This is a genomic window from Streptomyces sp. NPDC001843 (assembly GCF_042891955.1).
Classification (GTDB): domain Bacteria; phylum Actinomycetota; class Actinomycetes; order Streptomycetales; family Streptomycetaceae; genus Streptomyces.
Genome location: NZ_JBIATQ010000017.1, coordinates 55,593 through 110,776, shown reverse-complemented (window position 1 = coordinate 110,776; position 55,184 = coordinate 55,593). Strand labels below are relative to the sequence as shown.

Annotated in this window: 61 protein-coding genes, 1 tRNA gene and 3 pseudogenes (1 of these 65 only partly in view); 30 read left to right on the top strand and 35 right to left on the bottom strand. The window is 66.9% G+C overall.

Annotation, left to right across the window (positions count from 1 at the left end; genetic code table 11):
* Nucleotides 1-66: 66 nt before the first annotated feature.
* On the top strand, nt 67-1,560 hold the full coding sequence (locus ACFYZQ_RS34080) for a hypothetical protein (RefSeq protein ID WP_389156356.1): 1,494 nt from the start codon (nt 67-69) through the stop codon (nt 1,558-1,560).
* Nucleotides 1,561-1,573: 13 nt separating this feature from the next.
* Here ACFYZQ_RS34080 and ACFYZQ_RS34075 read toward each other — a convergent pair whose 3' ends face one another.
* Nucleotides 1,574-3,013 carry a PP2C family protein-serine/threonine phosphatase gene (locus ACFYZQ_RS34075; protein WP_389156353.1) on the bottom strand — a complete coding sequence of 480 codons (1,440 nt, stop codon included), beginning with the start codon at nt 3,011-3,013 and terminating at the stop codon, nt 1,574-1,576.
* A 506-nt stretch (nt 3,014-3,519) separates the two neighbouring features.
* Between ACFYZQ_RS34075 and ACFYZQ_RS34070 the strand changes: the two genes are divergently transcribed.
* Complete coding sequence (locus ACFYZQ_RS34070; RefSeq protein WP_389156350.1) at nt 3,520-3,933, top strand: SsgA family sporulation/cell division regulator; 414 nt, start codon at nt 3,520-3,522, stop codon at nt 3,931-3,933.
* Nucleotides 3,934-4,020: 87 nt separating this feature from the next.
* Here the strand turns inward: ACFYZQ_RS34070 and ACFYZQ_RS34065 are convergent, their stop codons facing one another.
* Both ACFYZQ_RS34065 and ACFYZQ_RS34060 read right to left on the bottom strand, forming a co-directional pair.
* Nucleotides 4,021-5,046: a Gfo/Idh/MocA family protein gene (locus ACFYZQ_RS34065; protein WP_389156347.1), complete on the bottom strand. Its 1,026-nt coding sequence runs from the start codon at nt 5,044-5,046 to the stop codon at nt 4,021-4,023.
* A 75-nt stretch (nt 5,047-5,121) separates the two neighbouring features.
* Nucleotides 5,122-6,216 (bottom strand): chemotaxis protein, encoded by a 1,095-nt coding sequence (locus ACFYZQ_RS34060; protein ID WP_389156345.1) that lies wholly within the window; start codon nt 6,214-6,216, stop codon nt 5,122-5,124.
* 186 nt (nt 6,217-6,402) lie between these two features.
* On the opposite strand from ACFYZQ_RS34060, the gene ACFYZQ_RS34055 reads away from it, so the two are divergent.
* Nucleotides 6,403-7,188, top strand: coding sequence for an alpha/beta hydrolase (locus ACFYZQ_RS34055; RefSeq protein WP_389156342.1), 786 nt, complete (start codon nt 6,403-6,405; stop codon nt 7,186-7,188).
* Between the two features lie 19 nt (nt 7,189-7,207).
* Here the strand turns inward: ACFYZQ_RS34055 and ACFYZQ_RS34050 are convergent, their stop codons facing one another.
* Nucleotides 7,208-8,791: an alpha/beta hydrolase gene (locus tag ACFYZQ_RS34050; protein WP_389156339.1), complete on the bottom strand. Its 1,584-nt coding sequence runs from the start codon at nt 8,789-8,791 to the stop codon at nt 7,208-7,210.
* A gap of 294 nt (nt 8,792-9,085) precedes the next feature.
* Between ACFYZQ_RS34050 and ACFYZQ_RS34045 the strand changes: the two genes are divergently transcribed.
* The 3 genes from ACFYZQ_RS34045 (at nt 9,086) to ACFYZQ_RS34035 (ending at nt 11,824) form a co-directional block, all read left to right on the top strand.
* Nucleotides 9,086-9,775 carry a chaplin gene (locus ACFYZQ_RS34045; RefSeq protein WP_389156336.1) on the top strand — a complete coding sequence of 230 codons (690 nt, stop codon included), beginning with the start codon at nt 9,086-9,088 and terminating at the stop codon, nt 9,773-9,775.
* 254 nt (nt 9,776-10,029) lie between these two features.
* Complete coding sequence (locus ACFYZQ_RS34040; RefSeq protein ID WP_389156333.1) at nt 10,030-10,884, top strand: GNAT family N-acetyltransferase; 855 nt, start codon at nt 10,030-10,032, stop codon at nt 10,882-10,884.
* 64 nt (nt 10,885-10,948) lie between these two features.
* Complete coding sequence (locus ACFYZQ_RS34035) at nt 10,949-11,824, top strand: GNAT family N-acetyltransferase (protein WP_389156330.1); 876 nt, start codon at nt 10,949-10,951, stop codon at nt 11,822-11,824.
* Here the strand turns inward: ACFYZQ_RS34035 and ACFYZQ_RS34030 are convergent.
* Nucleotides 11,760-12,023 (bottom strand): GlsB/YeaQ/YmgE family stress response membrane protein, encoded by a 264-nt coding sequence (locus tag ACFYZQ_RS34030; protein WP_389156327.1) that lies wholly within the window; start codon nt 12,021-12,023, stop codon nt 11,760-11,762. The two genes, ACFYZQ_RS34035 and ACFYZQ_RS34030, sit on opposite strands and share 65 nt — an antisense overlap.
* Before the next feature lie 223 nt (nt 12,024-12,246).
* Here ACFYZQ_RS34030 and ACFYZQ_RS34025 point away from each other — a divergent pair.
* A pseudogene (locus tag ACFYZQ_RS34025) lies at nt 12,247-12,666 on the top strand (hydrolase); the annotation flags it as partial.
* On the opposite strand, the gene ACFYZQ_RS34020 reads toward ACFYZQ_RS34025, so the two are convergent.
* The 9 genes from ACFYZQ_RS34020 to ACFYZQ_RS33980 form a co-directional block, all read right to left on the bottom strand.
* On the bottom strand, nt 12,647-14,584 hold the full coding sequence (locus tag ACFYZQ_RS34020; RefSeq protein ID WP_389156324.1) for a recombinase family protein: 1,938 nt from the start codon (nt 14,582-14,584) through the stop codon (nt 12,647-12,649). The pseudogene ACFYZQ_RS34025 and the gene ACFYZQ_RS34020 sit on opposite strands and share 20 nt — an antisense overlap.
* Before the next feature lie 79 nt (nt 14,585-14,663).
* The gene (locus tag ACFYZQ_RS34015) at nt 14,664-14,828 is read right to left on the bottom strand and encodes a hypothetical protein (protein WP_389156321.1); all 165 of its coding nucleotides are present in this window, start codon (nt 14,826-14,828) and stop codon (nt 14,664-14,666) included.
* Nucleotides 14,829-14,868: 40 nt separating this feature from the next.
* The gene (locus tag ACFYZQ_RS34010; protein WP_389156318.1) at nt 14,869-15,309 is read right to left on the bottom strand and encodes a hypothetical protein; all 441 of its coding nucleotides are present in this window, start codon (nt 15,307-15,309) and stop codon (nt 14,869-14,871) included.
* Complete coding sequence (locus tag ACFYZQ_RS34005) at nt 15,263-15,559, bottom strand: hypothetical protein (protein ID WP_389156315.1); 297 nt, start codon at nt 15,557-15,559, stop codon at nt 15,263-15,265. Before ACFYZQ_RS34005 ends, ACFYZQ_RS34010 begins: the two co-directional genes overlap by 47 nt.
* A 439-nt stretch (nt 15,560-15,998) precedes the next feature.
* Nucleotides 15,999-16,232: a hypothetical protein gene (locus ACFYZQ_RS34000; RefSeq protein WP_389156312.1), complete on the bottom strand. Its 234-nt coding sequence runs from the start codon at nt 16,230-16,232 to the stop codon at nt 15,999-16,001.
* Nucleotides 16,229-17,170 carry a hypothetical protein gene (locus ACFYZQ_RS33995; protein WP_389156309.1) on the bottom strand — a complete coding sequence of 314 codons (942 nt, stop codon included), beginning with the start codon at nt 17,168-17,170 and terminating at the stop codon, nt 16,229-16,231. Before ACFYZQ_RS33995 ends, ACFYZQ_RS34000 begins: the two co-directional genes overlap by 4 nt.
* On the bottom strand, nt 17,145-17,501 hold the full coding sequence (locus ACFYZQ_RS33990; protein WP_389156306.1) for a hypothetical protein: 357 nt from the start codon (nt 17,499-17,501) through the stop codon (nt 17,145-17,147). The genes ACFYZQ_RS33995 and ACFYZQ_RS33990 overlap by 26 nt, the downstream gene beginning before the upstream one ends.
* Before the next feature lie 44 nt (nt 17,502-17,545).
* A tRNA-Leu gene (locus ACFYZQ_RS33985) sits at nt 17,546-17,620 on the bottom strand.
* Between the two features lie 220 nt (nt 17,621-17,840).
* Entirely contained in the window at nt 17,841-18,593 is a 753-nt protein-coding gene (locus tag ACFYZQ_RS33980) for an XRE family transcriptional regulator (protein ID WP_389156304.1), read from the bottom strand.
* A gap of 350 nt (nt 18,594-18,943) precedes the next feature.
* On the opposite strand from ACFYZQ_RS33980, the gene ACFYZQ_RS33975 reads away from it, so the two are divergent.
* Nucleotides 18,944-19,231, top strand: a complete 288-nt coding sequence (locus ACFYZQ_RS33975; RefSeq protein WP_389156301.1) for a hypothetical protein — start codon at nt 18,944-18,946, stop codon at nt 19,229-19,231.
* Between the two features lie 164 nt (nt 19,232-19,395).
* Here ACFYZQ_RS33975 and ACFYZQ_RS33970 read toward each other — a convergent pair whose 3' ends face one another.
* The 10 genes from ACFYZQ_RS33970 to ACFYZQ_RS33925 all read right to left on the bottom strand — a co-directional run bounded on the left by ACFYZQ_RS33970 (nt 19,396) and on the right by ACFYZQ_RS33925 (nt 25,640).
* Complete coding sequence (locus ACFYZQ_RS33970; RefSeq protein ID WP_389156298.1) at nt 19,396-19,590, bottom strand: hypothetical protein; 195 nt, start codon at nt 19,588-19,590, stop codon at nt 19,396-19,398.
* Between the two features lie 136 nt (nt 19,591-19,726).
* Nucleotides 19,727-21,313 (bottom strand): AAA family ATPase, encoded by a 1,587-nt coding sequence (locus ACFYZQ_RS33965; protein ID WP_389156295.1) that lies wholly within the window; start codon nt 21,311-21,313, stop codon nt 19,727-19,729.
* Between the two features lie 304 nt (nt 21,314-21,617).
* Nucleotides 21,618-21,800 carry a hypothetical protein gene (locus tag ACFYZQ_RS33960; protein WP_389156293.1) on the bottom strand — a complete coding sequence of 61 codons (183 nt, stop codon included), beginning with the start codon at nt 21,798-21,800 and terminating at the stop codon, nt 21,618-21,620.
* Between the two features lies 1 nt (nt 21,801).
* Nucleotides 21,802-22,041, bottom strand: coding sequence for a hypothetical protein (locus tag ACFYZQ_RS33955; protein WP_389156291.1), 240 nt, complete (start codon nt 22,039-22,041; stop codon nt 21,802-21,804).
* 3 nt (nt 22,042-22,044) lie between these two features.
* The gene (locus tag ACFYZQ_RS33950; RefSeq protein ID WP_389156288.1) at nt 22,045-22,578 is read right to left on the bottom strand and encodes a hypothetical protein; all 534 of its coding nucleotides are present in this window, start codon (nt 22,576-22,578) and stop codon (nt 22,045-22,047) included.
* A 135-nt stretch (nt 22,579-22,713) separates the two neighbouring features.
* On the bottom strand, nt 22,714-23,118 hold the full coding sequence (locus tag ACFYZQ_RS33945) for a hypothetical protein (protein ID WP_389156286.1): 405 nt from the start codon (nt 23,116-23,118) through the stop codon (nt 22,714-22,716).
* Between the two features lie 2 nt (nt 23,119-23,120).
* Nucleotides 23,121-23,372, bottom strand: a complete 252-nt coding sequence (locus tag ACFYZQ_RS33940) for a hypothetical protein (protein WP_389156283.1) — start codon at nt 23,370-23,372, stop codon at nt 23,121-23,123.
* Nucleotides 23,373-23,474: 102 nt separating this feature from the next.
* Entirely contained in the window at nt 23,475-23,900 is a 426-nt protein-coding gene (locus ACFYZQ_RS33935; RefSeq protein ID WP_389156280.1) for a hypothetical protein, read from the bottom strand.
* Between the two features lie 774 nt (nt 23,901-24,674).
* Entirely contained in the window at nt 24,675-25,157 is a 483-nt protein-coding gene (locus ACFYZQ_RS33930) for a hypothetical protein (protein ID WP_389156277.1), read from the bottom strand.
* Nucleotides 25,158-25,298: 141 nt separating this feature from the next.
* A complete protein-coding gene (locus tag ACFYZQ_RS33925) occupies nt 25,299-25,640 on the bottom strand; it encodes a hypothetical protein (protein ID WP_389156275.1) in 342 nt (113 codons plus the stop codon).
* Between the two features lie 1,811 nt (nt 25,641-27,451).
* Here ACFYZQ_RS33925 and ACFYZQ_RS33920 point away from each other — a divergent pair.
* The 22 genes and pseudogenes from ACFYZQ_RS33920 (at nt 27,452) to ACFYZQ_RS33815 (ending at nt 50,015) form a co-directional block, all read left to right on the top strand.
* Nucleotides 27,452-29,386, top strand: coding sequence for a hypothetical protein (locus tag ACFYZQ_RS33920; protein ID WP_389156272.1), 1,935 nt, complete (start codon nt 27,452-27,454; stop codon nt 29,384-29,386).
* Nucleotides 29,387-29,396: 10 nt separating this feature from the next.
* Nucleotides 29,397-30,065: pseudogene (locus tag ACFYZQ_RS33915) on the top strand (N-acetylmuramoyl-L-alanine amidase); the annotation flags it as partial.
* 97 nt (nt 30,066-30,162) lie between these two features.
* The gene (locus ACFYZQ_RS33910; RefSeq protein ID WP_389156269.1) at nt 30,163-31,989 is read left to right on the top strand and encodes a hypothetical protein; all 1,827 of its coding nucleotides are present in this window, start codon (nt 30,163-30,165) and stop codon (nt 31,987-31,989) included.
* A 211-nt stretch (nt 31,990-32,200) separates the two neighbouring features.
* On the top strand, nt 32,201-32,431 hold the full coding sequence (locus tag ACFYZQ_RS33905; protein WP_389156266.1) for a hypothetical protein: 231 nt from the start codon (nt 32,201-32,203) through the stop codon (nt 32,429-32,431).
* 108 nt (nt 32,432-32,539) lie between these two features.
* A complete protein-coding gene (locus tag ACFYZQ_RS33900) occupies nt 32,540-32,890 on the top strand; it encodes a hypothetical protein (protein ID WP_389156263.1) in 351 nt (116 codons plus the stop codon).
* A complete protein-coding gene (locus tag ACFYZQ_RS33895) occupies nt 32,890-33,081 on the top strand; it encodes a hypothetical protein (RefSeq protein WP_389156260.1) in 192 nt (63 codons plus the stop codon). Before ACFYZQ_RS33900 ends, ACFYZQ_RS33895 begins: the two co-directional genes overlap by 1 nt.
* Entirely contained in the window at nt 33,081-37,919 is a 4,839-nt protein-coding gene (locus ACFYZQ_RS33890; RefSeq protein ID WP_389156258.1) for a hypothetical protein, read from the top strand. The genes ACFYZQ_RS33895 and ACFYZQ_RS33890 overlap by 1 nt, the downstream gene beginning before the upstream one ends.
* The gene (locus tag ACFYZQ_RS33885) at nt 37,919-38,800 is read left to right on the top strand and encodes a hypothetical protein (protein WP_389156255.1); all 882 of its coding nucleotides are present in this window, start codon (nt 37,919-37,921) and stop codon (nt 38,798-38,800) included. Before ACFYZQ_RS33890 ends, ACFYZQ_RS33885 begins: the two co-directional genes overlap by 1 nt.
* A gap of 3 nt (nt 38,801-38,803) precedes the next feature.
* The gene (locus tag ACFYZQ_RS33880; protein WP_389156252.1) at nt 38,804-40,090 is read left to right on the top strand and encodes a C40 family peptidase; all 1,287 of its coding nucleotides are present in this window, start codon (nt 38,804-38,806) and stop codon (nt 40,088-40,090) included.
* Nucleotides 40,090-41,370 (top strand): hypothetical protein, encoded by a 1,281-nt coding sequence (locus ACFYZQ_RS33875; protein ID WP_389156250.1) that lies wholly within the window; start codon nt 40,090-40,092, stop codon nt 41,368-41,370. Before ACFYZQ_RS33880 ends, ACFYZQ_RS33875 begins: the two co-directional genes overlap by 1 nt.
* A gap of 1 nt (nt 41,371) precedes the next feature.
* Nucleotides 41,372-42,571, top strand: a complete 1,200-nt coding sequence (locus ACFYZQ_RS33870) for a hypothetical protein (RefSeq protein WP_389156247.1) — start codon at nt 41,372-41,374, stop codon at nt 42,569-42,571.
* Between the two features lie 310 nt (nt 42,572-42,881).
* Complete coding sequence (locus tag ACFYZQ_RS33865; RefSeq protein ID WP_389156244.1) at nt 42,882-43,349, top strand: hypothetical protein; 468 nt, start codon at nt 42,882-42,884, stop codon at nt 43,347-43,349.
* Nucleotides 43,350-43,394: 45 nt separating this feature from the next.
* Nucleotides 43,395-44,369 carry a N4-gp56 family major capsid protein gene (locus ACFYZQ_RS33860; protein WP_389156242.1) on the top strand — a complete coding sequence of 325 codons (975 nt, stop codon included), beginning with the start codon at nt 43,395-43,397 and terminating at the stop codon, nt 44,367-44,369.
* Complete coding sequence (locus ACFYZQ_RS33855; protein ID WP_389156239.1) at nt 44,369-44,650, top strand: hypothetical protein; 282 nt, start codon at nt 44,369-44,371, stop codon at nt 44,648-44,650. The genes ACFYZQ_RS33860 and ACFYZQ_RS33855 overlap by 1 nt, the downstream gene beginning before the upstream one ends.
* A gap of 9 nt (nt 44,651-44,659) precedes the next feature.
* Nucleotides 44,660-44,839: a hypothetical protein gene (locus ACFYZQ_RS33850; RefSeq protein ID WP_389156237.1), complete on the top strand. Its 180-nt coding sequence runs from the start codon at nt 44,660-44,662 to the stop codon at nt 44,837-44,839.
* Complete coding sequence (locus ACFYZQ_RS33845) at nt 44,839-45,138, top strand: hypothetical protein (protein WP_389156234.1); 300 nt, start codon at nt 44,839-44,841, stop codon at nt 45,136-45,138. The genes ACFYZQ_RS33850 and ACFYZQ_RS33845 overlap by 1 nt, the downstream gene beginning before the upstream one ends.
* Nucleotides 45,138-45,515, top strand: coding sequence for a hypothetical protein (locus ACFYZQ_RS33840; protein WP_389156232.1), 378 nt, complete (start codon nt 45,138-45,140; stop codon nt 45,513-45,515). The genes ACFYZQ_RS33845 and ACFYZQ_RS33840 overlap by 1 nt, the downstream gene beginning before the upstream one ends.
* Before the next feature lies 1 nt (nt 45,516).
* Nucleotides 45,517-46,425 (top strand): hypothetical protein, encoded by a 909-nt coding sequence (locus ACFYZQ_RS33835; protein ID WP_389156229.1) that lies wholly within the window; start codon nt 45,517-45,519, stop codon nt 46,423-46,425.
* 1 nt (nt 46,426) lies between these two features.
* Entirely contained in the window at nt 46,427-47,575 is a 1,149-nt protein-coding gene (locus ACFYZQ_RS33830) for a hypothetical protein (protein WP_389156227.1), read from the top strand.
* On the top strand, nt 47,576-49,507 hold the full coding sequence (locus tag ACFYZQ_RS33825; protein WP_389156225.1) for a hypothetical protein: 1,932 nt from the start codon (nt 47,576-47,578) through the stop codon (nt 49,505-49,507). It begins immediately after the preceding gene.
* Nucleotides 49,507-49,743 carry a peptidoglycan-binding domain-containing protein gene (locus ACFYZQ_RS33820; protein ID WP_389156408.1) on the top strand — a complete coding sequence of 79 codons (237 nt, stop codon included), beginning with the start codon at nt 49,507-49,509 and terminating at the stop codon, nt 49,741-49,743. The genes ACFYZQ_RS33825 and ACFYZQ_RS33820 overlap by 1 nt, the downstream gene beginning before the upstream one ends.
* Nucleotides 49,740-50,015: a hypothetical protein gene (locus tag ACFYZQ_RS33815; RefSeq protein ID WP_389156222.1), complete on the top strand. Its 276-nt coding sequence runs from the start codon at nt 49,740-49,742 to the stop codon at nt 50,013-50,015. The genes ACFYZQ_RS33820 and ACFYZQ_RS33815 overlap by 4 nt, the downstream gene beginning before the upstream one ends.
* Nucleotides 50,016-50,241: 226 nt before the next feature.
* Here the strand turns inward: ACFYZQ_RS33815 and ACFYZQ_RS33810 are convergent, their stop codons facing one another.
* The 11 genes and pseudogenes from ACFYZQ_RS33810 to ACFYZQ_RS33760 all read right to left on the bottom strand — a co-directional run.
* Nucleotides 50,242-50,466, bottom strand: coding sequence for a hypothetical protein (locus tag ACFYZQ_RS33810; protein WP_389156220.1), 225 nt, complete (start codon nt 50,464-50,466; stop codon nt 50,242-50,244).
* A gap of 87 nt (nt 50,467-50,553) precedes the next feature.
* A complete protein-coding gene (locus ACFYZQ_RS33805; RefSeq protein WP_389156217.1) occupies nt 50,554-50,892 on the bottom strand; it encodes a hypothetical protein in 339 nt (112 codons plus the stop codon).
* Nucleotides 50,893-51,182: 290 nt separating this feature from the next.
* Nucleotides 51,183-51,821, bottom strand: a complete 639-nt coding sequence (locus ACFYZQ_RS33800) for a toprim domain-containing protein (RefSeq protein ID WP_389156215.1) — start codon at nt 51,819-51,821, stop codon at nt 51,183-51,185.
* A 34-nt stretch (nt 51,822-51,855) separates the two neighbouring features.
* Nucleotides 51,856-52,065: pseudogene (locus ACFYZQ_RS33795) on the bottom strand (CHC2 zinc finger domain-containing protein); the annotation flags it as partial.
* Entirely contained in the window at nt 51,987-52,388 is a 402-nt protein-coding gene (locus ACFYZQ_RS33790) for a hypothetical protein (RefSeq protein WP_389156212.1), read from the bottom strand. The gene ACFYZQ_RS33790 and the pseudogene ACFYZQ_RS33795, both read right to left, overlap by 79 nt.
* A gap of 220 nt (nt 52,389-52,608) precedes the next feature.
* Complete coding sequence (locus ACFYZQ_RS33785) at nt 52,609-52,962, bottom strand: SLOG family protein (protein WP_389156209.1); 354 nt, start codon at nt 52,960-52,962, stop codon at nt 52,609-52,611.
* On the bottom strand, nt 52,959-53,135 hold the full coding sequence (locus tag ACFYZQ_RS33780) for a hypothetical protein (protein ID WP_389156206.1): 177 nt from the start codon (nt 53,133-53,135) through the stop codon (nt 52,959-52,961). Before ACFYZQ_RS33780 ends, ACFYZQ_RS33785 begins: the two co-directional genes overlap by 4 nt.
* Nucleotides 53,132-53,941 carry a hypothetical protein gene (locus tag ACFYZQ_RS33775; RefSeq protein WP_389156204.1) on the bottom strand — a complete coding sequence of 270 codons (810 nt, stop codon included), beginning with the start codon at nt 53,939-53,941 and terminating at the stop codon, nt 53,132-53,134. Before ACFYZQ_RS33775 ends, ACFYZQ_RS33780 begins: the two co-directional genes overlap by 4 nt.
* A 21-nt stretch (nt 53,942-53,962) precedes the next feature.
* Nucleotides 53,963-54,106 carry a hypothetical protein gene (locus ACFYZQ_RS33770; RefSeq protein WP_389156201.1) on the bottom strand — a complete coding sequence of 48 codons (144 nt, stop codon included), beginning with the start codon at nt 54,104-54,106 and terminating at the stop codon, nt 53,963-53,965.
* Between the two features lie 60 nt (nt 54,107-54,166).
* Entirely contained in the window at nt 54,167-54,763 is a 597-nt protein-coding gene (locus ACFYZQ_RS33765; RefSeq protein WP_389156198.1) for a hypothetical protein, read from the bottom strand.
* Nucleotides 54,760-55,184: the end of a DNA cytosine methyltransferase gene (locus tag ACFYZQ_RS33760; RefSeq protein WP_389156195.1), read on the bottom strand. 547 nt of this gene lie beyond the right edge of the window; the window shows 425 of its 972 coding nt (coding positions 548-972); its start codon lies off the right edge, out of view — the gene reads right to left on this strand; the stop codon is at nt 54,760-54,762. The genes ACFYZQ_RS33765 and ACFYZQ_RS33760 overlap by 4 nt, the downstream gene beginning before the upstream one ends.

The window sequence follows — 55,184 nt, the reverse complement described above, 5'->3', positions numbered from 1 at the left end:
GCGAATAGTCGCCCGGCAACCTCCACGGGGCTACTGTCAAGTCAGCCGAGAACCTGGGGGCTTGACGTGAGCGGAGTACCCAACACCCGCCTGGCGGACCTGTTCGGCCTGGCCGGCTGGTCCAAGGGTGAACTCGCGAGGCTGGTCAACAAGCAGGCGGCGGCCATGGGCCACCCGCAGCTGGCGACCGACACCTCCCGGGTGCGGCGGTGGATCGACACGGGAGAGATCCCGCGCGATCCGGTGCCGCGGGTGCTGGCGGCTCTGTTCACCGAGCGTCTCGGCCGTGTCGTGACCATCGAGGACCTCGGTCTGGTACGGCACGGGCGTGCGGGGAAACGGCAGGGCGGCGGGAGTGTGGAACATCCCGACGGTGTGCCGTGGGCGCCCGAACGGACCGCCGCGGTCCTCACCGAATTCACGGGAATGGACCTCATGCTCAACCGACGCGGCTTGGTGGGCGCGGGTGCCGCGCTCGCCGCCGGATCCGCACTCAGCAGCGCCATGCACGACTGGCTGCACACCGATCCGACCCTGAGGGCCGACGCCCCTGTCCTCGACGACCCTCTGCACGCCGACCCCGCCGGGTTCGACCGCTACGAGGCCGCCCCCATCGGGTCTCAGGAGATCGAGGAACTGGAGCGCTCGGTGGAAGTGTTCCGGGCCTGGGACGCGGCCCGCGGCGGCGGGCTGCAGCGGAAGGCGGTGGTCGGCCAGCTCAACGAGGTGGGCGGCATGCTCGCCTACCGCCACCCCGACCACCTCCAGCGGCGCCTGTGGGGCGTCGCCGCCAATCTCGCCGTACTCGCCGGTTGGATGTCGCACGACGTCGGCCTGGAACCCACGGCCCAGAAGTACTTCGTCATCGCCGCCCATGCCGCGAGAGAGGGCGGTGACCGGCCGCGCGCGGGAGAGGCGCTCTCCCGGGCGGCTCGTCAGATGGTGCACCTCGGCCGGCCCGACGACGCGCTCGACCTGATGAAGCTCGCTCGGTCCGGTTCCGGTGACGAGGTGCTGCCCCGTACCAAGGCGATGCTGTACACGATCGAGGCCTGGGCCCAGGCGTCGATGGGCAAGGGCCAGGCGATGCGCCGCACCCTCGGCCAGGCGGAGGACCTCTTCGTCTCCGACAAGGGCGACGTGCCGCCGCCGAGCTGGATGCAGATGTTCAAGGAGGAGGACCTGTACGGCATGCAGGCCCTGGCCTACCGAACCCTGGCCGAGCATGACCCGAACGCGGCCGGGCAGGCCCAGCACTACGCGGAGAAGGCTCTGGCCCTCAGGGTCGACGGACGCCAGCGGTCGAAGATCTTCGACTTTCTGTCCATGGCCTCCGCCTGCTTCATCGCCGACGATCCCGAGCAGGCGGACCGGTACGCGCGCCTGGCCCTGATGTCGATGGGGTCGAACTCCTCGCACCGCACCTGGGACCGGCTGCGCCAGATGTACCGGCTGACCGCCGAGTACGCGAGCTATCCGAAGATCAATGAGCTGCGGGAGGAGATCAGGCTGGTCCTGCCGAAGACCAAGGGCCAGAGCGCCCGCACCGCATCGGCGTAGATTTCAGGTTCTCCTACCCGCTCACTTTGGCGATGAGCACGCAGGCGTCGTCCTGCCGCTCGTTCTCGCCGAACTCCTCCACGACCGTGCGCAGGCAGTCCTCGGCGGTCCGTGCCGCGCCGAGGCGCGGGCCCAGGTCCAGGAGACGTTCCACGGCTGCCGTCGCTCCCCACTGCCCGGACACGAGTCCGTCCGTGTGCAGGAGGAGCAGGTCGCCGGGCTCCAGGGTCACTTCGGCCTGCCCGTAGTCGGCTCGGCCGGTCGCGCCGAGCAGAACGCCGTCGGGTGGGTTCAGTTCGCGTCCCGTCCCGTCGCGGAACAGCAGCGGGGCGGGGTGGCCTGCCTGCGCCCACACCAGGGTGCGGGTGGCGGGCCGGTAGCGGCAGCAGACCGCGCTGCCGAGTGCCGGTTGCACGGTGGCGTCCAATAACTGGTTGAGCAAGGCCATCAGTTGTCCGGGCTGGGCGCCCGCCATCGCCATGCCGCGCAGTGCGCCGAGCAGCATCGCCATGCCGGAGGCGACGCCGACGCCGTGCCCGGTGAGATCGCCGACGCTGAGCAACGTTTCGCCGTCCGCGAGTTCGAGGGCGTCGTACCAGTCGCCGCCGATCGGCGAGCCCGTCGCGGAGGGCAGGTAGCGCGCCGCGAGGTCGAGTGTCCGTGGTCCTCCGTGCGGGAGCCGCAGGGAGCCGCGCCACGGCGGCAGCACCGCCTCCTGCAGTTCGGTCGCGAGCCGGCGCTCGGTCTGTGCCTGTTCCTGGTGGCGGTGCAGGGAGTCGCGGGTCTCGCACACCTCCCGCTGGCTGCGGCGCAGTTCACTGACGTCCCGCAGCACGGCCCACATCGATGCGGTACCGCCGTCGGCGTCGAGCACGGGCTCACCCATCATGTGCACGGTCCGGACGGATCCGTCGGGACGTACGACGCGGAACTCCCCGTCGATGGGCTTGGCGTCGACGAGGCAGTCGGTCACCATCGACGTCAGCTTCGGGCGGTCCTCGTCGAGGACCAGCGACGGCAGTTCGTCCAGGGTGAGCGCGGGGGCGGCGGGATCGCGGCCGAGGATCTGGTAGAGCTCTCCGGACCAACTGGCCTCGTCGGTCAGCAGGTTCCACTCCGCGCTGCCGACCCGGCTCAGCAGCGAGCCGCCCTGGGTGCCGCCCGCGGTCGCGGGAGGGACAGTGGTCGGCGCCCCGCCGGGGGCGGGCGGAGCGGGCGCCGGGCCGTCCCGAAGCTGTGCCAAGTGGCCGTCGAGATCGCTCAGTTGGTGCAGCGCGAGGTCGCATAGGGCGCGGTGCCACCGCTCCTGCGGGTCCGAACCGTCTCCCGGCGCGTCCCGACGCACCGCGTCCACGTCGCCCTTGAGCCGCCGGGCCTGCGAGATGAGCGCGTCGACCGAGCCACGGCCGGGCGGCTGGGCGGCTGGGCGGTCCGCGGAGAGATGGGACGGCATGACGCACTCCGATGCGGGGACGGTACGGCCAGGGCCGGCGGAAGGGCCGTTACGACTGTTGCACAGCCCGCGACGCGCTGTAAGGGATTTGGCAACACACGATACGGTGGTGCTTCTGGCATATGCCAGAGTCTTTGAAACGCGGTTGACCGGCCCGGACGGCGTAGGTGGCGGGGCGGGCAAGGCGTAGACGAGGTACGTGACTTGACTGATCGACAGGGCTCTGGGCGTAGCGCCCAGGTGAATGTTCGACGTGCCTGTGTTCTATGGTGCCGCGTCGATGAGGGTCGTCCTCGGCCAGGGGCAACGGATGTGAATGGGGCGCGCGAGGGCGCAGGTGGCGCGCAAAGGTGGTGACAGCGGCTGGAGCCGCCGGTCACGGCAGGATCCGCGCCCCCTGGATGCATGGCGAAAATCCTCCCACTCCTCTTTCGAGAGTGATGCACGTCACACAGAATCGGTCCCGATTTCGCGTAATGCGACAGGTTCCTCGGAGTCCTAAGAGCATGGACTTCACCTTCACTCAGCCCGCCCACGCCCACCTGATCACCGCCGGGGACCGCACGGTTCCCGTGACCGCCACGCTCCGGTACACCACCGAGGATCCCCTCGCCGTGTTCATCGACTTCCCGCCCGGGGCGACCCTGGACGGGGAAGGCGCCACCTGGACCTTCGCACGCTCCCTGCTGGACGAGGGACTGGACGTGCCCGCCGGAAGCGGGGACGTGCGGATATGGCCGTGCGAACCGGGGCGCACGGTTCTGGAGTTGCACTCGCCGTACGGGGTCGCCCTGCTGCAGTTCGGTACGCCCGCGCTGCGCCGGTTCCTGCGGCGCAGCTACGCCGCGGTGGCGGCCGGGCGGGAGGACGTCGAGGCGGTCGTCGACCGCGGGCTGAGCGCCCTGTTCGGCGGCGTCTGACCGTACGCGGGTGGGATTGCGGGTGCGGCCGCTCGACGGGTGTTCACCTCCGCCGCACCGCGCCGGTGACGTCCACGACCGCCTCCGTCAGCGGCCGGCCTCCGGGTACAGCTCCGGGCGCGGGGCCGGCTCCACGGCCACCCGCCGGCCGCTGTGCAGGGCCTCGACCCCCGCCTCGGCGACCACGGAGGCCGCGTAGCCGTCCCATGCGCTCGGGCCGGTGACCCGGCCCCGCCGGGTGGCGTCCACCCAGGCCTGCACCTCGCGGTCGTAGGCGTCGGCGAACCGTACGAGGTAGTCCTGCGCCACGTCCTCACGGGCGCTGCCCCGCGTGGTGACGACCATGGAGTGCTCCTCGCCGATCCGCGCACTGCCCGACTCGCAGACCGCCTCGCAGCGCACCTCGTACCCGAAGCCGCAGTTGACGAAGACCTCCACGTCGACCAGGGCGCCGCCGTCGGTCTCGAAGAGCACGAACTGCGGATCGGCCAGCCCCTCGGGGGCACCCGAGGAGGATCCCGGCCGCAGCACGGTCACCGCGGTCGGCTCCTGGCCGAGAAGCCAGCGGGCCGCGTCGATCTCGTGCGACACGGAGCTGTCGATCAGCATGGCACTGGTGAAGCCCGGCGGGGACGAGACATTGCGGTGTGTGCAGTGCAGCATCAGCGGCCGGCCCAGGCGCCCGCTGTCCAGCAGGGCCTTCAGCCGCCGGTACTCGGCGTCGTAGCGCCGCATGAAGCCGATCTGCGCCAGCCGCCGCCCGAGCCGCGCCTCCGCCTCCACCACACGCAGCGCTCCCGCGGAGTCCGGCACCATGGGTTTCTCGCACAGCACGGGCAGGCCACGGGCGAACGCCGCGAGCAGCGCCTCCTCATGGGCGGGGCCGGGAGAGGCGATCAGTACGGCCTCCACTCCGGGTGCGTCGAGCGCGGCCGCCACGTCCGTGTGCGCGGAGGCCTCGTCCAGGCCGGTGACCGCCGCCTCGGCCCGTCCGCCGTCCGGGTCGGCCACGGCGGCGACCCTGGCCCCGCTGATCACACGATCGAGGCGTCGTATGTGGTCGGCGCCCATGTGCCCCGCACCCAGTACGGCCACGCCCAGCAGGTCACCCACGTGCGCTCTCCCTGTTCGCCGACGATCACGCCGTAGCGTAGACGCCGGTGCGGGTGGAGGGAGGGGCCCGGCGGGTCAGTAGCGCAGGACTCCCGCGATGCCGCTCGCGTCGCCCAGGGTGCCGTCCGGGACGAAGCGGACGTCGGCGCCGGTCTCCAGACACTGCTCGACGATCTCGTCCACGATGTCCTCGCGGGTCTCCGGCTCGCCGCTCACTGCCGGTACGAGGTGGTCGCCGGCCTCGTCGTGGACCGTCACCCGGTAGTTCTCCTCGACGGCCAGCAGACGCACACGGCCCTCCCGGGCGCTGTGCCAGACCTCGTCGACACCGGCCGCGAAGGTGCGGTGACCACGTGCCGAGTCCAGCTCCCGGGCCACGGCGGCGGTTTCCCGCCTCGCCTGTGCGTCGTGCGCCGGCTTCACCGCCTGCCACACCGCCTCGGCGCCGGCGTGCCCGAGGCCGCCGTGCCGCACGTGGACCGCGCCCCTGGCGCCGCCGACCTCGTCCAGCAGGGACAGCGCCGCCTGCTCGCCGGCGACGTACAGCGGGCGGGGCTGTTCGCGCAGGACCGCGGCCATCGCGGTGGCCGCCTCGCGCACGAAGTGGCGGGTGCCCTCGTCGCGGAAGGTGCTCGGCATGTCGCCGATCCGCTCCTGCCGCTCGGCGTCGAAGTTCTCGCGGCCACGGGTCAGCGGGAACCCGTCGGAGTGGTCCTCCACGACCCGGTCGCCGCCGCCGCTCCACAGCCTGACGCTGTCCGCGGCGACCGACAGTACCCAGAAGGGCCGCTCGGCGGCCCGGGCGGAGACGAGGTTGCGGGTCAGGAAGGTGTCCGAGAGCACCACCCGCTCGGGCACCTCACGGGCGAGCGACCACACCTGGTGCTCACCCGGCGCGGCGAAGATCACCAGGCCGTCCTCGGCGTGCGTCAGGTCGACCTCGGCGAGCGCGCGGTCGAGCTGCGTGACGACCTCGGTCCGCCGCTCACGGGTGACCTCCGGGTCCGTCTCCAGTTGCTTCTTGGCCTCGGCCATCACATTGCGCAGCCTGACCGGATCCTGGGCGTTGTAGGGCTCGCGCCGGTGCGTCGGCGTCAGCACGGAGACCGCCGGGTAGGGGCGTGGGCGGCGCAGTTCGGCGAGTGTCGCGGGACTGAGTGCGTGCTCCATGACGACACCATAGGACTGAATCGCATGTCGGGCATTCGGGATAATCGCCCCGATCAGGGCGTGAGGCGCGGTCGAGCGAGCGGCGGCACGCCCGGACCGGATCTCCTCGCCCGCAGCGGTGACGCCGGGCCCCGTGGCCCGTTACCGTACCGGTCGGTAACCCGACCGCACCCCAGGGAGACACCCATGCCGCAGCTCGAGGTCGACGGCGCAGCGCTGACGTACGACGACGAAGGCCCCCGCGACGGCGACGGCGTACCCCTGGTGTTCGTGCACGGCTGGACCGCCGACCGGCACCGCTGGGACCACCAGATCGCGCACTTCGCCGGGAAGCGGCGGGTCGTCCGGCTCGATCTGCGCGGGCACGGGCAGAGCACCGGAGCCGGGGTGCCCACGATCGAGGAACTGGCCGGTGACGTCCTCGCCCTCCTCGACCATCTGGAGATCGAGCGCTGCGTGCTGGTCGGGCACTCCATGGGCGGGATGATCTCCCAGACCATCGCCCTCTCCCACCCCGAACGGGTGGAGCGCCTGGTCCTGGTCGGTTCCATCAGCCGGATGGCCTTCAGCCGGGGCCGGGGCCTGCTGATGGCCGCCTCGACCCTCGTGCCGTTCAAGCTGTTCGTCGCCGCCAACATCCAGCGGGCCTTCGCCCCCGGGTATCCGCGCGAGCGGATCAAGGAGCACATCCGGGCCTCGGCGGCGACCCCGCGCGAAGTGGTCATGACGCTGTACGGCGCCATGCGGGCCTTCGACGTACTCGACCGGGTCGGCGAGATCCGCACACCCACCCTGCTGGTGCACGGCTACCACGACATCCAGCTCCCGGTGAAACAGATGCTGCGGATGGCGACCGCCTACCCGGACGCGGTGATCCGCATCATCGACGCGGGCCACGAACTGCCGGTGGAGAAGCCGGCCGAACTGACCGCCGCGCTGGACCGGTTCGTCGGTCCCGCTTCCGTGGCCTGAGGTCCCGACAGGCCGTCGCTCAGCCGACCCCCGGCTCGCGATCGGCTCCGCAGGAGCTGCCGCTGGCCGGCAGGTCGCCGTACAGCAGGAAGTCATCGACCTTGCGGTGCACGCACGTGGAGGAGGAGTAACCGGTGTGGCCCTCGCCCCTGTTGTCCAGCACGACGGCCGACGGGCCGAGCCGCGCGGCCGTCTCCACGGTCCAGCGGTACGGCGTCGCGGGATCGCCCCGGGTCCCGATCAGGAGCATCTTCGGCGTGTGGACGTCCTTGACCCGGTCGCGGACGAAGTCGGTGCCCCTGGGGCGTCCGTAACACATCACCAACTGGGTGAGCCGGTACCGGCCGAAGACCGGCGACGCCTGCTCGTACTCCTCGCGCAGCCGCCGCAGCTGCCCGGCGATCTGCCCGGCGGCGGGACGGTCGGGATCGTCCGCGCAGTTGACCGCCATCAGCGCGGCCGGGAGGTTGTCCGGGGGGACTTCGTCCTCGTCGACGAGCCCGCCGTCCCCGGTACGCACGGAGGAGGATGCCGTGCCGCCGGCGGCGAAGCTCTCGACCCCGCGCGTGTCTCCGTCCTCCACCAGCGAGGCGAGGGACCGCTCCAGCAGGGGCCACAGCTGTCTGCTGTACAGCGCCTGCCCGATCGCGCCTACGAGGTCCTGGCCGGAGAACCGGTCGCCGAATTCCGTGGGCACCGGGTCCTCGTCCAGCGAGCGCACCAGCTGGACGATCCGCTCCCCGGCCGCGCGACGGTCGTCTCCGAAGGGGCATGCGATGTCGGTCGCGCACCAGTCCAGGAAGTCGTCCAGCGCCGTCTGCTGTCCCGCGGCGCCCGCCAGGCCCTGCTCGGCCAGCGGTTCGGTGAGCGTGTCCACGCCGTCGAGCGCCAGCCGGCCCACCTTGCCGGGGAACTGCGCCGCGTACACCGCGCCCAGCCGGGTCCCGTAGGAGAATCCCAGGTAGTTGAGCTTCTCGTCGCCGAGTGCCTGCCGCATGACGTCGAGGTCCCGGGAGACGTTGACGGTGCCGATGTACGGCAGAACCGGGCCGGAGTGCGCGGTGCACTCGGCGGCGGCCTTGCGCACCTGCTCCAGGACGGCCTGCGGGTCGCCGAGGTCCGCGCCGTCCCCGGTGGCGGCGGCGACCCGGTCGGTTCCGTCGCCGCAGCTGACGGGGGAGGACCGGCCGACACCGCGCGGATCGAAGGTGACCACGTCGTAACCGTTGGTCAGGCCCATGAAGTCCTTGCCGTCGAGGGCGAGTTCGCGTATGCCCGCGCCGCCCGGCCCGCCGAAGTTGAGCAGCACGGAGCCACGCGAGCGACCGGTGGCCCGGTAGCGGGCCAGCGCCACGTCCAGGGTTCCCGCGCCGGGCCGGGCGTAGTCGAGCGGAACGGTGACCTTGCCGCACTGCAGGTCCTTGGGCATCCCCGGGCCCTTGCACGCCGACCACGTGATCTTCTGACGGTAGAAGCGGGACAGGTCGGGCTGGGGCCGGTCGGTTCCCGCGGCGGGCAGCCCCGCCCCCAGCAGGGCCAGCGCGACGGCTCCGACGCCGGTGCAGCGCCGGACGGCGGGCCGGGTGGACAGCTTCGCCAGCATCGATGCCTCCAGGGACCCCCGTTGCGGACCGGGACGGCGTCTCCCGCTCACCATAAGCGGGCCCCGGAAGGCACGCCTCCGGGCGGGCGTGACGGCCTGGAGTGCCGTATCCTGCCCACCTTGCGTGAGTATTTCGTCACTCTGTGTGTTGTCAGATAATGCGCCACTCGATGGAGTGAACGGCCGATAAGCCATAACTCGCACTGGTTCACCTGCGTTTAGCCCGGTGCGGGCGAGCGCCCGCGACCATGTCTGGAAGGCAGGCAACCTATGAGACGGGTTACCCGAAACGGTGTGATCGCCATCGCCGCCGTATCCGGCGCGATGGCCGTGACGATGCCGGTGTGCGCCGCCTTCGCGGCCGACGGCGCCTCCGCCGACGGTACGTCGGCCGACTCGCCGGGGCTGGTGTCCGGCAACACCGTCCAACTGCCGGTGCACGTGCCGGTCAACGTGTGCGGGAACACCGTGAACGTGGTGGGGCTGCTCAATCGCACCGTCGGCAACACCTGCGCCAACGCCGGTCACGCCGACGGATCCGGCGCCGCGGCGTCCGGCACGACGGCGTCCGGTGGCGCGGCGTCCGGCGGCGCTTCCGCGCGAGGCGGCGCGCACGACTCCGAGGGCGTACTGTCCGGCAACGAGGTCCAGATCCCCGTCGACCTCCCGGTGAACGTCAGCGGCAACAACGTGAGCGGGGTCGGCGTCGGCAACTCGTCGGAGGGCAACACGTCGGTGAACGACCCCGGCGACAGCTCCACGCAGTCGGCGGACCCCACCCCGCCGAGGAACGCGGCCCCGCCGGCCACGCAGGCCAAGGCCGACCCCGGCGCCACCGCGCCCCGCTCCGCGCCGTCGCAGGCACTGTCCAGCCTGGCCCACACGGGGACCGAGGAGATCGCGCCCGCCGCCGCGGCGAGCGCCGCGCTCGTGGTGGCCGGCGCGGTTCTCTACCGCCGCTTCCGCTCCGGGCCGGTGCGCTGAGACCGGTCACCTCTCCCACCGGGCGCCCCACCGGACTTCGACCGGTGGGGCACCGTCGTCCGCGGGCGGCAGGAGCTCCTCTGCCACCGCGGCGGCACGCCCGCGCGTGCGTCGAGTGCGGGCCGACGGCTCGATCCCGTCGTAGCGGATCCACGGGTGATCGGGAAGGATGCTGCGGGCATGATCGATCAGCGCGCCGCCCGGCACCACCCACGGCCCCGACCCTCCCGACGCCCATGGAATGGAGCGCACCGATGACTTCTCCGGCCTCCCAGGATCTCGTCATCACGCAGGCCACCCTCGAGGACTGGCCGGTGATCAGCGGATGGGCGGCGGACGAGGGCTGGAACCCCGGGCTGTCCGACGGCCCGGCGTTCTTCGCCCAGGACCCCGAGGGCTTCTTCCTCGGCCGGATCGACGGCGAGCCGGTGTCTGCCATCTCGGTCGTCAACCACGGCGCCGACTACGCTTTCCTGGGCTGCTACTTGGTCCGCCCGGACCTGCGTGGCCACGGCCACGGCATCACCACCTGGAAGACCGCGCTGGCGCACGCCGGGAACCGTACCGTCGGCCTGGACGGAGTGGTCGCCCAGCAGGACAACTACCGCAGGTCCGGCTTCGAACTCGCCCACCGCACCATACGGTTCGCCGGCCCCGCACCCGAGGGCGAAGTGCCCGCGGGCGTCCGTCCGGCCGGCCCCGCGGACCTGGCGGCCATCACCGCCTACGACAGCGCCTGCCACCCGGCCGACCGCCCGTGCTTCCTGGCCGAGTGGGTGACCGCCCCCCGGCACCGGACCCTCGTCCGCCGCGACGGCGACCGCATCACCGGCTACGGCGTGATCCGCCCGGCGCGTGACGGCCTGCGCATCGGCCCCCTGTTCGCGGACACCGCCGACGACGCCCGCGCCCTGTTCACCGCCCTCACCGTGGAAGCGGCCGGCGCCGGGGTCGCACTCGACGTGCCGGAGACGAACACGGCGGGCGTCGCCCTGGCCGAATCGGCGGGCCTGGCCCCGTCCTTCGAGACGGCTCGCATGTACACGGGCCCGGTACGGGAGTACGCCCGGGAGCGGGTGTTCGGGGTCACCACGCTCGAACTGGGATGACCCCTGGGGGCGCCACCTCGTAATCCTGTTGCGCCGGACCTGGACGGATGGTGCAGTGATGTGTATGGATCACGCCGGGGTGCTCGCCCTCTACGACCGGGACATGCGTGCGGGCGCGCGGCCGGACGCCCCTGGTGCACGCGTCGAGTGCACCGGTACCGTGACACGCCAGGTAGCCGACGACCCCGGCTGGAACGGCGTCCTCTGGTCCGATCTGGACGACACGAGCGCAGACGCGGCGATCGCCGACCAGATCGCGTTCTTCACCGGCCTGGGGCGCGGCTTCGAGTGGAAGCTCCACGGCCACGACGTCCCGGCGGACCTCGGCTCCCGGCTCACTGCGGCCGGGTTCGCGCGCGAGCCCGAGGAGACCCTGATGGTGGCCGAAACGGCGGCGCCGGCCCCCGACGCCGAACCACCGGCCGGCGTCCGCCTCGTGCCGGCCACCGACCGGGCGGGCGTCGACCTCGTGGTCACCGTGCACGAGAAGGTCTTCGGCACCGACGGCACCGGGCTGCGCCGGCGGCTTCTCGCAAGGCTCGACGCCGCTCCGGACACCGTCGTCGCGGTCGTCGCGCTGGTCGGCGACGAACCGGTCGGCGCGGCCCGCATGGAGCTGACCCCAGGCACGCCATTCGCCGGGTTGTGGGGCGGCGGCACGGTCGAGGCCTGGCGGGGACGGGGCGTCTACCGAGCCCTGGTCGCCCACCGCGCCCGCACCGCCGCCGCCCTCGGCTACCGCTACCTCCAGGTCGACGCCTCAGCCCTCAGCCGCCCCATCCTGAAGCGCCTGGGCTTCCATCCGCTGACCACGACGACCCCGTACGTCCACGGGGTCCGGAGTCGCTCTCTCCCGTCACGGCGGCGAGCCGCCGTCAGTGGCGCACCCTCGACCGGTCGAGCGCGGCGACGCCCAGTGCCGCCAGGCCGATCTGGATGAGCCACTCGATCCAGTCGACCCCCTTGGTGTCGGCCACACCGAACCCGGCGGCGATCGCCGAGCCCAGCAGGGCGGCCACGATGCCGACCAGGATCGTCCAGATGATGCCGATGTGCTGCCGTCCTGGGACGACCAGGCGGCCCAGCACTCCGATGATGATGCCGATGACGATGGCGCTGATGATGCCCGAGATCTCCATCTCCGCCCTCTTCCTCGAGGCCCCGCTGTGTCCAATCTGCCCGCTTTCTTTGGAAAGCAGTCCGCTCCGCTCGTTGCCTGTGAATCCAAGGACTTTCTGTTCACAGACCCGTCATGCCATGTACCTTTCAATCGATTGACGCGTGTAGAACGCTCGAGCCGGATCTACGCGCGCAGACTTGGCGCCGCACCGCCTCTACCCCACCCACACGGAGGTTCGCCGGATGCTTGGACCGAGGAGATCTCGCCGCAGAGTCACCACCGCACTGGCCGCGTTCGGGCTGCTCGTCACGGGGGCCGCCCTCCAGCTCAGCACCAGTGCCACCCCCGCCCACGCGGCCACCACGCACCGCATCCTGTTCGACAACGCCCACGCCGAGACGGCCGGCAACGCCGACTGGATCATCTCCACCAGCCAGCCCGACCCGCTCGGCCAGGACTCCTCCCCGTCCGCCGAGACGGACTGGACCGGCGCCCTCTCCTCCTGGGGCGTCGCCCTGCAGAAGACCGGCGGCTACAGCCTGAAGACGCTGCCCTCGGGATCCAGCCTCAGCTACGGCGGCTCGTCGACGACCGACCTGTCGAACTTCGACACCCTGGTCCTGCCGGAGCCGAACACCCTCTTCACCACCGCCGAGAAGACCCGTCAACCGGAAGCAGGTTCGTGAACAAGTCTTCCGTGATCTTGCCGTGCACCTTCAACGGCGGGATCACCGGCGGCTGGTAGACCTCCCTGCCCCCGCCCTGCGCCAGCAGGACAGGCATCAACAGCTCCCAGGCGCCGGAGTTGAACCAGGCGCCCTGTACCCGCTTCAGTGAGGCCCTGGAGACGCCGAAGACGCCATCCACCTCCTCCCAGGTGGCGCCGGTACGAAGCCGGTGGAGCATGGCTGAGAGGGCCTGGCGGACATCGAAGCGGCCCCGCAACAGCTGCGGGTCGACGTCCAGCAGAACGTCTTGCGCCTGTCGCCACGTCTCGTCATCCGGGTCATCGGGGACAAGCGTTTCCGACTCCAGATGCCAGGCCGTCACGGAGCACGGCCGGCCATTGCGCCGAGAGAACTTGTGCGTCTCCGGCGTCACCGTGATGTCGAACATGTCGAAGACTTCGGCCTGCTTGTCGAGATCCAAGGTGTGCATCTTGCCCTTGGCCTTCTCGATCAGCGCCACCATGTTCTGGGCTTTCGCCTGCGCCGAGTCGTAATCGGCAAGCCAGGCTTCCGTCTCGGTCAATGCCGACCGCAATGCGGCCAGTTCCCGGTTCAGTTCTTCCGTGGCCTGCTTGGTCGCCTTCTCGTCCAGCCCAAGGCTGGCGGAGGTGGCAATGGCACGAGCCAAGGCCCCCTGCTTGTCGTCTACTTGCTGCCGAAGGGATGCGGCCCGCTCGATGTAGGCCACTTGATTCCCGGGCAGGTTGGCCGCCCATTCCTCGGCCAGGAGACGGATGCGCTCAGGCTCCTCCAGGAAGGCGCTCAGCTTGCCCCAGACGGCCCTTTCCACGGTGTCCGCCTCAAGGTAGGAGTCCCCGCACGGTGTGGCCTCAGCGGCGCCCTGGCAGCGGTACATGCGCGTTCCGTCGGGGCGCCCGGCTCCCACGTAGACCTTTCCGCATGAACCGTCGATTCGTTTGCTCAGCGGGTACTTGTCGCTGACTCGCCTGTCCCGGCCGCGATCCTTGAGCGCGTCAGCCAGGGCCGTGGCCCTTGCCTCGTCGAGAATCCGCGGAACTTCGAGGGCGACGGTCGGCCCATACAGGGGCTGACCGTCCTCGTCCAGCTTCGTCTTTGTCCTGCCGTCGGTCTTGCGGAAGTACACCTTGCCTTCGAGTAGGTGACTGCTGCTCAGAAGACGGTCAATGCTGGCGCAGTCCCACGGCTTTCCGCTGCGGCGCCTGTCGCCGTACTCGTTGAGTTTCCGGCCAGTGTCCTCCTTGGAACAGCCCTCATCCAGGAAGTAGTGAACGGCCCGGTTGATGACATGGATTTCGTCCTCCATGAGGACAACCACGGCATTCTTCCCCTTGCCGTGCAGAGCAAGGCCGTACGGCGGCACACCGGAGGGCCACCCGCCCTCCGCCAACTTGCGATCTCGGCCGCCCATCGTGCGCTCCAGGATGAGATCGTGTTCCATTTCGGCCATAAAGGAGAGCAGAGACAGGAGCATGCCGAACATGCGGTCATCGCTGTCCAGGCGTCCGTCCGCGGTAAGCACACGGACTCCGAGATCCGTGGTGTCGTATACCCACCGGTGGATGTCCTTCATGGTCCGGCCGATTCGGTCCAGCTTGCCGAACACCACGACATCGAACATGCCCGCCTTGATCTGGCGATTCATCTCGTCCAGGTCCGGCCTACTGGCGAGCTTGCCGGACACGGCACCGTCCGTGAATACGGTGACGTCGTACCCGCCCTTACCGAAAAGCTGATCTAGCTTCGCCCGGCAGACCTCGTCCTGGACGTTCAGGCCGTAGCCCTCCACCTGCTGAGCGGTGGACACCCGCAGATAGATCGCGACCCTCAGACGTCCCTTACGCCTGGGCGTGGGCAGGGTACGGTTACGCATGTCAGTCCCTCCGTGACTGGCGAACGTGATCCCGGGAGCGTTTCTCAGGCCCTCCCGGGATCACTCATGTGGCGGCAGCTTATGCCGCCTTGTCCTCCCCAAAGAGGATTTCCAGCAGACGCGCCCGCTGAGCGGGCCTGGGGGAGGGGTCGACCTCCCACGTCAGGGTGATCTTCGGCTCCGGCTCCTTCTCCCGGAGCCACTTGCCGGCCTCCTCGGCCGGCAGTGCGGTCCCGTCCTGCATGGCGGGCCCTTCCTCCCGCCCCACAAGGGCGGGGTGCTCATCAAGCGCCGAACTCCTCGGCCCACAGGCCGGGTCGCCAGCGTGCAATGGATTTAGTGATGTGCTCCATGTCGGCCCGTCGCTCGGGCCGGTAGAAGTCCCAGGCGTCCCTGGGCCGGGCGAAGGCGGGGGCCAGCATGAAGCGCCCCCGCCCTGTGCCCGTCTTCGAGTCCCAAGCCAGATGCTGGCCAGCCTCCCTGGCGGCCGTGCATGGCCGCTTCACGGCGTCTGCGAAGCGCTCCTGATCCCGCAGCAGCAGCGGGGCACGAAAGGGCCCCAGGACCACTGTGCGGGCGTCGTCCCGGGGCTCGAAAGTAATCTGGCCGACCACGGCCAGGCGATGCGTGGTGGAGCGGATCGAGTCCAGCTCGTCTATGCAGAGCTGCGCGATCTCCTCAGCCGACCGGTTCTCGTTGTTCGGGTCTGAGAGGATCTTCGCCAAGCTGGCGATCTCCCGTTGACTCACTCTCCCTCTTCTCTTGCTGGCGGCGCTCGTACGCCTCCTTGCCCTGGCGGGCGTACTTGCTGGCCGACGTTTGCGAGATGCCCAGCTTCTCCGCGATCTCGTACGTGTCCAGGCCCTGGACAGTGGACAGATAGATGCGGATCTTCGACAGTTCGTCGGCGTCAAGGGCGTTCTGGAAGCTCAGAGCGACGTCGTCTAGCACGGCGTCTCTGACCTCGTCTGGCAACGTGATCTTCTTCCGTGGTGGCACGGCAGGGGTCCCCTCATTGGCTTGGCAGCGGCAACGGAGTCAGTGTGGGGGTCAGATCAAGATCGGGACCTCCACAGGACATCCCTTGCCCAAAACCTAGCCGAATGTGGGCACGAGCGACCGCACGCGTAATTGATGCTGGACACAGCCAATCACCGTGCCCACCACCCCCGTATCCATGGTTTAGGGCGGTGACGATGCTTGGCGTGAAAGCGTGGCGACAGACAGTCGATGGGCTTCGTGTGCACGTCGCCACGCTGACGGCCTCCGCTGTCCGCGGTGATCATCACGCGGACGGCGTACGGCGAACGATGCCGAATGATCTCGGCGCAGGTTGGTGAAGTGCAGCCCTTGCGCGGCCTTAAAGGAACGACCGCACCGCGGGCGAAGTGGGGGGTGGCTGCGGTGCTCACGACTACTCTGTCCCTCCCTTGCGCTTCTCCAGGACCGCCCGGCCCTTCTCGACCTTCGCGGGGATGCCGGAGGGCGACTTGTCACCGATGCCATAGGCCACGTCGGCGTAGCTCACGCCGTCCTGACGGGCCTGGTAGATGCCCATCAGAAGGTCTTCCTGTGCCTTGTCGGCCCCGTCCGCAAGACCTGCCAGCTTCTTCAGCCAGGCGTTGCGCTTCTGTCGCGAGGCGGTCATGCGGCGGCCCCTGTCTGGCCCCACACGAACCCGGCGACCTGCGGAAACAGTTCGTCAGCCCGCACGCGCAGACCGTAGGCGGTCAGCTCTGACCCGGTGGCGTAGGCGTTCCACGCCTTGACGATCTGGCCGTACTGCTGGTCACGCCTCGGCATCTTGCCGAGCGATACGAAGCCGCCGTTGAACCGCTCCCGCAGCAACAGCCGCGGGTCACCGTCGGGGAGGTTCGAGCCCCTGCGCAGGCCCTCCAACCAGTCGTGGATCTTCTCCTTGTGCTGCGTCCGGCCGGCCTGCGCCGCGACCGCCAACAGGGCACCAGCGGGAATCTTGGTCGCCTTCCAGACGGCGTATGCCTCAGCCGGGTACCACTCCAGCTCCGGCCAGACGCGGGCGGTCTTCACGATCTCGGGGACCTTGATGCGGTTGTACCGCGGCATGCCGTAGCGGCTGCCGTCGGCCAGAGCGGCCAGGTACCTGGCCCCCGTCCCCACGTCCTTGGCGTACGGCTTGCCCACCAGCATGTGGGCGGAGGTGCGACGGTAGCCCTGGTCCAGGTAGGGGGCGATGTCGCGCGACTGGTTCGGGAAGATCCAGAACTTCAGGTACGGGCGCCCGTAGTGCTTGATCAGGGCGGCCGGGTCGGCATTGGCCAGCGCCTTTGCGCGATGCTGAAAGCTGATGCCGTAGCCCTCGGTGTCGAAGATCATCCCCTCCGGCGTTCCCTCGCAGAACTCCCCGGTCTCCATCAGCTCCTGATAGCCGGCCGCCACGTTCTTGGACAGCGGGCGCAGCTTGGGGTGATTGCCCCGGTAGGACACCCAGGAGGATGCCATTTCCTGGGTCACTTCGAGGATCTGCGGCTCGCTCGGGAGCGGGTAGGGGTCGTCGGCCGGTACCAGGGCCTTGACCGGCTCAACCGGCCTGCTCTTCGTCGTCATGCTGCCTCTCCTTCTCGCCCTCGGCGTCCTTACCGAGGTGCTGCCTCAGCAGCTCGCCCACCTCTTCCTTGGGGACGAGCTTGATCGTGTAGCCCTCCATGGCCTTGGTCAGCGGGTCGTGATCCATCGACGACCAGTAGTCGGCGAAGGCCGTGCGCTCGTCGGCTTCGTGCTGGACGCCGTAGTCCTCGCGCTGCTGGTGCAGGTGCTTGTACTCCATGCGCATGAAACCGACCGGGAAGGCGGACGGGCTGAAGATCACCCAATCCCCATCCGTGTACGGACGGAGCTGGCCGTTGATCGGGATCTTGATCCGTGCGTTGCGGACCATCGTTTCTTCTCCTTGGTGATGCACTGCCGGTCATCACTCCGGCGTCCCCTCGACGGGATTTGAACCCGCGCTGAACAGCCCTTTTAAGGGGCGTGCCTCTACCGCTGGGCTACGAGGGGTTGAGTGGGCGGGGCGGGTCTCGAACCCGCCATGTCCTGACTCAGTCAGTGACTCCGGACCCCGGCCGGGCCCGCCCACGGCACCGTTACGCGTCACCGGTGGTGCCAGACCGGCGGATCAGCCCAGAGGCGAGGGCCGACGCTCATCCCGCCCCACAAGGGCGGGGGTACGACGAAGCCCCCCGATCGGCGGATACGGGGGGCTTCGGTCTGTCGTGGGTCAGTTGGTCGGTCGACCCCTGTCCCACAGTTCTTCAGCATGTTCCGCGAAGCGGTCGAACATGCCGTGATCGTCTCTCCGGCGAAGGTGCATCATCGGGGAGTCGTGTCCCACCAGACGCGCCAGATGCGGGCACACGAGCGCGTCTTCATCGAAGCGGAAGACGCTTAGCCCGACGTGGTTCGTCGCATCCTCAGGGCTGCTGTAACGCACCTCCAGGCCATCCCGGGCCCCGACCTTGGCCAGGTTCTCTTCGGTGATCCTGATACGCATGGAAACGCTCAGCGCTACGTCTTCGATCTGCTCTCTGGCTCGGGTCACCGAGCCTTCGGGATCACCCAGAAGGAAGCGGATGCGTACACCCTGTTGAAGCTTCGCCTCCAGCGTCCGGTGGAATGCTGGCTGCTCCAAAAAGATGAAGTAGTTCGTGAAGCCGGCGAACAGGATCTGATCCTTCGCCCGCTCGACCAGTTCCGCCCAGACCCCCTTGGGGCATGCTGAGCGGTACGGATAGACCGAGACGACTTCGCGATCAGCGCCGGTCTTGACGACCGTCTTGGCAGCGGCTGGCCACAACATTTCGTCGGACACTCCCAGGTACTCGGCGACCTGCGCGCGGGTACCCGGATGCGGAGCGGTTCCCGCGTCGCGAAGCCATCGTTTCACCGAGTCCACCGAGACACCGAGCTGGGCGGCGAGCTGTCCAGGGCGCACGTGTCTGTCTTCCATAGCAGTGCGCAACGCTGTGTTCAAGGCCTCTCCCCCTTGCACTTTGGGCACTTGCAACATATCGCCGAAGAGGCCTGTGTGTCCTCTGGGTGCGTACACAACCACTCTCCGTGGCCCTCCATGATCGAGGTACGAGGACAGAGCCGAGGAGAGGCGGCGCACATGGTCAAGGTCGGAGACATCGTCGTAGACGACGAAAAAAAGCGACTCGGCCAAGTCATGCAGGTGACAAATCGAATCCACTCAGGAGAGACGCTTGTGCTTCGCCCCCCGCGAGGAGGCATCGAGTGGGAGGCACCGGTGGGCCGATGCCGTGAGCCGGAGCCTCATGAACTGGTTTCCGCAGACAGCCTGAAGCGAGTGGAGCCGCAGGCATGACGCGTTCTCTGTTCAAGCACATTCGATGGGTCTTCCGAGTCCTGCTGGAAGACCCACCGCTGTACTCCGCCCGGTGCAAGGTGTGCGAGGCGGAACCAGACGCCAACATGGACGACCCGTTCGACGCGGAGTCATGGTGCATGCGTCATGCGGCCCAGAGCGATGACCAGGGCCGTCACCACACATCTTTCGCAATGATCCAAGTAATCAACGCCACCGTCAGGCCACATCCTGACGATCTGTCGAAGGTCGGTCCTGGATGGGAGCTGGCGATCGCTGAATAGACGCCCGTCCCGGCCGGTCTGGTTTGGCTTGGCAGCAGAGCCCTGGCCGGGACGGGTCCAGAGGCCCCCGAAGCTTGCTCATCACACTCCCTTGCTTCGGGGGCCTCACCCATGCCTGCCCTGCCGCCTCACGGGCTTCGCCTCACCGTGGACGACAGGGAGCCTCAGTGGTCGTGGTTGCAGGGACCGTGACCGCCGATCATCTCCAGCACGCTCTTGAAGAACTGCCACCCGTCCTGATCGGTCATGATCCCGACGTTGCCACTGTCCGTCTCGAAGGCCACGACCGGGAACGGCAGCTCGAACTTCGGCGTGTGCTGAAGCACCGCCTGCGCCACCATGTCCTCCCCCTCGGGCACTTCCTCACCGTTGGCCAGAGCCTCCAGGGCCGCTACGCCTTGCTGGACTCGCGCATTGCAGTTGTCACACATAGTCAAACCCCCCTCTTGGGGTATCGAACCGGAGGCCCGGCAGATGCCGGGCCCCTTCGGTCGGTCAGGCGGGCAGCTCTTCGCGATCCACCTCGGCCTCACGGACGTAGAACGACGGATCACCGTCCCCGTCCTTGAACTCGATGGCGTCCACCACGTCCGCCACCACGTCCCTGAGTGCCTTGTCCAGCGTCGGCGTGGTCTTCTCCTCGTCCGCCGCGTGCATCAGGTCCAGCTGCGGCTTGAGGCTGTTGGCCGCGCCGACGAAGTCGGACGTCGTCAGCATCGTGGGTTTGCCGCCCTCACGGGCGATGGCGTACCGCTTGGCGCGGCTGATGGCCTCCTTGGCGAACGCGGGCGTGAAGTCGCGGAAGGACTCGAAGACCTTGCCGTAGTCCATGACCCTGAGCATGTCCTCAGCCACGTGCGCCTTGATCAGCTTCTCCACGCCGGACTGGTCCAGGTGGTTGATGGAGATCACGGCGTCCAGCCGGCCGGGACGCAGCATGCCCTTGTGGATCTTGTCCTTGCGGTTGGTCGTCAAGATCGCGACGACCTCCGCGCCTTTTGCACCGATGCCGTCGAAGCTGTCGAGCAGCTTTGAGACGCGGGCCGGGTCGCCGGCTTCGCCGATGACGTCGATGTCCTCGAAGAACACCACGGCCGGGCTGTACAGCTGCGCCGTGCGCATGGCGGCGTCCAGGTCGTCACCGGGCTTGACGAAGAGGAACGTCCATCCGTTCTCCACGCACCGCTGTGCGGTGAGGAACGCGGCCAGCGACTTGCCGGTGCCGTACGGTCCTTCGAGCAGGACCGCGCGCTTGAGCGACTCGCCGAGTTCCCGCATCAGGTCGGTGTGCTCGATGAGCGACCACACGTTGGTGTTGAGCTGCTGAAGCACGTCATCCGAGTAGATGACGTGGGCGGGGTTGACCTTCCTGACGTCCAGGAAGGTGGGCATGAGGTTGTCCCCGCCGATCAGCGCCTTCCCGCGGTAGATCGAGGATGCCGTCAGGTGCTTTTCGATGACCTTGAACAGGCCTTCCACCTGCGCCTTGACGCCTCGCGGTGCCTTGACCGTGAGCTGGCCGAGGTATCCCAGGTCACGGTCACGGATGTGGCCGACGTTGATCACGGCGTCGGGACCGAGAATGGGGAAGGCGAGCAGGTCCCACGGGACCTGAACCGACTCGCCCACGGCGGTGGGGACCTCGACGAACTGCGGGTGGTGCTCCTGACCGAACATGTCCGTCCAGGATTCGCCCATGCCGCTGGAGCCGAAGACTTCCTGAAGGGCCAGCGTGAGGGCGTGGGCGACGTCGTACGGCCGGTACTGGAAGGTCTTGACGTACTCGTGCACCTTCCCTTGCTGGCGGCGCCAGCGGTCAAGGAAGTCGATGGCCTCACCGATCCTCCCTTCGTACTGCGCCGGCAGGATGAACTTCTGACCCTCGAAGGTCAGATCCTTCTCTCCGATGGTCTTGCCGCCCACCTGGGCCAGCAGGGCCATCGCGGCCGTGCGGGCGGCCTCCTCCTGACTCAGCTGGGTCGCGGCCTGCGTGTGCGCTTCCTGCACGAGCGCAAGCACTTGTTCGGGGCTGACCCCGAACGGGTTGTTCGCCATGGTTTCTACCTCTCCGTAGCTGGTCATGGCTGGGTGATGCGTCGTGGTCGGCGGGACACCGACGCTCGACGCTGTGGCGACCGATTGGCCTTCCGGTCAAGGCGGTTGCCATGGTCCGTGTGGACCCAGGGCCGCACATCCTGCTGGAGAGGCATGCACGGGGATGGGCACCACGCGCTGGATGTGCGACCTTGCGAACACACGGACTTGGGATGAGCAGTGCCCCTGTCCCGTCGGGGGGATTGAGGGGACAGGAGCGCTGCGGCGGCCCGGGGGGATGGGCCGCCTGACCGGCGCCAGGGGGTGGCGCCGGTGACTTGGGGTGACAGGGTCAGCGACGCTTGGGCGCGGGCTCGAACTGCTTCACGAACTGCGCTTCCGGCACGCTTGCGAGTCCTCCGGCATGCCGGTAGCTCACGCTGCCGTGCGCCTGTCCGATGACCCACGCGTATTCGCGCTTGCTTCCCTTCCGCCGGTACCGCTCGCCGGGCGTGATGGTTTGCGTCTCAGCCATGTCACGCCACCCGGGTGAACTCGTAGGCGCCGAACAGCACGCCGTGCGGACTGACGATGGTCACGAGCGTGACCGGCTTGCCCTCCCGGTCGGGGAAGTGCCAACGGGTCACGGTGAAGCCGGCCACGACTGCGTCACCGATGCCAATCATGGCCTGGTCGACCGTGTTGTGGTGACTGCCCTTGGAACCGTCGGCGACCAGGCGGTGGTACTGGACATCGAAGAGGGGACGGAGCGGCATGGCTCAGCCCTCCTTGTGCGCCACGACGCCGCGACGCTCGGCCGAATTGAGGGAGCGCACAAACGCCGTGACCGCGTCCACGCGGTCGGCGTACTCGATGAACTGCGGCGCGTGCGGCCAGGTGTACGAGTAGGACACCGCGAAGCGGTCCACCTCTGAGCCGTACAGGTACAGCAGGGTCACGCGGTCACCGTCGGTTGTTTCGTACCGACTGCGCACGGTCCACTCGGTCCCTGCCTTGCCGCTCTCCGCGGTTTCCGCTCGTCCAGCCTCCTGTGTGAGCTTGGACCACACGGACGGCCAGTCAATGCGGTCGAACTCCTCGCGCGTGAACGAGTCGCGCAGCGCGATCAGCTTCCGCGCGTCGTCCGGGTGCAGGGGGAGGAAGCTGGGCGGGTAGATCACCTGCCGCACCCAGTTGCCCAGGTACTGCGGCCCGGCGACTGCGTACCGCTTCGCGATCTCCAGCTGACGCGGGTGGCTGTTCAGCCACCCCAGTACTGCCTGCGCAGCGTTTGTCTTGCTAGCGTTCTCCATGGCGCTGCCTGCCTCTCCAGAATGGTGGCGCCAACAGCAAGGGCCCGGGTGGCACCCCGGGCCCTTGTGCTCTCATCCGTAAGAGCATGGGCACGGCTCACCAGAGGTGAGCCGGCCCAGTGCTCCGGCGGTTGATCAGTTCGTGTCGTCGGCGAACGGGTCGGGTACCTCGCGCACCGGCATGTCGAAGTGACGCGCGACGGCCGCCGCCATCGCTTGGGCCTGTGCGACCGGGCGTGCGTCCTCGTCGCTGAAGCCGTTGTAGACGAACCGAGTGCTCTCGTCGTCGGTGATGACGGCAGCAACGGCCATCAACTGGGCGCGCGGCACGTCGTAGTGGCTGCCCTCGCGGCCCCACGTCGCGGCGTGAATCCAGACCCGCGTGTAGCCCTCGCGTTCGGCTACCAGGTACTCACTGGGCAGCGAGCGCCACGGCTGATCCACTCGCACGCGGATGCCCTGGAAGGCCAGGGCCTCACGCAGGAGCGCACCCATGTGCATATCGCTTCCGGGTCGCGTCTTGATCAGGCTGTGACTCATGCTCACGCCTCCCCGTCGATCTGGGTGGAGGCGAAGTCGGCGGCGATTTGGGCCATCTGGGCGTGTGTCTTGGGAGTTCCTGCGTCAATCTCTTCCCCGTCCAGGATGTAAATCGGACCGTTCATAACGGTCACGTCCCACAGCCCTACGTAACTCTTGCCCAGGGTGCCCCCGCCCCGCTTGCTCACCTGGACGTGAAGTCCGTTGATACGGGTGGTGTACTCAGCGCTCATGATCGCCTCTCCAAGGATCATGCGGACATCCGCCAACCGTGGCACCGGTTGACGGGCGTGCTCTCATCCGTAAGAGCAAGGGGACGCACCCTGAGCGGGTGCGTCCGATGCTCCGGCGGTTGATCAAGCCGCACGCCTTACCGGCATGCGGTACTCGGCCGGACGAGCGGGAGCGCCGAGACGCTTCCAGCGGTCACGGCAGATAGACAGGTCGTCGTGCTCCAACGAGGCGGACACGGCCAGCAGGAAATGCTGCCCGGCGCCCTTGCGGACCTTGATCCGCTCCCCTGTCTCCTCGAACAGAGACCCGTACCGCGGCCTGTCGCGGTAGTCCTTGCCGTACAGGGGGCGACGCTCCTGAACGAGCGTGATCCAGCCGTTGCGTGTGATGTCCTCCACTCGCCAGACCTCCAGGATCTCCGGCATGTCTGCCGTATATCCGTCGCGGTCCTCAGTCTCATACTGCTCGCCCTCGTAGCTGCGCTGCATGCGGACAATGTCGGCGCACCACAGTTCAGGCGCCTTGACGAGTCGCCAAATGCCGCTCATGATCACGCCCCCGTTCCGAGACGCGCGGACAGCTGAGCGGGGAGCGACCTCCAGTTGCTGACGGTGGCCACGTACCGGCCGCTCAGTACCTCCCTGATGATCAGAGGCCACTGTTCCGGGTTGTCCGCGTGGAACGTGTGAGCGGTAAGGGTCTGCCCACCGAACATGATCCGGCATCGACGTGCCCGCGGGTCGTACGCGTACGGGTCGCGCGTCCACTCAGTGATGCGCTGTACCGCAAGGGTGTTCCCCATGATCACTGCCTCTCCAAGGGTGATCGTGTGCACCATGCCGACGGTGGCACCCGTCGGTTGGCGTGCTCTCATCCGTAAGAGCAAGGGGACGGCCGTACGGGACGGCCGTCCGATGCTGCTGCGGATGATCAACGGGTCTACAGGGCGCGGCTGTACCGCACTTCAGCGTCCGGGAGTTCCGGATCATCGCCGTCTTCGCGCTTGTGCTCGCTCCAGTGCCGCACGCACAGCCACGTAGTGCACTGCTCACCGTTGCGGTTCAGTACGCGATGTGTGGTCGAGTCGGCGGCGAATACAACAGCCGCAGAATGAGTACCGATCAGACACTCTGCCGTTTCCGCGGAGAAGATCACGGTTCCGGACGACGTGAGAACGGGCTGACGCGCGAGTGCACTCTCAGGGGCTTCCCTTCGGGCCCGCATCACGCGTCCGGCGTGGTCGTACAGGGCCCTGTCACGTTCCCTGTTGTCTCGATAGGGACGAGTGGCGACGAATTCCGCCGTGTGGTCACTCCGCATGCTCAGCCCCCGATCCGGTGAGCACAGGGCTGGCACGTCACCCGCTTCAGTTGCGGGGAGCCGCTCCACAGGTAGTTGCCCACGGGGTGGATCTCGGACGCCTCCGCATACGGGCCCAAGTCCTCACCGCACATGGCCAGCACGTGCTGACCCTCTGGGGTGACGATCTGTGTTGCGCTCACGACGTGAACTACCGGCTCCGGCTCCGCCGGACGGTTGTACTCGCGCAGCGTGACGGACTCCTCCGAGCCGTCGCGGTAGCACGTGACCTTTTCCACCCACACGTGGCGACGGCGCGTCTCTCCGGCCAGTTCGTACGTGCTAGCGGCTGTCTCTTCGGCGATGATCAACGCGTCGTCGACGCTGTCACGCTCCCACACGCCCCCGAAGGGAACGATGTCCTGTCCGTCGCGGTCCTTGCCGATTGCCCACTGAACGCGAGTGCGGTAGACCGTGCGGTCAACCTTGACCAGCTTTACCCTCATGATCACTGCCTCTCCAAGAGTGATCAGTTGTGCGTGCGTCGCGGGGTGGCACCCCCATGTCGCACGTGCTCTGTTCCTGTAAGAGCAAGCCAGCGGCCCCCGATGGCACTCGGGGGCCGCTCGATACTCCGGCAGGTTCAGTCACTGCGAGTTGACCCACAGCACGCCGTACGGTGTGCCGTAGAAGTCGGTAATGGCGCACTTCTCGTGGTCATCGGCCACGGTCCGCCACGGGACCGTGCCGTACGGCGACTCGTACGGCCACGACATGTTGCCGCAGTCCGTGCCCATCTGAACGGCGTCAGCTTTGGTCGCGCCGAAACCGAGCAGCCGCTCACGCATGATCTGCAACTCGCTCTCAGCATCGAGAGAGAACCGCTTGGCACGCGCTTCCGCGGCGTGTTCCAGGGCACGATTCAGGGGGGTCAAGATCGTTTTCTCGACCATGCCGGCACGGTCGTTGATCTTGTTCAGTTCAGTCATGATCGCCTCTCCAGGATCATGTGGGCATGTCGACGGTGGCACCCGTCGGCATGCATGGACTCATCAAGCGGACAGGGATACCAGGGCATCCAGTGGCACCCCTGTCCGCATGACGAGTGACGGCAGCTACGGGCCCAACCAACCCTGTCCGTCTCTCGCAGGTACCCCATGGGGGGCCCTTACGCGGTCTCAGTGCCGGGGCTTTGGTGGTCGTCGCGCCTAGGTGTCGTCCGGAGCCTCTGTGGGGGGCTGTGCCCTCACCCCACGCTCGACGGACCACCTGTGGTGGTCGCTCGCACCGCTGCTCTCCGCAGCACTGCCCGGGAGTGTTCTGGCCCTCCCGGCCGCCCTCCCTCACCCGAAGGTGAGTTCACCTGCCACATCAAGTGACTGAGCTGTGAAGACCAGCCACGCAACCCCTCCCGGTTTCTTTGCTTTCGCTCCGTCCCCGGCGGGAGCACCACCATGCCCTTTGACCGCGAACGCGGTCAAGCGGGTCAGAGAAACTTCTCTGAAGATTTTTTTGGGATGGCCTCTGAGCTGCACTTATGAGGGTTGCCTTAGCTGGCCGAGATTCCGAACCTGACTCTCGTCCAAGTGGATTCGCGGTTACGGAAGCTGATCAAGGGCTATGTGGAGGGCATGTGAAGCCATGGCTGGACAACGTCCGGAGCGTGCGCCGCACGCTCGGCGCACACAGGGTGCGAATCGCATAAATGCAGGTCGGGGGGCCCTGGTGGCGTAGGTCGCATGACGGGCAGTCAGTAACGGGCTGGTCACCCTGTGACTGATGTGGCGTTCGAACGGCGCGATTCGAACATAAGCGGAAGATGATCAGTGCATCACAATGCACGAACAGCTGATCATGGGTCGGACCAGGGTCGCCGGCCTCGCGCGCATACGCGCGTGCCGGCATGCGCACGGGCGTACACGCGCGCGCATGTACGCGCGTGAGCGGCGCTCGGGCTGGACGCTCGACGGCCGGAGCGCACACAGCTGTGGCCCACCGATGTGGGCCACGCATGAGTGCACCACCACACTGCCCACGGTGGTGGTGCACAGCTGGGCTGCACTGTGGTGCAGCCCCGTATGCGTAGGCCTGCGCGACCTAGGTATCCATGGTGGGGACACTGGCCAGCCTGCGATAAGCAGGGTGGACGAGTGTCCACCTCGCATGATCGGGGGCCAAGGAGGCCCCCTCTGGCCACCTCAGGTGGCACTATGCCCGCTTTTGCACCGTGTCTGACCCCACGGTGCTAAAGCCGCCTTGGCCCCCGATCCCTGGTCTCCGCCCAGGTCTCGGTGGAAGACTCCCCAGTCCGCTGGCCGCCTTTGTGGCGGCCTCTCGGCGCATTTCCGGGCCGCTGTGTGCGGCCCTTGCGCCGGGCTGTGAGGCGGCCTTTCGGGGCCGCCGGCTGGGCTCCGGCTTCCGCCGGGGCAGGGGTAGCCCTGGCGGGGCATGACCAGGGCGTTACTCCTGGTCAGCGCGGCGTTTTGCAACAGGTCTTGGGTGATGTCCGCCCCGGCGCTCCGACCTTCGGACGCCTGTTGCTCGGGGTGCGCTCAGCCGAATCTGGGCGCGATTGTGCGGCGCCCTCTGACGGCCTGCGTCGGATTTCAGATCCGGCGACCGGGGAGCGTGCTCGACCCGGCGGGGCGAAATGTACGAGAAGCCGTCGGATTCCGCGATCAAACTAGAACGCGTTCCATTTTCGGCTCGTGCTCGGGCTGTTCGCGGAATTTGATTCAAAGCCGTACCTTCCCGCCCCGGTCGGGCCCCGTGAGGGCCCCAGGGATGCGGGGAGGTGGACGTGGCCCGCCTGACGGTCAACAAGGACGGCAAGCTGGGCGGCGGTTCCCCGAGGGACCGCCGGATCTCGAAGGCCTCCTCGAAGGAGCGCAAGCAGATCATCTTGGCGACCGTGCGCATGGGGCACACGATCGCCGAGGGCTGCCGCCAGGCCGGCGTGGTCCGCAAGACCCACGAGTACTACCGCAAGTCCGACCCGGACTACCGGGACTTGATCGACCGGGCCTTGCAAGCCCAGATCGAGAAGGCTCAGGGCGAGAGTCCCGAGGTGCCGGACTTCCCGGAGTTCTGCGAGCGGTATCTCAATACGCAGCTCTTCGAGCACCACTTGCAGTGGTACGACCTGCTTGAGGGCCGGGAGCCCCGGGGTCTGCACCCTGCGCAGCGGTACATCCGCGGTGACGAGGATCAGATCCTCGTCAATACGCCACCTGAGCACGCGAAGTCGACCACGCTGACGGTCAACTACGTGGTGTGGAGGATCGTTCAGGACCCGAACGTCCGCATCCTGCTGATCTCCAAGACGCAGGACATGGCCAAGAAGTTCTTGCTCTCCATCAAGGAGCGCTTGGCCGAGTCTGAGACATACCTCGATCTTCAGCAGGCCTTCGGCCCGCCGGGGGGCTATGCGGAGGGCGCTGCCTCCTGGACCGCGGACCGGATCTATGTGGCCGGGCGTACGGCCGGTGAGAAGGACCCCACCGTTCAGGCCGTAGGCATCGGCGGCCACATCTACGGCTCCCGATGTGATCTCGCGATCATGGACGACTGCGTGGACCACACCAACCACCAGGCCTACGAGCAGCAGATCACTTGGATTCAGAACCAGGTGGGTTCCCGTGTGGCTGACGCCGGTGGGCGCATGCTGCTGATCGGTACCCGCATGGAGACGGTGGATCTGTACTCGGAGATCCTGAAGCCGCAGTACTACGCCGAAGGTCAGTCGCCCTGGACGTACCTGACTCAGCCGGCCGTGCTGGAGTACGCGGAGGACCCCAAGGACTGGGTAACGCTCTGGCCGAAGACGAATCGGCCGCCGGTCACCATCGCCGCCCGCAAGCTCGTGCAGCAGGACGAACACGGCCTGTGGCCGATGTGGGATGGCAAGGCGCTCTCGAAGAAGCGCCGGAAGATGTCTCCGCGGAACTGGAGCTTGGTCTACCAGCAGGACCAGGTGGCCGACGACGCCGTGTTCAAGATGGAGGCCGTTCAAGGCTGCGTGGACCGGGCCCGCTACCCGGGCCGCATGTTTGATGGCCAGTCGGACCATCGCCGGTACGGGATGGATGGCCTTCTCGTCGTGGCCGGCCTCGACCCGGCGGCGGCCGGGTGCACTGCCATGGTGGTAGTCGGCCTGGACCGGCGCACCGGTGTGCGCTGGGTGCTGGACGTGGTGAACAAGCGAGGCATGCCACCGCACGAGATGCGCGCGGAGATCAAGCGCCTGACCGAGCGGTACTCGGTGAGCGAGTGGCGAGTGGAGAAGAACGCCTATCAGGCGTCCATCACGCAGGACCAGGAGGTACGTGCGTATCTCTCCAGCCGCGGGTGCCTGATCTCCGGCCACCACACGAACACCAACAAGTGGGACCCGGATTTCGGCGTGGCCTCCATGGCGCCGCTCTTCGAGAGCTGGAAGGACGGCCACAACCTGATCCGCCTGCCGTCGCAGACACAGAGCGAGGGCGTACGGGCGCTTATTGAGCAGCTGTGCAGCTGGTTCCCAGAGACCAAGGGATTGACCGACTGCGTGATGGCGCTCTGGTTCGCGGAGATCCGCTGCCGCGAACTCATGGTCAGCGACTTTTCCGGCTGGCACGTGAACAGCTCGGAGTTCACATCTGAGCGTGACCAGGCCCGACAGCTGGTCGTCGACATCGACTTTGCCTTGCAGCAGCAGGGCGCCGGCGCCTGGAACGGCGCCATCAGCTGGTGAAGGAGAAGACGTGGCGACTCCACTGACCGCCGATCAGCTTGTGACGGCCCTCAAGGCTGAGGGCCTGGTGGTGCATGAGGTGCGCGACTGGCGCCACCACAACCGCGATCTCAAGGGCGCATGGGGCCCCATGAACGGCGTGATGCTCCACCACACGGCCGGGCTGAACGGCATGGTCGACTACTGCTACGACGGCAGCGCGGACCTTCCGGGGCCGCTGTGCCATGGCGTGATCGACAAGAAGGGCGAAGTCTGGCTCGTCGGCAACGGCCGAGCGAACCACGCCGGTGGCGGGGACCCAAGGGTCTTGGCCGCGGTGACCGGAGAGAACTACTCCGACCGGCCGCCGGTGACGCACGAGCATCAGGGCTCTTCCGGCGCCGTGGATGGCAACAGCCACTTCTACGGCTTCGAGTGCGTGAACCTCGGGGACGGCAAGGACCCGTGGCCCGATGCCCAGGTCCAGGCGATGGTGAAGGCGTCGGCCGCCATCTGCCGGGCCCACCGGTGGGGCTCGAAGTCCGTGATCGGCCACCTGGAGTGGTCCGACTACAAGTCGGACCCTAAGGGCTCCGCAGTGGTCATGCCGGACATGCGCAAGAAGGTGGCGGCCTGCCTGGCCAAGAAGGCCGGCGAATGGAAGCTCGTCACCCCGCCTAGCGCTCCCGGCCCTGCCCCGACGCTTGAGCAGCGCGTGGCGGCCCTGGAGAAGCGCGTCACCGCTTTGGAATCAAAGGTGAAGTGACCGTTGTATCTTTCGATCGCAGGAGGTGGTCATGGCGGACATTCAGCTCATAGCCCGGCGCGTTGAAGCGCTGCGCCGTGACGCCGTCGAGCGCGACCAGCGGCATCAGACGATCTTCGATGCCCGCGCACAGAAGATCGACAACATCGCGCCCGGGAGCATGCCGGACGCCTGGCCGCGTCCGATCACTGCGAACATCCTGGACACCTCCGCCCGCCAGCTGGCGGAGAACCTGGCGCCGCTGCCGTCCATCAACTGCGCTCCAGGCGTGGTCTCCTCGGACCGGCAAAAGAAGATCGTTGCCAAGAAGACGAAGATCGCCTATTCGTACGTCCTCGACTCCGCCATGGCAAAGCAGATGCCGACCGGCTGCGACTGGTACCTGACGTACGGGTCAATGCCCATCGTGGTGGATGCGGACTTCGAGAAGGGCCGTCCCCGCCTGCGGATCGACAATCCCATGAAGTCGTACCCGCAGTACGACTTGGCGGGCAAGGTCATCAGCTACACGAAGGTCTGGCGCGAGAGCGCCCGGAAGCTGGCCAGCAAGTTCCCGGAGTACGCCACAGCGATCCTGGGCGAGGACCAGCCCCTTGGCCGACAGACCACCGGTGACACAGAGCTTGAGGTGGTCAAGTACTGCGACAAGGACTCCTACGTCCTGTACATGCCGGAGCGTAAGAACCTCGTTCTGATGGAGGCGCCGAACCGCTTCGGCAAGGTGCCGGTGGCCATCGCGCGCAAGCCCACCTGGGATGACAGCGACCGCGGCCAGTTCGATGACGTGGTCTGGCCGATGCTGGCCCGCAACCGAGTGGCGATGCTGGGCCTTCAGGCCACGCAGCAGACCGTCAGAGCCCCTTTGGCCATCCCGACAGACGTCCAGAAAATACCTTTTGGCGATGATGCGGTCATTCGCACCAATTCGCCGGAGAAGATCCGGCGCGTTGGGACCGACCTGCCGCAGGCCGCTTGGCAGCAGGACGCCTTGCTCCAGGAAGAGGTGATGCGCGGGACGCGCACGCCGGCCAGCGCCACCGGAGACGTCCACGCCTCGATCATCACCGGCCAGGGCGTGAACGCCCTGAATGGCGGCTACGACATCCAAGTAGCGACTGGTCAGCTCCTCATCGGCCACGCGCTCCAGGAGGCCCTGGAGCTGGCCTTTGAGATGGATGAGAAGTTCTGGCCGGACACCAAGAAGTCCATCTCGGGCGTCATCAACGGCTCGCCCTTCGAGGAGACGTACACCCCCGCGAAGGACATCAAGGGCAACTACCGGGTCAGCGTCACCTACGGCTTCGCCTCGGGGATGAACCCGAACCAGGCGCTGATCTTCCTGCTTCAGCTGCGCGGCGATCAGCTCGTCTCCCGGGACTTCGTACAGCGCCAGCTGCCCATGGATGTGGACGTGGCGCAGCTCCAGGCCCAGGTGGACCAGGAACAGACTACGGATGCTCTCAAGCAAGGCGTGTTCGCCCTGCTCTCCTCCATCGGGATCATGGCCCAGCAGGGCATGGACCCGACCACGCTCCTGACCAACGCCGCCCGATTGATTGACCTGCGTGAGCGCATGCCCATGCATGAGGCGATCCTGACCGCCTTCCAGCCGGAGCCCCAGCCTGCCGCGTCCTCGGCTGGCGCTCCTGATGCTCCCGGTGGCCCTGGAGAGGGCCAGGGCCCCGGGGGCGTTCCCTTCGGCGTCAACCCGACGACCGGCGCACCCGGTGGCTTCGCCCCGGGCCAGGCGGAGATGGGGCCGGGCGGCAAGCCTGACGTCATGAGCCTGCTCGCCGGCCTGACCAGTAGCGGACGGCCTACCGCCTCCGCATCAGTGAAGAGGAGCGTTCCGGCATGACGTGCCCGGAGTGTGGCCGTGAGGCCGAGAACGGCACCCCAACCCATTGGCTGGGCTGCGAGGCGTCACGTACGCGCGCTGACGAAAACTCGAGTGAGTTGATCTTGGAAGTCTGCGAGCACGACGGGTGTTCGGAGCCCAAGAAGGAGTGGTCAGGCAAGGGCGCCAAGCCCAAGTACTGCGCCGCTGGACACAAGAAGGAGAAGTGATCATGTCTGACACCGGATTCAGCGGCGACCCGTACCACGAGGGCGGCAGCCAGCCCATGGCCAGCCTGAAGGGCGGCATGGAGTCCCCGAACACGCAGATGCCTATGCAGGGTTCGAACTCTGGCGACACCGGCGGCAACACCGAGACGCCGAACATCGCGGGCTGGAACACCACCAGCCTTCAGCCAGGACACCCCACGACGGGCAGCAACGACAGCAACAAGGCGCACTAAGCCATGGCCCGCGGCGGATACAGGCAGCCGGACAGCCCGGCCCCCGTCAGCGGGCCGGGTGCACTGAGCAAGCGCACCGATGGCGGACCGGCCAGTCAGCCGGTCCGTGTGCCCAGCGGGGGTCAGTACGGCGACCGGCAGAACCTCCAGCAGCTCCAACAGTCGGCACCCATGGCCGCGTCCCCGGGCGGGGACGTCGGCGCCCCACAGCCAGCCGGGGACGTGACGGACGGCCTGATCGGCTTCGACCAGCCGACCCAGCAGCCGGATACCCCGGTGACGGCCGGGGCGGCGATGGGTGACGGTCCCGGGCCGGAGGCCCTGGGGCTGCCGAACCAGCCGGACGAAGACCTTCGGCGGCTCATTGCCTACCTGCCGGTCTTCGAGCACATGGCCAACCAGCCGAACAGCTCGAAGGCCGCCCGCAACCTCGTACGCCAGTTGAAGGGGATGGCCTGATGGATTGGTGGACGACGCTCGGAAACTACGTGTCGTTCTTCGACGACACGCCCGCACTGGCCTTCGACATGGCCATGAACGGGCCGAACGCCGATCACATCGGCTACGACCTGGCGTACGGCCTTCAGGCCGCACCTACCGCCATCGACGTATACCCCGCTGAGGACTCCTCCGCCGGCCCGGAGGTCTGATGGGTTTCGGTGACTTCCTCAAGAACCTCCGGGATGCCTCGATCGCCATCCCCATCATCGGAGGCTGGACGGCGGGCATAGGCGACGACGACAGGGACTCCGCGACAGCGAAGGCCCTGGACAAGTACGTTCTTGCGCCCGGCTCGAAGCCCATCGAGAAGGCGATGGAGGGCATGAACTGGGCCTACGACAATGGCGTCAGTCAGCCGCTCTCGACAACTCTCATGGCAGGCGAACTACCCGGCGGTCCCTTCCACGCCAGCAACTGGGCCAAGGCCTGGCATGCCGCCAATCACATCTCTCCCGGTCAGGCCTTCTTCCTCAACAGCCAGCAGACGGAGAAGGCCGTCAACTCCCCCCTCGTGTACGCCTCGCCCAGCGCGGCCTACCTGCCGCCTGACTGGAAGGATCTGCCGGACGAGCAACAGCAGGAGCTGCTGAAGAAGGCCGGTATGCCTGCCGTGGGCAACCAGTACATAGACTCTCTGCGCCGGGACAGCACCTTTTTCAAGTGGGCCTCGGGAGCAACGGACTTCGCTGCCCGCTGGTGGTTGGACCCCGCAGTCCTGGCGGGCAGGGCCGTGGGAGCAGTCCGGACCAAGTACATCGTCACGCCCCGCCCCAAGGGTGGTTGGACGAGCGGGAACATCGACTCGTTGATGAAGTCCTCGCGGATGGCGAAGGTCCAGGAGTTTTTGTGGAAGAACAAGGACCAGCCGGACCTGATCAACAACCTGTCGATGTTCAAGAAGTCGGCTCTGGGGCCCCGTGCCGGCGGCATCGTTTCGCAGCTCAAGACGCCTGATGAAGTGAACCTGTTCCTCCGAACCACGCTGGGGGATGTCACCGCCCGAGCGCGGCTTCAGGACGAGAACGCGTCGGCGGCGCTGCGCATGGACGCCGACAACTCCCGCTTGTCCCACCTGGAGCTGAACGTCATGCCGCGGGTCCAGGCGATGAACTCGCCGAACCTCGCGGCCATGGTCGAGCGCCGGATGGACCAGCTGCGAGACCGCATCGCGGCCGATGAAGACCTCACGGCCAGGTATGACGCCGCACTGAACCACTACGGCGAACTGGACGCTCTGAACCTGACGAGCCTTTCGCCCTCGCGCGCATACGCGCGGACCTCGAACCAGAGGCTTTACCGGACCGGACCGGCTCTTGGGTCGAGTGGCGGCACGCCCGGCGTGCTGAAGAAGAGCAGGATCTATGCCAGCGACTTCTTCGGCAGCTCCGCCACGATGGTGCGCGCCTTCGGTGAGAAGCACCCCAATGGCCTGATCGCCATCGACGACATCCACCCCGAAGCAGTGGATGAGCTGCGAGGGCAGATTGCCCGCATCCCGGGCATCGGCCCGGACATCCGTGCCGACCTGCTGAACAACTACCTGCGGACAACGAGCGAGGGCGAGCGTATGACCGCCCTGGACGAGATGCAGGCCCTGGCCGTCACAAAGATCGCCGAGCGGCACGGCTTCACTTATGACGAGGGCATGGCCCTGTACCGCGAGTACAGGAACAACATCACCCACGGCCAGGAGGAGTTGCGACGCTATTCGGGCGCGAACTTCGGCGCTCAGCGTCAGTCGGTGGACATCTTCGCCGCGGACCCCACCGGCACCCGCTTGAAGATCCACCCCAACATGGTCACCAAGCTGGCCAACGATCAAGTCCTGATCGACCTGACCGCCCTGGACAAGACACTTGCCCGGAACGCCTCCGCCCTCAAGGCGCTGCGCACGAGCAGGATCGGCAACCCGGACTGGCTGATCGACGGGATGGACCATCTGTCCCACCTGTGGAAGTTCAGCACCCTCTTCCGCCTCGGGTACATCCCCCGCGTCCTGTCCGATGATCTCCTGGGCCAGGTCGCCCGCCTCGGGGCCGCGACCATGGCGGCCCGCACCGGTTACGGCGTGAAGAACCTGGCCACCAACCTGGCCCACTGGCGCCCGGCCTCCCACTACGAGGCGGCAGAGGCTGCAGCCCGCCAGGGCGTCAAGTACGCGGACGATGAGATCACCAACCTTCAGCCGCAGGCCGATTCCCTTCGGCAGCGCATCGCGGCGACCGAGGCCGTACACACCTCGGACCTCAAGAAGGCGGAGGCGCGGGCCCAGCGGGCGCAGGCGAAGCTGACCACGATGAACCCCGCTGCGGACCCGGTGAAGTACGCGGCGATGCAGCAGCTGACGAACAAGCTGGGCGACCAGGTCACCGCCGCACAGAAGCGGCTAGCGAACCACTCGCCGCAGCGGAAGGCGGCCCTGGCCCAGCTTGATGACCAGTTGGACAACCTGAGGTCGCAGCGCGATGTCCAGACGACCGCGGCCGATGCCGCGAAGGAAGCGCGCAAGCGGGGCTTTCGCCAGTCTTCGCAGACCTACAAGCGCGTGGAAGTGGCCCCCGGTGTCGTCCTTCCGCCCGCCCTGGGCGGCGAACAGGGCGAGTACTACATGAAGCTGATCAGCTCAGACGATCAGCTGCGCACCATGCTCGCGCGGAACAAGCAGCTGATCCACAGCAACCTGCAGAAGTCGGCCAACACCATCGCGGCAGCACCGATCAGCTACCCGGGCACTGAGAAGACTTTCGTGGAGGCGTGGCACAAGGCGATCAACCACCAGATCATGCAGGACGAATTGGCCGTTCAGGCGGTTAAGGGCGCGAGCGCCAATCAGATGGCGCAGTGGCTGCGGAAGACGCCCGCCGGCCGGGCGTACCGCAAGCGGCTCGGGATCAAGTACGACACCCCCGAGAGGATCGCCGCCAGCGTCTGGCATGAGGTGGACGAGTACATACCGGATGTCTCGAACTTCCGCGACGCCGTCCTGAAGGGCGAAGCGGACATCGACTATCTGACCGACATGGCCAAGACCGGGGTGTACCCGCAGTACGTGCACAGCTCCCAGCTTGGCGAGGCCCTGGCCGGGTCAAACAACGCCGCGCGGGCCGCAGACCGCGTGATTGACTGGTGGTACAAGTGGGCCGCCTCGATCCCCGCGGACCGCATGAGCCGTCACCCGCTCTTCAACCAGCTGTATGAGGGCCACGCCAAGGCCCTGGCCTCACAGGAAATGAAGCAGGGCGTCAACCTCACCCAGGCAGACGCCGACCGCATCGCCGAGACGGCTCGCCGCCTGGCCCTGAAGGACACACGCAAGCTCGTCTTTGACATCGCCCACCGGACAGACGTGGCGCACGCCCTGCGCTTCACGTCCCCGTTCTACGCGGCGACCACCGAGGCATGGCAGCGGTGGGCACGCATCATCGCCGACCGACCCCAAGTAGTCGGTTACGCCAACGTCTTCTTCAACGCCCCCATGAGTTGGGGGTGGGCGCAGGACCAGGACGGCAACCAGATCCGTCGCGACGGCACGACCGAGGTCTACGACGACAAGACGGGCAAGCTGGTCAAGCGCTTCGTGCCGAAGTCTGAGCGCTACATCATGGCCCGGGTCCCGAAGTTCATCGCCAACGGGCCCATCGGCAAGGTGTGGGGCATGGACTCCTCGGGCTCATGGAAGATTTCTCAGGACTCCATGAACCTGATCACCCAAGGCGACCCCTGGTTCAACCCGGGCACTGGCCCGGTAGTGAGCATCCCCGCCTCGATGCTGGTCAAGGACAAGCCGAAGCAAGCGGAGCTGCTGCGCAAGCTGGGCGTGCTGCCCTTCGGGCCGACACCTGGCGGTGTCGGGGAAACGGTCGCTCAGCAAGCCTTGCCCGCGTACGCCCGAAACTTCCTCACCGCCTGGGATAGCTCTGACGAGCGATACCAGCGCATCAAGCTCCAGATCATGCAGCAGGCAGCCTACGAGCACGCCAACCTGGGCAAGCCCATGCCGACGGCGAAGGAGATCGCCGACCGGACCAGGAACTACTGGCTCTGGTCCGCGGCCACGGCCTTCACCCAGCCGTTCAGCACCCAGAAGCCGGACAAGTACCAGTTCTTCCGCGACCAGTACAACAACCTGCGCCGGAAGAACCCACTCACCGCGGATGAGGAGTACCTGAAGCGCTTCGGTGAGTCGCACTTCATCTTTGCTCAAGCCACCTCCGACAACGTGGCCGGCGTCCCGGCCACGATGAAGGCCGTTGAGCTTGAGAAGAAGTACGCGAACCTGATCGCCAAGAACCCCGAGCTGGCGGCCCTGATCGTCGGCCCCGAGGGCAACGGCCCCTTCTCGCCGGAAGCGTACGCCTATCAGCTGTCGACGCCGCTCGTTCCGGGCGGTGCGGAGATGCAGCGCACCAAGCTCAGCGCAGACGAGGCGATGAAGGAGAACCAGCGCCGTCTGGGCTGGGCCAAGTACACAAAGCTGATGAACACCGTCACCGCTCAGTTGCACTCGGCAGGCTTCGACTCCTTCGAGGATGAGGGCGCTGACCAGTTCAAGCAGCTGCGTTCCGCCGTGGCGAAGCTGTACGGAGACCCCTTGCTCCCCGACGGCAGCGACAACCCGTACTACAACGAGCAGTGGAGCAAGGACTACTACTCACTCGACCCAAAGCGGTATGACCGCATGATCCCCGGCCTCACGGCCGTGGCGAACTCAGAGTTGGCCAAGCAGCCGAAGCGCTCGGATCTGCGAGTCCTTCAGCAGTACCTCATGTTCCGTCGCGCAGTGACGACCGAGCTAGCCCGCCGTGACCAGGCGGGCGGATCTCTCGACCTTGGCGCCAAGGTCAATTCCGACCTGGCCACGGGCTGGGCGCGGGTTGTCGACGCGCTGATCGAGTCCAACACCAACTTCGGTGACCTGTACCACCGGTACCTGGCCAGGGACATGGGCCTGGACATCACGGGCCTGGCAAGCACGGAGGCGGCGTAATGGCCATCGCAAGCAGTGGCAAGGGCGGCTCTGGCGGAGGTGGCGACCTCGCTGCACTTCAGCAGTTGCTGGCCGCCAGCGGTTCATCCTCAAGCGGCTCCGGCCGGGTGTACATGGGGCAGACGTACGGGCAGTACGGCCCGCACGGCGGCTCCGGCAGCGTGGCCCCGCAGAGGAAGCCCACAGATCTGTGGGCGAGCGAGGATGAGGCTGCGCAGGACTTCTACACCTGGAACACCAAGAAGCAGGCCGATTTCCTGTCCAAGGGTGTTCTGTCCGGCATGCTCAAGATCGGGGACGGCCCCCTGGAGGCGGGCAAGCTCTGGAAGAAGCTCGTGAAGGAAGCGGCCCTCTACGGGGCCGCGGGCAAGAAGGTCAGCCCCTTCGACCTGATGGCGTCCTACGTGCAGGCCTCCGGCGGGGCCAACGCATGGAAAAATATGGGCGTCTGGGAGATCAACACCCAGACGGGCGAGCGGCGGTACACCGGTCCGGGCACCTACCTGGGCAACGGCAAGGCGCAGATGGTGGACACCCGGGTTGACCTGACCGACCCGGACACGGCCAAGGCCGTGGCCACCAAGCTGTTTCAGGATCTGATGGGCCGCGACCCCGGTGCGGGAGAGCTGACGAACTTCGCCAGCGCCTTGCACAGCGCAGAGCAGAACAACCCGGTCGTGGCCACGACGACCACGCAGTACGACATGGACACCGGCCAACAGCTCAGCTCCTCCACCACCTCCTCCGGTGGCGTCAGTGCCGAGGGCAAGCAGTACATCGGAGAGCAGCAGGTCAAGAAGAAGAAGGAGTACGGGGCCTTCCAGGCGGCCACCACCTACGCGAATGCGCTGGAGTCCCTTGTCTTCGGGTCGCCGGAGTAGGCCATGGCTCGTGGAGAGGACATCGCATCTCTGGCCAGGCAGTACCTGGGCTCTCAGTATGTGTGGGGTGGGGAATCCCCGGGCGGCTTCGACTGCTCGGGGCTGGTCGCCTACGTTTACGGCAAGCACGGCATTCAGCTGCCGCGCACCACGTACAACCAGATCATGGTGGGCGCCTCGGTGTCGCCAGACAAGCTCAGGCCCGGCGATTTGGTGTTCTTCGACACCGACCGGACGAAGAAGGGCCCTGACCACGTCGGCATCTACCTGGGCGGCGGCAAGTTCATCCACGCCAGCAACCCAGGTCAGGGCGTCAAGATCAGCTCACTGGCCGACTCGTACTACATGGACCGCTGGATGGGTGGTCGCCGGGTCCCCGGCGTCTCCGCCTCCCCGGACCCCAACGCCCTGACCGGCGAAGCGGCGCCCCAGCTGGACGCTCACGAGCTGGCCGAGACGTACGGGATGAGCTACGCCTTCTTCAAGAGCCAGCCCGAGCTGTTCAAGATGCTCAAGTCCGCGGTGAGCGGCCAGTGGACCCCGGACAAGTTCCAGGCCGAGATCAAGAACTCCAGCTGGTGGAAGAAGAACTCGGAGACCGTACGTCAGGCGCAGGTGCTCCAGAAGACGGACCCGGCCACCTACAAGGCCCAGATGGAGGCCGCCCGCGTGGCGGCCCGCAAGCTGGCCGTCCAGGCCGGCGCCATGCTCTCGGACAAGGCCGTCGAGAAGCTGGCCAAGGGCATGGTCTGGTTCGGCTGGCAGGACGCCCAGATTCAGAACTACGTCGGCCAGTACATCAAGTTCCAGGACCACGAAGTCCTGGGCGGCATGGCCGGGCAGGTGGCCCAGGCCATCAAGAACGAGGCCTACAAGAACGGCGTGGCCGTCACCAAGCAGTCGGTGCTGAACAACGCACAGTACGTCGTCCGCGGACTCACGACCATGGAGAAGATCCAGGCGAGCCTTCGTGAGCAGTCGGCCGGGCTGTATCCGGCCTTCGCGGAACAGATCAAGGCTGGCGCGGACATCCAGGATCTGGCCCAGCCCTACATCCAGACCGTGGCGACAGAGCTGGGCGTCCCCGAGACGGACGTCTCGGTCTTCTCGCCCAAGGTGAAGGCTGCCCTGAACCGGGCCAACGCCCAGGGCCAGCCCGAGGCCATGAACCTGAACGACTTCACACAGCTGGTCAGGAATGACCCGGCCTGGCGAAAGACCCAGTCGGCACAGGACAAGACGATGGCCGTAGGCCGACAAGTGCTCGCAGACATGGGGTTGGTGCACTGATGGCGCAGCCGAGCTTTGAAGCGTTCCTGTGGTCCATCACTCAGCAGGAGTCCGGCGGGAACTATCACGCACTCGGTCCGATGGTGGGCAATGACCGCGCCTATGGTCGGTACCAGGTCATGGGCGCGAATGTCGGGAACTGGACCGCGAAGTACTACGGGAAGCGGCTGACGCCCCAACAGTTCCTGAGTAACCCGCAGGCGCAGGACGCTGTGGTCCGTGGTGTCCTGGGCGGCTACTACAAGCGGTACGGCGCTGCTGGCGCTGCGGCGATGTGGTACTCAGGTCAGCCGAATCCCAACAAGAGCTACGGCAACCCGCCCGTCAGCACGTACGTGAGCAGCGTTATGACCCGAGCGCAGCGGTATTCGGGCCAGAGCGTAGGCGGTGGTGGTACCTACATGGGGACAGGCACTGTGACGCCCAAGCTCGACCGCGATGAACTGGCCTCTCAGTACGGTCTGACGTCCGCCCTGGTCAACTCCTCCAAGGAGTTGAAGTCGCTGTTCAACAAGGCGGTCTCTGGTCAGTGGTCGGCCGCCAAGTTCCAGGCATCGCTGAAAAACACGAAGTGGTGGCGTACGCAGTCCTCGACGCTGCGGAAGTACGTCACAACCAAGTTCACCGACCCGGCGACCTTCAAGCAGAACTGGTCCAACGGTCAGTACAAGATCAATCAGTTGGCGGTTTCCGTTGGTCTGGGCAACCAGATCTTGAAGGGCGGCAAGTCCACCAAGCTGCTCAAGGAGGCCATTTACAACAGCCTCGCCCTGGGCTGGTCGGACGACCGGATCAAGGATTGGCTGGGCGCCAAGGCCACGACCCATGGTGGCATCATGTGGGGCGAGGCTGGCGAGGCGTTCGACAAGTTGCACACGGCGGCCTACTTGAACGGCATGAAGTACAGCGGCGACTGGTACAAGAAGAACTCCGTGGCCATCGTCTCCGGGAAGACGACCCAGGAGACGGTGGAGGCCCAGGTTCGCAAGGCCGCCGCGGCCCGATATGGCGCCTTCAAGGATCAGATCCTGGCCGGGCAGAACGCTATCGACCTGGCCGCACCGTACATCAAGAGCGTATCCAGCTTGCTGGAGCTGCCAGAGACAGACGTGGACCTGTTCAACAAGCACGTCTCGGACGCCATGCACAAGGCCACGCCGCTGTGGCAGTTCGAGAACGAAGTGCGCAATGACCCGCTATGGCGGAAGACCAACAATGCCCGCGAGGGCATGATGACCGTCGCTCGCCAGGTGGCGAAGGACTTCGGATTGGCCTGGTGAGATGAGTACTCCTCCCGCTCAGAACGTTCCCGCCGACTTCCAGAACACCATTGACCTGCCTCAGGAGAGCATCGACCCGAAGGCAGTCGCCACGGCCAAGGGCAACCTAGCCAAGGAGAAGGTCAAGGGCCACCAGAACACCATCAATATCAACAAGGCTCATGCCAAGGTCAAAGGCCTCCAGGCGCAGCTGAAGAACAAGCACCTGACCTCCAGGCAGCGAACGTCCATCGAGGCCCAGCTCAAGCAGCAGGCTCATTTCATCAGCGCCCAAGCGACGGCGCGTAGTGCCTCGATCAAGCAGCAGACGACCTTGCAGAACAAGGTCTACGAGGTCTCGGGCCAGTACGACAAGCTTCTGAAGGGTGAGAACCGGGATGCCTTCCTGGCGCTCAAGTCTCTGTTCAACACGTACGGCTTGGGCTCTCTGGCCGGGCGCATCTACGACTACGTCAAGCAGGGCTACGGGGCCGACACGATCTCGCTCTTGCTTCAGGACACCCCGGAGTACAAGAAGCGCTTCGCGGCCAACGAGGCCCGCGCGAAGGCGGGGCTGGCTGTGCTGTCGCCGGCTGACTACCTGGCGACCGAGGCGGCCTACCGCCAGGTGCTCAGCTCCGCTGGGCTACCCAAGGGCTTCTATGACGATGCGGCCGACTTCCAGAAGTGGATAGCCTCGGACGTCTCACCGACCGAGATCAAGGACAGGGTGGACCTAGCCACGGCCGCGGTCGGTCAGTCCAACCCGGCGTACCGGCAGGCGCTGCATCAGATGTACGGCATCAACGAGGCCGACTTGACGGCCTATTTCCTGGACAGGAAGACAGCTGAGCCGATCTTGAAGAAGCAGGCCGCAGCTGGTGCCATCGGCGCCGCTGCCCTGCGCCGCGGCTTCGGCGTAAACAAGCTGGACCTGGAGGGCTACGCCACGCTGGGCATCACGGCCGACCAGGCAGAGCAGGCCTACAGCCAGATCGCCGACGGCTTCGAATCCATGCTGGGCATCGCCGGGCGCTATGGCACGAGCTGGAGCCAGCGCGAGGCGGAGCAAGAGGTGTTCACCCCGGGCGCTGCCGCTTCCGTCGGGACGGAGTCCGCGGCCGAGAAGGGCAAGCGGCTCCGCTCGCAGGAGCGGGCCGCCTTCGCGGGCTCTCAGGGCTCTTCCGTGGCTGGCCTGAACCCTGGGTATTCTCAGACCTGACCCGCGGGAGACACCCGCGACACCTGGCGGTGACGGCCCAAGCCCTCGACTTCGGTTGGGGGCTTTGTGCTGTCCGGAAGAAGCCGATACGGGATTTAACTACCACTGCTAGCTAAATCTGATCGGCAGGGTTACAGTCCCGCGCCGACGGACCGACCGGCCCCGTCCACGACAAGGCCGGGAGCGGAGCGCGAAGCCATCCCCCGGTGGCGTAGCTGGCCGCGACAGAGACACGGGAGTGGCAGTGAGTGAGTACAGCTTCGGCAGCTTCGACCCAGACGACATGTCGGGAGCTGGGGAGCCTCAGCCCATGGACCAGGGACCCAAGTGGTTCCGCGAATACATGGACAAGGTATCCGGACAGCTGAAGGCCATTCAGGCAGAGAACGAGGCCCTGAAGGCCGAGAAGAAGCAGCAGGCCGTAGCCGACGCGCTCAAGGCGAAGGGATACGCACCGCAGGCCGCAGGCCTGTTCTCGGGCGATCCCGCCCAGCTGGACGAATGGCTGACCGCCAATGGCGGCGCCCTGGCCAAGCTCCCCGCCGCTCCCGGTGAGGGCGAGCCAGGCGAGCAGGCCCCTTCAGGGCCGCCGGCCTCCACCGTTCCGGCTGATGGTCAGGAGCAGATGCAGCGCATGCAGGAGCAGGGCACGCAGGGCGTAGCCCCTCCCGCTGGCACGGACAACGAGATCGCTGCGGCCCTGAAGGCCGCAGGCGACTACGAGGCTTTCGCCAAGCTGATGCAGTCTCACGGCTCGCCGTACGACTGGAACTCCTGACCTCTCCCCGTCCCTACGGCATCCCCACTTGGGGGGTGAGAGGCCATGGCTAACGCCTTTACCGATACCTCAGCAATGAGCAGCGCCGTCCAGACGGCGTATGACAAGACCTTTGAGTTCGCTCTGCGTTCTCAGCCGATGTTCCGCGCGGTTGCTGACAAGCGTCCGGTGTCCACTACTGCGCCCGGCGGCTCCATCGTTCTGGAGCGCTACCAGGATTTGGCTACCGCCACTTCCGCGCTCACGGAGACGGTCGACCCGGACTCCGTGGCGATGGGCAACCCCACCACGACCACCATCACGCTCAACGAGTACGGCAACCCGGTCCTTCGGACCCGGAAGCTGTACCTCTACAGCCTGACGGACGTGGACCCCGCCATCGCGAACATCATCGCGTACAACATGGCGGACTCCGTTGACGTCATCGTGCAGACCGAGCTTCGCTCAGGCACGAATGTGGTCCAGAGGAAAGCCGGCACGGTGAGCTACGTGACCACGGGTACGGTCTCCACTCCCGTGGGCACCACGATGACCACGACGGATACGTTCAACTCGGCTATCGCCCGCCTGGCTACGGCCAAGCTGCGCACCAACAAGGCCGTCCCGAGGAAGGGAAGCCTGTACTGGTGCGCCATCCACCCCGAGGTCTCTCACGACCTTCGGGCGGAGACTGGCGCGGCTGCCTGGCGTGACCCGCACAACTACAGCGCGGCCGGGAACATCTGGGCCGGTGAGATCGGCGCCTACGAGGGCGCGTTCTACATCGAGTCGCCCCGCTGCTACAACGCCGTGGACGCCGGTACCGGTGACAACACACTGCGCCGTTTCCGCACGTACTACGCGGGCCAGCAGGCCCTGGCGGAGGCTGTGGCGGATGAGTTCCATGTGGTGGCCGGGCCGATCGTCGACAAGTTGGCGCGCTTCCGGCCTCTGGGCTGGTACGGCGTGGCCGGCTGGAAGATCTACCGGAACGAGGCCCTTGTCAGGGCCGAGACGACGTCTTCCATCGACAGCTCCTGATGGCCACCTGGACGTTCCGGACCCCGTCAGTGGACGAGGGTCCGGCGTCCTGGGAAGACCGCCTGTTCCTCCGGGTCAAGCTTGCGCGCGGAATCACCATCCTGGAGGGCCCGCCCGGCACGTACCGGGCGGCGCGGTTCCCCACCCAGGACGAGATCGCAGCGTCTGCCCCCGGCATGTACATGGGCGGCCACGAATACGTGGTCGACGACGCCACGAAGGCCGCGCTGATCGCGGCCGGCGTGGGCGTGACCAACGCGAACTTCACGCTCATCTCGTAGGAGGCGGCCATGGCCGCGAACTGCTGCCCGACCGGTGATGGCGGCAACAGCAACATCACGAATCAGGACGAGTGCCTGATCCTGGCGGCGACCATCGCCGCCGTACCGATCCAGAACACTGCGCTTGGTACCGAGGATGACTCGCACGTCTCCATCGGCTACCGCGACGCGGACGTTGCGGGGTCCTGATGGCCTGCCGTACCGGCTGCCCGACCCCGGGCAAGCACAAGAGTTGGGGCGAGTGTGCTCGCTCCGCCAACCTGCGTGTCGCGTACTGCGGCATCGGTGGCGGGGATGCCACCGAACAGAACAAGTGGGATCAGGAACTGGAGCTGTACCGCTCGGCACGCCGCCAGGGCATCCGGCCCGATGGCACCAAGACGAGTCAGATCATGCGGGCCATCAAGGCATCCGACGCCATTGGAGCGGCGTACGGTCGCGACTTCAGTGCGGCCGCCCCCATGCCCGCCGGGGCGGAGGTGGCCTGATGCCAGAGATGAAGGTCTACACCGGCCCCCTTGCCAACGCCTCCATGGGGTCGGCCAAGGCCGCGACGTCGGTCACGGCAGGTCAGGCACTCGTGACGTCCCTGCCGCCCAGCGGCAGGGGGCTGTACCGCGTCAACGTCGTGGCCTACCTCTCGGCAGGCACACCGGCGGCAGCCGACAACGGCAACTTGGAGTTCCGCTTTGGCGGCACGGCTCTGTCCTCGATCCCGCTTGTGCCGGCGCTGAACGTCGTGACGTCGTGGGAAACAACGTTCACCTCCGACGGGTCCACGAACTTCTCCGTCAACGCCACCGGCAACGGCACCGCCGGCGTGGCCTACAACGTGTTCTTCACGGCCACGAAGGTGGGCGACTGAGGTGACCACCTTCGATCAGCTCGTCAAGCAGGTGCGCCAGCAGCTGTTGGGCTTCGCCCTCAATCAGGAGTCGGTCAGCGAGCTGTCAGTGTCCATGACGGCCGGAGACACCACCTTCACCTGTGATGCGTCCACCGTGACCAACCTCAGCCGCGGCCTGGTGGAGATCGACGATGAGCTGATCTTGGTAAAGACCTTCGACCAGACGTCTGGCGTCGTCTCCGTCATGGGCCTGACGAACGGCCGCGGGTACGAGGGCACCACGGCTGCAAGTCACAGCGCCCACACTCTGGTGACCTCCAACCCGGCCTTTCCTCGGGCCCGGATCAAGGAAGCCATCAATCAGACGATCACGACCCTGTACCCGGAGCTGGTGGTGTTCTCCTCCACGGAGATCACCAAGCTTGCCCCGCAGGTCGAATACGAGCTGCCCTCAGACTGCTCTGACGTCTGGTACGTCACGGGCCAGCTGATCGGCCCGTCCAAGGTGGCGCAGCCTCTGCCGAACTGGCGGTACAACCCCAAGGCCAGGACGGCGAACTTCCCCTCGGGGAAGTCCATCCAGATCCTGGACTACGTCACCGCTGGCCAGGCGGTGAAGGTCGTCTATGCCAAGCCGCCCACCCAGCTGGCCAACAACTCGGACGACTTCGCGGCCACCACCGGCTACCCGGACCGGTACACGGACCTGGTGGTCTACGGCACATGCATGCGCCTGCTGCCTGCCCTGGAGTCCGCACGCCTCCAGCAGCAGAGCGTGGAAGCCACCGAGCGGGCTCCACTGGTGCCGCCCGCATCGGCGGCCAAGGCCATGGCGATGTATGCGCAGCTGTACCAGCAGCGCCTTGCAGAGGAGCGGGACCAGCTCTACGCCGACGTCCCCAATTACGCGTTCTTCCAGGGGAGCTGACGTGGCCAACGCAGTCTTCTACTCCAACGTGGCGCAGCAGACGACCTTGTCAGGGTCGATCTCCTCGGGCGCCACGTCCATCACCGTGGGCGCCACCACCGGCTTCCCCGGCTCTTTCCCGTACACGCTGGCCTTGGACTATGGGGCGGCCACGGAAGAGCTGGTGTCGGTCACGGCAGCGGCCGGAACCACGCTCACGATCACCCGCGGATACGGCAGCACGAGCGCCCAAAGCCACAGCCTGGGCGCCGTAGTGCGCCACGTCTACGACGCCACGGATGCCACGGCCTTCCGCACCCATGAGGCCGCCACGGTCGCCGTGCACGGCGTCACGGGCACGATCGTGGGCACGAGCGACACACAGACGCTCAGCAACAAGACCCTCACGTCTCCGACCATCAACGCCGGTGCTCTATCTGGCACCTTCACAGGCAGTCCCACCCTGTCGGGCAACGTCAGCTTCTCGGGGTCGCCCACCTTCTCCGGTAGTCCAACGTTCTCCGGCACGGCCAACCACACAGGCGCCATCCAGTCGACGCAGTCCGCATCAACCAACGTGAGTCTGGCGGCAATTGCCACGGGCGACACCTTCGACCGCTTCCGCGCCTACGCCAGCGGGCTGCACGAGTGGGGCCCGGGAAACGGGGCGAGGGACACCAACCTCTACCGTTCGGCCGCGGACACCCTGGCCACGGACGACTCTTTCTCCGTGGGCGGCGCCCTGTCGGTGACAGGCGACATCTCGGCCGGGGCCACCACCTGGACGAGCTTTACGCCCACATGGACCATCGGAGGCAGCCCGGCGACAAGCACCAACGTCGGGTGGTACAAGAAGCTCGGCAAGGTCGTTTGGTTTGAGGTCTACACCACTTGGAGCGCCAACGGCTCTGGAACCTCACAGATTTCGTTCAACTTGCCCAGCACTCCCTTCCGGGACGGTAACGGAGCCAGCACCACTCGTCAGCTCGCCGCGGGCGGCTGGGCCGTCACGCTCAACGTGGCGTCAAACGGCGCGATCATGGCGCAGGTTCTCGCCGGTGGCACGGGAGGCACCTGCGTGATTGCCTTCTACGACACCTCGTCGTTCCAAAGTCAGTACATCGCCAATGGCACGATCATGACCCTTCAGGGCTGGTACCGGGAGGCGTAAATGGCGGGCATCGTCTCGCGGCTGCCGTTCCCCCTGTCGGGGCGAACGGCCACGGCCTCAACCTCCTTCGCCCTGGCCGGCGTCCAGTACGCCTACGCGATCGGCGGCATGCCCTGGCTGTCGGCCATCTCCGATGACCGGGTGATGACCCGGGCCGGAGCGCAGGTCAGGAAGGACCAGTTCGACAACCAGAGGGAGCCGGGAGAACAGTCCTTGGCTAACTGGTGGCTGAGGTCTCAGGCCACCTTCATCGGCGGGGAAGGCCTGCTCTACCAGGACCCCGACCAGGTCCAGGTGGCCAACCTTCAGAACCGCCACGCCATCCAGTACGGCCACTCTGTGGGCCTGAACCCGTGGACGAACGGCAAGCTGACGCTTCTGCGCCGCACGACACAGCGCATTGCCGACGCCTCCGCCAACAAGCACATGGTGGTGGGCTACAACGACGGCACGGACCGCTACTGGTCGGCCGTGGGCAACGTGCTGAAGAGCGACGACGGCACGACCGCCACCACGGTGACTTGGGGCGGGGCCAACACGATCCGGGCTCTGGCCTCCGACGGCACGGCGTACTACGCCGCAGACAACGTGCAGGTCTACAAGGGCACCGGTGCCGGTGCAGGGGCCGCCTGGTCGGCCACGGGCACCGCGAACGTGTGCCTGGGCTGGGCCAAGGGCCGCATGATGCTGGGCCTGGACAACAAGCTGTATGAGCTGAACGCCGCGGGCGTGCAGACGCTGCGCTTCACGCACCTCAACAGCGCGTGGACCTGGACAGCCATAGCGGAGGGCACCAACGCCATCTACGCCGCCGGCTATGCCGGCTCTCAGGGCGCCATCTACAAGTTCGTGCTGGACTCCTCGGGCAATGTCCCCACGCTGGCTAGCGGCGGCATCCAGACCGCACAGCTCCCGCTGGGCGAGGTCGTGTACAGCCTGACCACCTACCTGGGGACGTTCGTCGGCATCGGCACGAACAAGGGCTTCAGGGTCGGTGAGATCGACTCCAACGGGGACATCGCCTATGGCCCGCTGCTCATCTCCAACAGCTCCGGCGTCAAGGCCATCGCGGCCTATGACCGGTTCTTCTTCGTCGCGGCAACGAACGGCATCGACTCGAAATCCGGGCTGTACCGGGTGGACCTCGGTCAGCCGGTACAGGACACCAGCTCAGCAGCCGGCGGGCGCTTCGCGTACGCCACGGACTTGCAGTCCGCCGTGACCGGCGAAGTGGTCTCTGTGACCAACTTCGGCAACAGCGACCGCATGGCTTTCTCGGTGGTCGGCCAAGGGGCCTACCTGGAGCACGCCACAGACAAGGAGTCGACCGGATACCTGACCACGGGACGGATCAGGTACTCCACTCTTGAGCCCAAGATCTTCAAGTTCATCACCGTCAAGACTCCTACCACTCTCATGGGCTCCGTCGGCGTCTCGGTGATCGAACCGGGAGGCTCGGAGACCTCCATCCTGACCATTTCCCAGGGTGGCAGCGCGGTCATTCAGGACGTGGTCCTGGCCGCGCCGGCCACGGCCGTGGAGTGGGTGCAGCTGAAGCTGACCCTGGCCCGCTCGGGCACGGACACCTCGCAGGGTGGCGAGGTGAACGGCTGGCAGCTCAAGGCCATGCCCGGAAGCGTGCGTCAGAGGGTCTTCACGGTGCCCCTGCTCTGCTTCGACAAGGAGAAGACGGCCTCGGGCCAGACCGTGGGCTACGAGGGCCGCACCCTGGCCCGCCTCCAGGCCTTTGAACAGCTCTTCGCCCGCGGTGACGCGGTCGCCTTCCAGGACCTGAAGAACGACCAGAGCTACCTGGTAGTCATCGACGACTACCGCTACGAGCAGCGAGCCCAACCGGGCTCGAACCTGTCCAACTACGGCGGTGTGTTGTGGGTCGAACTCCGCACCATTGCGGACGTGGTGACAGCGTGATGTGGCCGCCGGACAGGGTCATCATCGCCCCCGCCAATGAGGGCGAGCGAGAGGCCGTGAGGACCGCTCAGCGGGCTCTGAGCCTGGATGTGACCGGAGACATGGACGCGGCCACGAAGACCGCCCTGCGGGGCGTACAGCAGCTCTTCCGTCTGCCCGTGACGGGAGTTCTGGACAGGGCTACGGCTGAGGCCCTGGACCAACTCAAGCACCCGTCCTTGAGGGGAGACGAATGAGATCGACTGTCTTGCAGCTGGGCATAGCCAGCCTGGTCATCGCCGGCTTCGTGGTCCTGACCCTGAAGGGGTCGGACACCAACAGCTTTGTGGCGCTGGTGGCGCCCATCCTGGGCGCCGTGTTCGTGATCAACCACCTGGACCACCGGTCCGACAGGCAGGACGAGGCTCTGGCGACGATCACGCGTCAGACGAATGGCGTCCTGGACGAACGGATCAAGGAAGGTGTGAAGCAGGCGTTGGCGGAGCGTGAAGGGGCGAACACAGAATGATGAATGTCAGTGGCAATGGGTACTTTTACTAATGGCTTGGCAGCCAACGTGCCCGTTCTGAACGCGGGCACAAAAAAGGAGCCCCCGGCCATCAGGCCGGGGGCTTCCTTTTGCGCGGACCGCGGGACCTGAGGCAGTAGGCCCGGCGCTGCGCGCTCCCCTTGGGACGCCGCCCCGGGGAGAGGTTCCGGGTGATGAGGCCGGAGGCCGGAGCGACCCCCTCATGCTACGTCGCCGGTACGTCGGCCTCGTCAACCGTGATGCGCTTGGTGAAGGTCTTGATCTCCTTGCGCGTGTACTTGACCAGCATCAGCACATCCTCAGGCCTACCGGGGGCCACCTGCCGGGCTGCCGCCATGCCTTGCTCTCGGTTGGAGAACGTTGTGTCCATGCCGCTGGCGATCACACGCCCGTCTTTCGTCTCGATCTGGAACCACTCGCTGTCAGCCACCGGCTTCCTCCTCCTTTCCTCCACGGCCCACGGTGCAGTCCATCTTGTGTCCCTGACTGCGTCTGCACTCAGGGCATGGCTTCTTGCTCATCCCTGCTCTCCCGGCGGGATCATCTCCCACTCGCCCTTGCGGTCCTCCGGCAGCTCCGGCGGAGCCGGCGGGACGACCGCGGCCCAGCCGTTGCCGGTCTGGCCATCCGCCATCGACGGTTGGGCGGTCTGGGCCCTGCCCAACGCCATGCCTGGAACGCGCTCCGGCAAGGGCTGCTTGTCCTCCTCGCCCTCCACGAAGGCGATTACCTTCCGCATGGTGCTGATCAGCCGCTCTTCGCCGTCCTCGCTCTTGACGGTCCAAGAAGCGGTCATGTTGTCGTCCGTGTAGGTGAAGGTCACCGCAGTCTTATTGAGCTTCAGGGTCAGCGCCATCGGCGCCCTCCTCGTTGATGACAGGCAGCACCTGGACGATCCCAGCCACGGGGCCCAGGTGATGCTGAATGACCAGGGCTCCGTCCACGGCGCGCACGGCGGCGTCACCAGAAACGGCCACCTCGTAGAGGTGACCGTTCACGGAGTACGCCACGGCGTACGGGGGTCGCTTGTCTGGCTGGGGCGGGGGCGGTTGCGTGGGCTCCTGGTAGCAGGGGCCGCCCCAAGGGCACTCCGGGTGCCCGCACACGGGCGGCGCCTCCTCTTCCTCCTCGGAGGTCATGGGGGGCTCATCCGAGCAGTCTTCGCAGGCCATCGGTCCCTTCCTTCACGTAGATCGAATTGCCGTCCTCGCCCAGCGGGAAGCGCAGCGGCCTGGCCTTCACCTCGCGGGCCAGAAGCCCGTTCAGCTTGGCCCCGGCCTTGTCGCCATCCCCGGCGCTGTAGACCACCTCGAAGTCCTCCAGGCAGCGGGCAAAGTGCTTCTGCCAGGCCTCGATGCCGGGCACGCCCACGGCGGGGATACCGGCCAGGGAGAAGGACATGGTGTCCATCTCGCCCTCGCATACGACGATGGAAGACGAGTCCTTCTTGAGGTCCAGGACGTTGTACAGGTTTGTCTCGGACGCATTCGCAGACAGGTACTTGGGGCAGTCCATCGCCTTGCAGTCGTGCGGCTGGAGGCAGCGGAAGCGGATGTTCACGACCCCGGAGGGGGTCAGGTAGGGGATGGCCAGCCGGCCGGAGTACTGCTCATGCCCGACCAGCGGGCGTCTCACGACGCCCAGGCGGAACGTAGCGGCGTCCGCGGGGCTGAGCCCCCTCGTCTTCAGGTAGGCCAGGGCGGCGGTATCGCCGGACAGATCGGTCTGGTACGTCGTGGCCGCCTGCTCGAAGAATCTCCTCTGCTCGGCGGAGAGCGTCTGCAAGGTCGCAGCCCTCCATGAGTTGTACGAGCTTCACCGCGGTACCGGAGGCGCCGCAGGCGAAGCAGTGGAAGACGCCCTTCTCGACTGAGACGGACATGGATGCACGGCGTTCGCCGTGCACGGGGCAGAGCACCAGCTCATTGCCCCAGCGGCCTTCATGGAGGTCTACGCCGTAGTGGGCGAGGACAGGAGCGATGGGAAGAGCAGGAAACTGACGGCCAGCTGAAGATCCATACGTGCCCAACCTTCGGCTCCTCCCGCTCCGATCACGTCCCAAGGAAGGTACGCGTCCCACTCCTTCACGGGCTTGTACGCCCGTTTGACGACCAGCACGCACTGCGCAGCGTCGGCGTTACGCCGCTCGGTCAACGTCTCCCGCTGCCACTTGGCCAGCTCCTGCCGCTGCGCGGCCTTGACCTCCACGACCACACCGGGAATCCCGGCCACGTCGCCCTTGTCCTTGTTGCCGGACAGGGCCCGCCGCTCCGCGGTCGGCCACCAGTTCTTGAGGTAGTTGACTACCTCGCGTTCTGCGGCCGTGCCCTTGGCCTTGCTCTTGCTGCTCACAGGCACCGCCGGGCGTGGTCGTCGGCGTAGTGAAAGGCAGAGGCCCATGAGCCGTGAGGGAAGCCGGACGTGGGAGTACTGACCGGCCTGCCCGGACAGTGGTGCTCCCAGGTCCACCAAGGGCCCTGCTTGAAACAGCGAACCCGCTTCCATTCCTGAGGAAGCGGGCGGTGGGGTATCAGGCCCTCCAGGTCATGCGGGAGGCCTCTGTGTTCGTCGCTCATGTGGTGATCTCCTGCACGGGGATGCCTTCCTCCTTGGCCAGGTCGACGACCTGTTGTGCTTCCTCGTCGCCAGGGAGCGAGAAGATCAGGGCCAAGTCAGCCCCGGCCTTCACCAGCTCCTTGTCACGGACCGGTCTGGCCCTCTTGCCGTGCTCTGCGAAGTTCGCCGGATGGCGCACTTCCAGGCACCCGAGGTCACGGCCAGCGACCCTGGCCCAGTGATGGGCAGCGGCGTCCACGCCGGTGCCGCCTCCGCCGTGCACCAGCACGAACGGGCCGTGCTGAAGGTAGAGGCGGGTCAGCTCCTCGTAGACCTCGCCTGCGTGCTGCCAGGCTGTGGACCCCCTCACGATGACTCGCACAGAGGCTCCCGGATCTCCTGATGGCCGCAGTTGCGGCACATACGGAACTCGGTGTCGTGGTCGATCTCGACACAGCCAGGGCCGAAGTCCGTCTTGATCAGGGCCCAGCGGGACCAGCGATGCCGGAGGCGGCACGGCCGCCAGACTCTGCGACGCTTCACCCCCACCCCTCCTCTCCTGGGTCCCAGCCCACGTAGGCGGGGGCTGGGGGTACGTAGTCCCCGACGTACGACGTCTCTGCGGTCAGCGTCATGGGGATGCGGATCTCGGCATCCGCCGATGCCTTGGCGTGCCGGTTCTTCACCGGCGCTGCGTACAGGGCGCCGGAGGCGTCCACGCCGCAGGTAACGATCAACTCCGGAATCGCGGCGATCTTGCCGTGGATATCGCTTCGCCTCGGGCATGGCCGCTTGGTGTTCGGCGAGTCCGAGCAGTGGTGCACCAGCCACAGGTGCGTGCCCGTTTCCCTCGCGATCACCTTCGCCTGACGCATCAGGTCGCGGAGCGACGCCCATTCGTCTCCGGCGTCGTGGCCGACGTCGGAGGCAATGTCGATGACCGTCTGATCGGGGTAGCGGCCCTCTGTCTCGTGGTAGGCGTACAGCCCCAACCAGATGTCATCCATGGTGGGATCGGGCCTGAAGTCCCAGCGGATGAAGTCGAATTGCGCCAGGAGCTTGGCGCTCTTCTCCGGCTCGGTCCTCAACCACTCCTCAGTGACCGAGGTGGGCGTGTTCGTGGCCCTGGCCAGCAGGCGGGAGCTGATCGTGTCCTGGTCGGAGTCCGTGGAGAAGGCGAGCGTGGACACGCCCATGTTCACCACGGCATTGAGCATGACGCGCGTCTTGTGGGAGCCGGGGACCCCGGCGAGCATCGACACCGACGCCCGCCGGGGACGAATCCCCTGTGCCGCCCAGGACGCAAAAGCGGGCGGCAACGGCTCTTTGCCGCTGGCCGCCCGCGTCACGGAGCGGGAGAGTGTGAGCATCTACCCCCCGGCCTTGATGCCGAAGTACAGCGCAAGCACACCCGCGATCGCGAAGAACGCGATCCAGAAACCGGCAGCGTTTGCGCTGTTCAGCTCCTGCTGGCGCTTCTTGTCGTACTCGCTCAGACGGTAGTTCGTCGGCATGACACCCCCTCTCCCCGGCGCCATGATGGCGCCGGAGGGGGCCCACAGGGAAGCCATGGCCTACGCCGGGACGGGCGAGAACTGCGGGAAGGCTCCCGCGTACTGCGGGTCCACGTACCAAGCCTTGCTGTCCTTGTGGAAGGAGTACTGACCTCCCTCGGACGGGCGGCCCTTGCGCATGCCGTACTGCGCAACGATGCCGTCGAACTCGGCTTTCTTCGGGTAGGGCACGCTGAGCCGGTACCAGCCGGCCTGTGCGTACTCCGCTCCGCGGTTGCTCACCGCCGGAGCCGGTGGCGGAGGCGGAGGGGTAGGCACGCCGGGCACCGCCGGAGGCGGAGGCACAGGGCCCGCAGGAGCTGCCGGGACGGGCGTGGCGCCCAGCCCGTTGCCCAAGGCTGCCCCCGCCTTGAAGGCCGCCCAGGCGCGGCCCAGGGCCGCCCCGACGGCGGGGTCCTCCAGCTCCTCGAAGGCCTCTTTCACCTCGGCTCCCGTGTTGGCACGGGCCACGACCATGGGGCCCTGGGAGTTGATGGAGATGGTGAAGCGGTGGTTGTGCGGGTTAGCCGGGTACTCCGGGTACGACGCACCATCTGCGGCATCGTCCCAGCCCTCGGCCTCAGCATCGGGCTCAACAGCTTCAGGGGTGTCGGTCACTTGGCCTCTTTCATGAGGTTGAGGAGGTGTTCATACGCGGCGTACGCCTGGTGACGCATGGCGCCATTGCCGATCTTGTGCAACTGCTGGGCGCGGTCCAGCCCCGGCACGTCGGTGACGTAGCCGGGCTCGATACCCATCAGCCACTCAGCAAAGGGGGCCGCCAGTCGGCGGCCCCCTCGGGGTCCAATCTCTGTGGGTGCTGGAGCGGGTATCCCGCTCAGTTCCTCCCATCTGCGGATGGCGGGCAGGTACTCGCCCCACCACTGGGCAGGTGAGTGACGGCTGTCCGGAGGTTCATCCCGCCCTTGCGGTTCGGGCTCGTCCCCGGCCCTCCCGTCCCGTCCGCCGCTGTTGGCGTGGGGAAGAAGGAAGGAGACTTCGTCGTCAAGGGTTGGTCCGTGCCCCCCCCACGACGCTT

Coding starts and splice junctions, on each gene's coding strand:
- ACFYZQ_RS34040 (WP_389156333.1), top strand. CDS start 10,030: ATGACTTCTCCGGCCTCCCAGGATCTCGTCATCACGCAGGCCACCCTC.
- ACFYZQ_RS33960 (WP_389156293.1), bottom strand. CDS start 21,800: ATGGCTGAGACGCAAACCATCACGCCCGGCGAGCGGTACCGGCGGAAG.
- ACFYZQ_RS33770 (WP_389156201.1), bottom strand. CDS start 54,106: ATGCCGACGAACTACCGTCTGAGCGAGTACGACAAGAAGCGCCAGCAG.
- ACFYZQ_RS33955 (WP_389156291.1), bottom strand. CDS start 22,041: ATGCCGCTCCGTCCCCTCTTCGATGTCCAGTACCACCGCCTGGTCGCC.
- ACFYZQ_RS33865 (WP_389156244.1), top strand. CDS start 42,882: ATGGACCAGGGACCCAAGTGGTTCCGCGAATACATGGACAAGGTATCC.
- ACFYZQ_RS33930 (WP_389156277.1), bottom strand. CDS start 25,157: ATGAGGGTAAAGCTGGTCAAGGTTGACCGCACGGTCTACCGCACTCGC.
- ACFYZQ_RS33905 (WP_389156266.1), top strand. CDS start 32,201: ATGTCTGACACCGGATTCAGCGGCGACCCGTACCACGAGGGCGGCAGC.
- ACFYZQ_RS33940 (WP_389156283.1), bottom strand. CDS start 23,372: ATGATCCTTGGAGAGGCGATCATGAGCGCTGAGTACACCACCCGTATC.
- ACFYZQ_RS34015 (WP_389156321.1), bottom strand. CDS start 14,828: ATGCAGGACGGGACCGCACTGCCGGCCGAGGAGGCCGGCAAGTGGCTC.
- ACFYZQ_RS34050 (WP_389156339.1), bottom strand. CDS start 8,791: ATGCTGGCGAAGCTGTCCACCCGGCCCGCCGTCCGGCGCTGCACCGGC.
- ACFYZQ_RS33965 (WP_389156295.1), bottom strand. CDS start 21,313: ATGACCAGCTACGGAGAGGTAGAAACCATGGCGAACAACCCGTTCGGG.
- ACFYZQ_RS33825 (WP_389156225.1), top strand. CDS start 47,576: ATGGCGGGCATCGTCTCGCGGCTGCCGTTCCCCCTGTCGGGGCGAACG.
- ACFYZQ_RS33855 (WP_389156239.1), top strand. CDS start 44,369: ATGGCCACCTGGACGTTCCGGACCCCGTCAGTGGACGAGGGTCCGGCG.
- ACFYZQ_RS33820 (WP_389156408.1), top strand. CDS start 49,507: ATGTGGCCGCCGGACAGGGTCATCATCGCCCCCGCCAATGAGGGCGAG.
- ACFYZQ_RS33950 (WP_389156288.1), bottom strand. CDS start 22,578: ATGGAGAACGCTAGCAAGACAAACGCTGCGCAGGCAGTACTGGGGTGG.
- ACFYZQ_RS34020 (WP_389156324.1), bottom strand. CDS start 14,584: ATGCGTAACCGTACCCTGCCCACGCCCAGGCGTAAGGGACGTCTGAGG.
- ACFYZQ_RS34035 (WP_389156330.1), top strand. CDS start 10,949: ATGGATCACGCCGGGGTGCTCGCCCTCTACGACCGGGACATGCGTGCG.
- ACFYZQ_RS33935 (WP_389156280.1), bottom strand. CDS start 23,900: ATGAGCGGCATTTGGCGACTCGTCAAGGCGCCTGAACTGTGGTGCGCC.
- ACFYZQ_RS34060 (WP_389156345.1), bottom strand. CDS start 6,216: ATGGAGCACGCACTCAGTCCCGCGACACTCGCCGAACTGCGCCGCCCA.
- ACFYZQ_RS34000 (WP_389156312.1), bottom strand. CDS start 16,232: ATGACCGCCTCGCGACAGAAGCGCAACGCCTGGCTGAAGAAGCTGGCA.
- ACFYZQ_RS33890 (WP_389156258.1), top strand. CDS start 33,081: ATGGGTTTCGGTGACTTCCTCAAGAACCTCCGGGATGCCTCGATCGCC.
- ACFYZQ_RS34055 (WP_389156342.1), top strand. CDS start 6,403: ATGCCGCAGCTCGAGGTCGACGGCGCAGCGCTGACGTACGACGACGAA.
- ACFYZQ_RS33885 (WP_389156255.1), top strand. CDS start 37,919: ATGGCCATCGCAAGCAGTGGCAAGGGCGGCTCTGGCGGAGGTGGCGAC.
- ACFYZQ_RS34030 (WP_389156327.1), bottom strand. CDS start 12,023: ATGGAGATCTCGGGCATCATCAGCGCCATCGTCATCGGCATCATCATC.
- ACFYZQ_RS33910 (WP_389156269.1), top strand. CDS start 30,163: ATGGCGGACATTCAGCTCATAGCCCGGCGCGTTGAAGCGCTGCGCCGT.
- ACFYZQ_RS33880 (WP_389156252.1), top strand. CDS start 38,804: ATGGCTCGTGGAGAGGACATCGCATCTCTGGCCAGGCAGTACCTGGGC.
- ACFYZQ_RS33875 (WP_389156250.1), top strand. CDS start 40,090: ATGGCGCAGCCGAGCTTTGAAGCGTTCCTGTGGTCCATCACTCAGCAG.
- ACFYZQ_RS33860 (WP_389156242.1), top strand. CDS start 43,395: ATGGCTAACGCCTTTACCGATACCTCAGCAATGAGCAGCGCCGTCCAG.
- ACFYZQ_RS34075 (WP_389156353.1), bottom strand. CDS start 3,013: ATGCCGTCCCATCTCTCCGCGGACCGCCCAGCCGCCCAGCCGCCCGGC.
- ACFYZQ_RS33990 (WP_389156306.1), bottom strand. CDS start 17,501: ATGGTCCGCAACGCACGGATCAAGATCCCGATCAACGGCCAGCTCCGT.
- ACFYZQ_RS33995 (WP_389156309.1), bottom strand. CDS start 17,170: ATGACGACGAAGAGCAGGCCGGTTGAGCCGGTCAAGGCCCTGGTACCG.
- ACFYZQ_RS33850 (WP_389156237.1), top strand. CDS start 44,660: ATGGCCGCGAACTGCTGCCCGACCGGTGATGGCGGCAACAGCAACATC.
- ACFYZQ_RS33805 (WP_389156217.1), bottom strand. CDS start 50,892: ATGGCGCTGACCCTGAAGCTCAATAAGACTGCGGTGACCTTCACCTAC.
- ACFYZQ_RS33975 (WP_389156301.1), top strand. CDS start 18,944: ATGACGCGTTCTCTGTTCAAGCACATTCGATGGGTCTTCCGAGTCCTG.
- ACFYZQ_RS33845 (WP_389156234.1), top strand. CDS start 44,839: ATGGCCTGCCGTACCGGCTGCCCGACCCCGGGCAAGCACAAGAGTTGG.
- ACFYZQ_RS33815 (WP_389156222.1), top strand. CDS start 49,740: ATGAGATCGACTGTCTTGCAGCTGGGCATAGCCAGCCTGGTCATCGCC.
- ACFYZQ_RS33870 (WP_389156247.1), top strand. CDS start 41,372: ATGAGTACTCCTCCCGCTCAGAACGTTCCCGCCGACTTCCAGAACACC.
- ACFYZQ_RS33895 (WP_389156260.1), top strand. CDS start 32,890: ATGGATTGGTGGACGACGCTCGGAAACTACGTGTCGTTCTTCGACGAC.
- ACFYZQ_RS33840 (WP_389156232.1), top strand. CDS start 45,138: ATGCCAGAGATGAAGGTCTACACCGGCCCCCTTGCCAACGCCTCCATG.
- ACFYZQ_RS33925 (WP_389156275.1), bottom strand. CDS start 25,640: ATGACTGAACTGAACAAGATCAACGACCGTGCCGGCATGGTCGAGAAA.
- ACFYZQ_RS34070 (WP_389156350.1), top strand. CDS start 3,520: ATGGACTTCACCTTCACTCAGCCCGCCCACGCCCACCTGATCACCGCC.
- ACFYZQ_RS33945 (WP_389156286.1), bottom strand. CDS start 23,118: ATGAGTCACAGCCTGATCAAGACGCGACCCGGAAGCGATATGCACATG.